The organism is Streptomyces sp. NPDC057638, assembly GCF_042800315.1.
Lineage (GTDB): Bacteria > Actinomycetota > Actinomycetes > Streptomycetales > Streptomycetaceae > Streptomyces.
Genome location: NZ_JBHVHF010000016.1, coordinates 1 through 56,908, shown reverse-complemented (window position 1 = coordinate 56,908; position 56,908 = coordinate 1). Strand labels below are relative to the sequence as shown.

Here is a 56,908-nt window from a genome sequence, read left to right as displayed (position 1 = left end):
GATTTGGCCTTTTGGAGCGAGTTGAAGATGGATCTCGCCACGCAGATGGAAAGGTAGTCGGCTACAATGAAAGGTCAATGCGAGGCGAAGTCAATTCCCCGCACCGCTTCAAGGTTGCGCCAGACAGTGCTTTTAGGGAGCCAGCCTGGGAAAAAATCCAAAAGGCTCTCATGAATTACCCCCCCACCTTCGATCAGATGAAGCTGCGGAATCGCGGACGAAACTCATCCGGCGTGTAGGCGTGGAGAGGTCGGTGGAGCGGCTTTGGGCAGGAGCTGCCATGGGGCGAGAGGTCGGGGGCCCGTAAGCTTCCGCGGCTCGGGCGGTCGGTGGACCTGCCCGCTGTTGGTCCGAGTGGGCCCCCGATCTTCGAGGCTCGCCCCATGGTGGCTGCGTAAAGCCGTGGAGGCGACCGCCTCAGCCACGACGTACCCCTTCTCTGGCGTCGAGTGATTGACCTGGTGTGGGCGCGGTGCGGGCTCGGGTGGGCTGGAGCGGGGCGGAGACAGGAGCGGCGGCCCGGCCGGGGCCGGGCCGCGCGCGGGGAGCGGAGCGAGCCGCCCCTTGAAGTCGTGGAGAAAGTTGTTACTCGGGCTGGTGGTTGGTGAGGGTGAGGAAGGGGGTGGGGCGGATGGTGTAGGCGATGGTGATTCCGGCTCGGAGGAGGATGACGTCGATGGGGGTGCCTTCGGTCAGGGCTTGGGCGCTGGTGATGTGGCCTTCGGTGAGCCAGGGTTGGGCTTTCTCGTGGGTGTCGCCGCCGAGGGCGGGGATGACGGCTTCGAGGCCGGTGCGGATCCAGTAGATGGCCTGGTCGGGGGTGTCGACGCGGGTGGCGGCGATGCGGCGGGCGGGGCGGGTGATGCTGCTGGTGTAGCACTCGCACCAGAAGCCGGGGGTCAGGAGCGGGTTGGTCATTGGGGGTGTCCCGTCGGTCGGGCGGAGATGAGGTAGCGGGTGGGGCCGTCGGCAAGGACCAGGCCGTACCACTCGCCCTCCACCAGGAGGAGGAGTGCCTCAGCCTGGGCGGTCTCGTCGGCCAGCCAGCGACGGCCAGCCGTGGCGGCGGAGGCGTCGAGTTGGTCGACCATGGCGCGGGTCTGGTGCTTGAGCCAGCGCAGTGCGAGACGGGCGCTCGTCGCCTGGTGCCGGGCGAGCCAGCAGGCGCGGTCGCCGGTCAGGGCGATGGCCTCGCACCAGTAGTCACACCTCACCAGCGCCCCCAGGTGTCGCCAGTTGCGCGGTGACGGTGCGGCCGTGCCTGTCGCCGGTGATGTGGACCTTGTTGGCGTAGGCGGTGACGAGGGCGAGGCCCCGGCCGCTCAGTGCGTCGGCCGTGGGGTGTTCGACGTGGGGGTGGGTGGGGGTGCCGCCGGAGTCGGTGACCGTGATGGTGACGGTGGTCTCCGCGTAGGAGACGGCGAGGCGGAAGGTGCCGCGGCTGCTGGCGGTGTGGGTGATCGCGTTGGCGCCGAGTTCGGAGACGACGATCAGGGCGTCGTCCGTGCATGGGTGGGTGCCGAGGATGGTGCGGGTCCAGCGGCGGGCGCGGCTGACCTCGTGGGGCAGGCCGGCGAAGGTGCGTCGGTGGGTCGGCATGGGTGTTCTCCATCCCTGGTGACCTGCGGTTTCTCGCGGCTCTCCGGACGTTCGACTGACGCCACAGCACATGAGCCGTAGAATTAGTACTAGCACCGTACTCCGCGTGCGGGCACTTAAAGTGCGTGGGAGAAACTTTTCGTACGGATCGATGCCACATAGCGTTCGCCGTACGAGCGGTGCCTGGCTGTTTCGCCGATGGGAGAGGAACCGGGATGTTCGGACTGATGGTGCGTTTCACGTGCAAGGACGAGTCCGCCGCGACCGCGTTCGATGAGCTGGTGGCGCGGACCGGGGAGCAGATCCGTGCGAACGAACCGGGGACGGTGATCTACACGGTGCACCGTGTTGACGGCCGTCCACTGGAGCGGATCTTCTACGAGCTGTACCGGGACGCCGCCGCGTTCGAGGCGCATGAGGCACAGGAGTACGTCCGCGTGTTCCTGGAGGCGCGGGGCCAGTACCTGGCCTCGGTCGAGGTGGACCGGCTGGACTTCGTGGCGGGCAAGGGTGTCGACGGTGAGCAGTGAGTACGAGAAGGCCCTGGGCCGGAAGATCGCGTTCAACCGGAAGCGGCGCGGGCTGTCGCAGAAGGAGTTCGCGGGGCTGCTCGACCGGTCGGAAGCCTGGGTGTCCCAGGTGGAACGCGGCGTCCGCCGGATCGACAGGATGACGGTGCTGGAGAAGGTCGCCGACGTCCTGGACCTGCCGATCGCCGAACTCGCCGCTGAGGCACCGATCGTCGCGTCCGTGGCGGAGGGGGAGGCTCCGGGGGTGCGTCGGCTGCGGCTGGTGCTGAGCGCGGCGCACTCGCTGACCGCGATCCTCTCTCCGCCGCAGGCGCCGGACCTTCCCGCCCTGCGGGCGGATGTCGAGCGGGCCTGGTCGCTGACGCACGCGGGCGACTACGCCGATCTCGCCGAGCTGCTGGAGGGCCTGGTGCCCCGGCTTGAGTCGGCCACCCGGGCGGGCACCGAGGAGGAGCGTCCGGAACTGTTCCGGCTGCTGGCCACGATGTACCACACGTGCAGCGCGGCGCTGTCGAACATGGGCGAGCCCGAAGCGGCCTGGATCGCGGTGGACCGTGCCGTGGTCGCCGCCGAACGCGCGGGGGATCCGCTGCTGATGGCGGCCGGTGAGTTCCGGCTCTCCATCGTCTTCCTGGGGGCGCGCCACTACGACCAGGCGGCCCTCGTGTCGGGGAGCGCGGCCGACGCGCTCGCGCCGCTGGCCAAGGAGGGCGAGCCCGGGGCCATCGCGCTGCGGGGCGCTCTCACCCTTCAGCGCGCGGTGGCCGCCGCCCGGCTGAACCAGGCCCGCGACGCGTACGCCCATCTCCGTCAGGCCAGGGAGATGGCCGCGCGGATCGGCGACGGGCGCAACGACTACAACACCGAGTTCGGGCCCACCAACGTCGCCCTGCATGAGGTCGCGGTCGCCGTCGACCTCGGGGACGCCGGGGTCGCCCTGCGCGCGGCCGAGGAGGTCGACGCCTCCGGGCTGTCCTCGGAGCGCCAGGCCCGCTTCGGCATCGACCTGGCCAAGGCGCACGCCCAGCGGCGCCAGATCGACCAGGCCGTCAGTTCCCTGGTGCGGGTGCGGGACCTGCTGCCGGAGATGTTCCGGGCCAAGCCCGCCGTGAAGCAGCTCGTCAGCGATCTGGTGGCGATGAGTCCGCTGCCGTCCGATCAGCTCCGGGCGCTGGCGCGGGACTTGGACGTACAAGAAATGTGAACTAGTACCTGAAGTACTAGACAGTACTTGCAGTACGGGTTACTGTGGTGAGTGTCGGCAGGCTCCTCCTTCGCATTCGGCAGGGAGGGGCGTGCGGACATGCGAACGCGCCGTCCAGGAAGGCAGACCTGTCCGGCGCGGGAGCGATACGGCCACAGAACACAGATGTGGCCTGAGCGGGAGGCAGACCCACTCAGGCCGGGCGCGTCTTTGGCATCAACGCTCGTTGAGCGTATCGCGCCCGACCCGTATGCGGTCAACCTCCCTATGTGCACCACTTGATGATTGTTTGCGCCCTCAGAGGCGCCGCACAAGGGAGTACAGCGTCATGCGTTCCATTCGAGTGGAGACCTCCGCCGCCACCATCCTGCTGACCGAGGCCCCCGCGCCGAAGGTGCGGGACCGGCAGACCGGCGAGGTCGCCAAAGACGCCACCACCGGCGAGCCGCTGATGAAGATCGGCGTCGTCTACATCGAGGACGGCGAGTCCTCGCTGGTCCAGGTCACCATCCCCGAGAGCGGAATCTCCGACGGGCTCACGCTCGGCGCCCCGGTCGCGCTGCCGGGCCTGGTCGCCCGGCCGTGGGAGTCCGTCTTCAACGGACAGCAGCGCCACGGGATCGCCTTCCGGGCCGCCGCCGTCACTCCCGCCGTCTTCCCGGCCACCGTCGGCGCCTGAGATGCGGGAACCGCTGTTCCTGCTGGGTGCGGGGTGCTTGGTGTTCCTGGTGGTGTACGCCCGGCACCGGCACCCGGCCCTGTACTGGTTAGCCTGCGGACTGCCTCTGGCCGCCGTCCGGCTGCTGGGCTCGTACGGATCGGTCATGAGCGCGTGCGGCCTGACCGTACCGCCCTCACGGCTGCGCGCCACCGTTGTACGGGCCACGACGACACGTCACGAGGTACGGCGTGTTCCGCCCCGACGAGGACTGCTGCGGCCCACCACGACCGGGCTTCGGCTACGGCTGCGGCTCGCTCCAGGCCAGGAGCCGGGGCATCTCGTCGCCTCGGCCGAACGGCTGCGGCACGCCTGGGGCGTCCACGCCATCCATGTCACGACCCTGAAACCCGGGACCGTCGAACTCCGTCTCGTCGGCTTCGATGTCCTGCGTACCGTACGGATGCCCCGGCGGATCGGCGCCGACCACCTCCGTATCCCCGTCGCGCTGCGCGAGGACGCGACACCCTTCCTCCGCGACTACCGCACGATCCCGCACCAGCTCACCCTCGGCGCCACCCTGTCCGGGAAGTCGATGTTCCTGCGCCATGTCGTCGCCGGGCTCGCGCCCCAGCCGGTCGCGCTGGTGGGCATCGACTGCAAACGGGGCGTCGAGCTCGCGCCGTTCGCCCCGCGCCTGTCCGCGCTGGCCACCGATCCCGATCAGGCCGCCGATCTCCTCCCCGTCCTCGTACGGGAGATGGAGGAGCGATACGACCTGATCCGCGCCCGGCAGGGCATACCCGCCACCGCGCGGGACGAGGAGATCACCTCCGACATCTGGGGACTGCCGGAGTACGGGAGACCGGTTCCGATCGTGGTCCTAGTGGACGAGGTCGCCGAACTCTTCCTGATCGCGACCCGCAAAGACGAGGAACGGCGGGACGAGATGGTCACCCACCTGGTCCGGCTCGCACAGCTCGGCCGCGCCGCCGGGATCTACCTGGAGGTCTGCGGGCAACGCTTCGGGGCCGAGCTCGGCAAAGGCGCCACCATGCTCCGCGCCCAGCTCACCGGCCGGATCTGCCACCGCGTGAACGACGAAGCCTCCGCCAAGATGGCCCTCGGCGACATCGCAGCGGACGCGGTCGCCGCCGCGTGCGCCATCCCGGCCGAGCGTCCGGGGCTCGCCGTGGCGGGCGACTCCTCCGGCGGCTGGTCCCGCATCCGTACGCCCTATCTGTCCCTCGGCGAGGCCGCCGCCCGCTGCGCGGACTCGGCCCATCTGGTGCCGGACATCCCCGCCCTGAAGCCGTTCGCTCCGGCGTACGCCGTCGGGGACGAGCGCGCCCCTCAGGCCGCGTAACCCCCTTCTCTCCGCCGTGTCCCTACCCCTCCCATGCCCGAAACAGGAAGGAGGTGCCCTGCCGTGCGCACCCTCGCGGCCCGCGTGGACGCCGTACTCGTCCAGGCCGTCATCGCCGCCGCGCTCTCCTTTGCCCATATCCATGACCTGGCCGTCGCCGCTGGTCAGGCCGGGTGGAAGGGCTGGGCCTACCCGGTCTCGGTCGACCTGCTCATGGTCGCCGCGTGGCGACGGCTCCGCTCGGGCGGGCCGAGAACGGCGGGCTGGTGCTGGTTCCTCATCGCCCTGGCCGCGTCCCTCGGCGCCAACATCGCCACCGCCGGACTTCTCGATCTGCGGGACGTGCCCGTGTGGCTGCGGATCCTCGTCGCCGGGTGGCCCGCCGTCGCCTTCCTCGGCGGGACGCTGCTGGCGCATGCCCCCGCACCGGCTCCCAAGCCTCCGACCACCGAAGCTCCCGCCCCAGACATCCCAGCCGCGCTCCTGGCCCATGCCCGGAAGGTCGCCTCGCTGCATCAAGAACGAACGGGGCAGCCGATCGACGCGGACACCCTGCGGGCGCGGCTGGGGGTTCCGCTGCCGCTGGCCCGCCAGATCGCTACTCATCTGACAGGAGCCTGACCTGTGAACGTGTCCCTGCCGCTCGTCCTGGTCCTGGGGCTGGTCGCCTGGGCCGCCGTCCGCTTCCTCGGCGTACGCCTGTGGGTGGTCGCCGTGGCCGCGCTCTTCGGCTTCCTGCTCAGCCAGACCGTCCTCGGCCCCGCCATCGACTCCACCACCCGCACGGGAGTCGACCGCATCAACGACACCGAACGCCCGTAGACGGCCTACCGGGGCGGCCTCGATACCGCCAAGCATCCACCGCCCCGGCAGACCCCTTCCCCCTCATCCAACGCGTACGTCAGACAAGGAGAAGCACCATCTTCCCGCGCCCCGCCACCAGTACGCCGCCATCCGCCGAACTCGGCCGACTGGCCACCCACGGTCAGCTTCCTGGCCTGCTGAACCAGCTCGCCTCCCTCGGTGGCTGCGTCCGGCCCATCCGCCTCACTGGCCACCGCACCGAACACTCCGTCGATATGGCCACAGGTGAGATCGGCCCCGCCGTCCGGCACCTGGTCTCGGCCAGCCTTCCGGCCGGTCACCTCCTGGTCCGCTGCAACAACCGCCGCGCCACCCGCTGTGCGTCCTGCGCCGAGACCTACCGCCGTGACACCTACCACCTGATCACCGCCGGACTACGCGGCGGCAAAGGCACCCCGGAAATGGTGGCCACCCACCCCCGGGTCTTCGCCACCTTCACCGCCCCCGGCTTCGGACCCGTCCACAACCGGCCCACCGGCCGCCCCGCCTGCCGCTGCGGCACCACCCACGCGCCCGACGATCCCGCCCTCGGCACACCCCTGAACCCTGAGTCGTACGACTACACGGGTGCCGTCCTGTGGAACGCCCACGCCGGGATGCTCTGGCGCCGCTTCACCATCCACCTCCGCCGCGAGATCGCCAAAGCCGCCGGACTCACCCAACGCACCCTCCACCACCACGCCCGTATCTCCTTCGCCAAGGTCGCCGAATACCAGCGACGCGGCGCCGTCCACTTCCACGCCGTCATCCGCCTCGACGGACCCCACGGCGGGAACACCCCTCCACCGCACTGGGCAACAGCGGACCTGCTCGCCGACGCCATCCGGGCCGCCGCCACATCCGCCACCATCACCGGACCGGTCATCGACGGGCGCCCGCACCGCTTCACCTTCGGCCGACAGCTCGACGTGCGCCCCATCCGCTCCGCCGACTTCGACACCGGCTCCGACCTCACCGACCAGGCCGTCGCGGGCTACATCGCCAAGTACGCCACCAAGGGCGCCGAAACCGCCACCGGCACCCTCGACCGCCCCCTGAAGTTCCTCGCCGAACTCGCCCAACTCGACCTCAGCGGCCACGCGCACCGGATGATCCGCACCGCCTGGGCCCTCGGCGCCCGCGAAGACCTCGCCCACCTCCGCCTCCGCGCCTGGGCCCACATGCTCGGCTTCCGCGGCCACTTCTCCACCAAGACCCGCCACTACTCCACCACCCTCACCACCCTTCGCACCGCCCGCGCCACCTGGCGCCGCGCACAAGCCGCCGACGGCCCCGGCGAGACGACATACGTCCTCGCCCACTGGGCTTACGCGGGGGCGGGCCTCACCTGCGGCGAACGCTGGCTCACCGACGTACTCCACCACCCCACCCACGAGTCCGACACGGTGGCGGAAGGAGTGACGGCCCCATGAGCACGGTCACCATCACCCCGAAGTGGCACACCACCGCCGAAGTGGCCGCCATGCTCGGTTTCGGCCTCTCCAAGACCAAGACTCTCGTGCTCACCGGCGAGATCCGATCGGTCAAGATCGGCCGTAACCGCCGCATCCTCCCGGCCTGGGTGGACGAGTACGTCCAGCGCGTCACCGCCGACGCCGAGAGGTGGGCCGCATGACCGGCAAGCGCGGCAACGGCGAAGGCTCCATCTACCCCTACAAGAACGGCTACGCCGCCTACGTCTGGGTGGACACCCCCGACGGGAAGCGCAAGCGCAAGTACGTCTATGGCAAGACCCGCGACGCCGTCCACGACAAGTGGCTCAAGCTCCACGCAGACGCGCGCAAGGGCCCGGTCCCCACCAGCCACCCCACCCTGGGGACCTACCTCACTCGATGGCTCAAGGACGTCGTGGAGCCCGACCTCAAGCCCAAGACGGCTGAGACCTACGACATGCACGTCCGTCTCTACATCACTCCCGGACTCGGCGCCAAGAAGCTGGACAGGCTCACCGTCCAGGACGTCCGCACCTGGGTGAACGGCCTCCTCAGGCAGTGCCAGTGCTGCGCTCAGGGCAAGGACGCCAGACGCCCGAAGGATCACCGAAACCCGCGTCTCCGCCAGCACTGCTGCGCGGTCGGCCGGTGCTGCGAACAGTTCCCGTCCCGGCGCACCGTCCAAGACGCGCGGGCCGTGCTGCGCTCAGCGCTCACCAACGCCATGGTCGAAGAGTTGATCTCCAAGAACGTGGCCGCGCTGGTCAAGGTCCGCTCCGCCCGGAAGGCCAAACGACGGCCGTGGTCGGTCGAGGAGGCCCGCCAGTTCCTGGAGTCGGCGCGGCGGGACACCGATCCGCTCTACCCGGCGTATGTGCTGGTCCTGGTGCTCGGCTTCCGGCGTGGTGAGGTACTCGGGCTCACCTGGGAGAACGTGGATCTCAACGGCGGGGAGATCACCGTGGAGCATCAGCTCCAGCGCATCCGCCGCCGACTGGTCCACGACGAGACCAAGACCGAGGCGTCCACGGCCACGCTCCCCCTCCCTCAGATCTGTGTCACGGCCCTGCGGATCCGCCAGAAGGCCCAGCAAGCGACCCGGCAGGCGGCCGGGGAGTTGTGGACCGAGTCCGACTTCGTGGTGACCACGCGCTACGGGACGCCCGTCGAGCCGCGCAACTTCAACCGTTCGTTCGCCGACCGCTGCGCCCGTGCGGGTGTCCGCAGGATCCGGCTGCACGACACCCGGCACACCTGTGGCTCGCTGCTGGCGGCACTCGACGTGCATCCCCGGGTCGCGATGCAGATTCTCCGCCACAGCAAGATCGCGGTGACGATGGAGGTGTACACCCACGTACCGTCCGAGGCCACCCGGCGGGCACTGCGCCGACTGGGCCGACAGCTGACGGCACACGATCAGAAGTAGTTGCTGTACTTCACTGCTGTACGCAAGCCAGAAGCCCGGTTGGTGATCACCAACCGGGCTTCTGATGTCTGTGGACCTGTGGGGATTTGAACCCCAGACCCCCTCGATGCGAACGAGGTGCGCTACCAGACTGCGCCACAGGCCCTTGCGACGAGTGAAACTCTAGCACCTCGATCGGGGTGCTCGGAAATCCGCTCCCTCGCAGGTCACCGGGTGGTCATGGCGGTGAGGCCATGATCACCCGGGTGGGCCTGGCGGGGTCACTCGTTGGCGGCGCGGGGGCGGTCGTCGTCCGCGTACTGGTCGAAGAGGGGAGTGCGGCCGCGGTCGCGTCCGGAACGGCGCGGGGGTGGGGTGCGGTGGGCGGGGGCCGGGGTGGCCTCACCCATCGGAGCTGCCGGAGCTGCCGGAGCTGTCTGAGCTGTCTGAGCTGTCAGTGGGGTGCGGTCGGCCGTGGAGGAGCGGGCCGAGCTCCAGGTGTCCGGGGCGGCCAGGTCCACACCGCTCGTGGCGCGCGGGGCGACCGGTGCCGTCACATAGGTGGGGAGCGGTACGGGGACGGGGTCCCAGCTGTCGCCGGTCGCCGGGCCGCGGTCGCGCTGCTGGTCCACCCACTCGGCATGGTCGGTCTGCTCGACCAGGGCACGGCGGTCGGCCTCCTGCGGGGAGACCTTCGCCGGTTCCGGCTCGGGGCGCGGCTCGGGCTCCTCGGCGGGGGCCGGCGCGGGCGCCGCGGCCGCCGGGGCGCGCTGGACGCGGGTCTCGCGCAGCCGCTGGGCGGCGGCCTCGGCGCGGCGGCGGTCCATCACCACCACGAAGCGGCGCCGCTCCTGGGCGCGCAGATAGGCGATATACGCGCTGAGCGTGATGGCGGGCACCCCCGGCGCCCAGAGGAAGCCGAGGCCGCCGACGGCCGCCACGATCGCGCCACAGGTGAACGTCAGGAAGAGCATCACGGTGGTGCGGCGGCGGCGGGCCAGGACCTTGGAGCGCCGGGCTCGCTCGGCAGCGGTCCGGCTGGGGCGCGGCCGGGCGGCGAGGGCGGCGGGCGCGGTGTCCTGCCTGGCCTCGGTTCTCGGGATTCTGGGCGCGGCGAAGGCCCGGACGTCGACGGACCCCAGTCGGTCCGTGACGGCTTCCGGGTCGACGCCGGACTCGGGCACCTCGCCGCGCTCCCGCAGCTCCTTGGCGTACCGGCGCTCCATCGCCCCGCGTCCGGACAGCAGCCGGATGGCGGTGGAGAAGCGTTCCGTCGGACGTGCCTCGTTCAGCTCGTCCTGCCTGCGGAGCCACATCGGCACCAGATAGGCGGCCCAGGCCCCGACGATGACTGCGTAGATGAGGCCGCTGCTGCTCACGGTCACACCGTAGAGGGATTCTTGAGGGGCCATCCGCCAATTGGGCCGGTGTGTCGCGTGATCCCGCTAATATCAAGGACTTTTTTGGCGATTGTTCCGATCAGCTCTCGGCCCTCATTCTTGGAATTCGAACGGGTATGTCATTTGAGAGGAGTGTCACCGGGGTGTGCCTGGCCGGTCCCGGTGCCAGCGGTCGAGCAGCCCTTCCGGTACCTCTTCGGCGGTGAGCGCGAAGACCAGATGGTCCCGCCAGGCGCCGTCGATATGGAGATAGCGGGGGCGCAACCCCTCCTCGCGGAAACCGAGTTTCTCCACCACACGGCGGCTCGGTCCGTTCTCCGGCCGGATGCAGACCTCCATGCGGTGCAGTCCGACCGTACGGAAGCAGTGGTCGACGGCGAGGGCGACGGCGGTGGGCATCACGCCCCGGCCCGCGACCGAGCGGTCGATCCAGTAGCCGACATGGCCCGAACACATGGAGCCCCAGGTGATGCCCGCGACCGTCAACTGGCCGACCAGACGCCCCTGGTACTCGATGACGAAGGGGAGCATGCGGCCCGCGTTGGCCTCGGCGCGCAGATGGCGGACCATCTGGCGGTAGGTGGGCCGCCGGGCGGGCGGGGCGCCACGGGTCGGCGGCGGGATCGTGGCCTCCCAAGGGCGCAGCCAGTCGCGGTTGCGCTGGTTGACCTCGCGCCAGACGCGCTGGTCACGCGGCTTTATCGGGCGGAGCACGACATCACCGTCCGCCAGGAACACCGGCCAGGGCGCGTTCAGCTCTCCCTCCCGGGCTGTTCCGCGTGTCCGTCCGCGGACCCGGCGGCGGCCTCACCGGGGGCGGGCGCGGCAGCGGGCCGGGGGTGGTCCCCGCCGTGGATCTGGTCCACCGCGTGGGGCAGCAGCTTGGCGAGGACGGTCAGTCCGTCCCGTACCCCCCCGGGGGAGCCGGGGAGGTTGACGACCAGGGTGCGGCCCGCGACGCCCGCGAGGCCACGGGAGAGCGCGGCGGTGGGAACCATCGCCAGGCCGTGGGCGCGGATGGCCTCGGGGATGCCGGGGATCTCGCGGTCGAGGACGGCGCGGGTGGCCTCCGGGGTGCGGTCCGTCGGGGAGAGGCCGGTGCCGCCGGTGGTGAGGATCACGTCGTACCCCGCCGCGACGCCCGCACGCAGGGCCGACGCGACCGGATCGCCGTCGGGGACGACCCGGGGGCCGTCCACGGTGAACCCCAGGGCCGTCAGCCCCTCGACCAGCAGCGGCCCGCCCCGGTCCTCGTACACCCCCGCCGCGGCGCGCTGCGAGGCGGTGATCACCAAGGCGCGGCGGTTCACGCGCGGCTCCAGTCCCCGGACGCGCCGCCCGTCTTCTCCTCGACGCGGATGTCGCTGATGACCGCCGCCTTGTCGACGGCCTTCACCATGTCGACGACGGTGAGCGCCGCGACCGAGACCGCCGTGAGCGCCTCCATCTCCACCCCCGTACGGTCGGTGGTACGGACGGTGGCGGCGATCTCGACGGCGTCGTCGGCGACGGAGAGGTCGACCCGGACGCCCGAGAGGGCCAGCGGATGACAGAGGGGGATCAGTTCCGGGGTCCGCTTGGCGCCCATGATCCCGGCGATCCTGGCGGTGGCGAGCGCGTCGCCCTTGGGGACGCCCTCACCGCGCAGCAGGGCCACCACCGAGGGCGCGACCAGAACCCGGCCGGTGGCACGGGCGGTGCGCGCGGTGACGTCCTTGCCGGAGACGTCGACCATCCGGGCCGCGCCCGTCGCGTCGATATGGGTCAGCCCGCCCTCGGAGTTCATGTCGCTGTCCGTCCGCCGTCCGTGTCGTCCTCTGGCGCGGCGAGATCGCCGCGCCCTTCCTGTCGCCTGTGGCGCGCGCCGCCGTGGCAGGCGTTCCGTCCCGAGCCTGTCGTCCAGGTTCCGGGACGGTACGCGTCGCCCTGGTGACGCGCGCCTTCGGCGCTACGCGGCACCAAGGTGGCGGTCCGGGGCGCCCCGGGCACGCGTCACCCCGGTCGCGCGTCATGCTGGCCACACGCTCTCGTGATGCCGTGTCACCGCACGTCCCGTCGTCGGTCCGTGCGGGCAGACACGCTACTCCCACGGTGCGCGGCTCACCCCAGGAGGACCACCTCCACCTCGGCCCCCGGTGACACGGAGGTCTCCTGTTCGGGGACGACGAAGAGACAGTTGGCGCGGGCGAGGGCGGCGACCAGATGGGAGCCCGATCCGCCCACAGGGGTGACGGTGCCCTCGGCCGCCTCGTACACACCGCGCAGGAACTGACGGCGTCCGGCGGGCGAGGTGAGCGCCTTGTCCGCGGCCAGGGTGGCGCGTACCCGGGGTCGGTGCAGTTCGGCCAGGCCGCGCAGTCGGCGCACCGCGGGCCGGACGAACAGCTCGAAGGAGACATACGAGGAGACGGGATTGCCCGGCAGGGCCAGCAGCGGGGTGTGGTCGGGCCCCACGGTGCCGAAGCCCTGGGGCTTGCCCGGCTGCATCGCCAGCGATCGGAAGTCCACCGAGCCGGCCAGGGCGCTCTCGTCCCCGGGCGCCGCCGACAGGGCCTCCTTGACGACGTCGTACGCGCCGACGCTGACCCCGCCGGTGGTGACCAGCAGGTCGGCGCGGACCAGCTGGTCCTCGATGGCCGAGCGCAACAGCTCCGGATCGTCCGTGACGGCGCCGACCCGGTAGACGAGGGCGCCCGCGTCCCGCGCGGCGGCGGTCAGGGCGAAGCTGTTCGAGTCGTAGATCTCCCCCTCGGTCAGCGGCTCGCCGGGCTGGACCAGCTCGCTGCCGGTGGAGATAACCACGACCCGCGGGCGCGGGCGCACCCGCACGCCGCCCCGCCCGATCGCGGCGAGCAGGGCGATCTGCGGCGGGCCGAGCACGGTGTCCCGCGCCAGGGCCAGCTCCCCGGCCCGCGCATCGCTGCCGCGCGCGCGGATGTGCGCGCCCGCCGGGGCGGGGCGGTGGACGCGGACCTCACCGCCCGCCGCCGCGGGCGCCTGTCCGGCCGGGCGCATCGACAGGGCCGGGCCCCCTCCCGCGCCCCCGTCGGTCCACTCGACGGGGACGACCGTCTCGGCGCCGGGCGGCACGGGGGCGCCGGTCATGATCCGGGCGGCCTCACCGGGGCCGACGGTGAGGGGGCCGCCGGGCCCGGCCGCCACGTCGCCGATGACGGTCAGGACGGCCGGGTACTCCTCCGTGGCCCCCTGGACGTCGGCGACACGCACCGCGTAGCCGTCCATGGAGCTGTTGTCGAAGGGCGGCAGGGCGACGGGGACGGTGATGTCCTCGGTCAGGACGCAGCCCTGCGCGTCCAGCAACGGCACCTCGATCGGGTCGAGCGGCCGGATCGCCGCGAGGATGTCCTCCAGGTGGTCGTCCACCGACCAGATCGCCGTGCTCACGGTTCTCGCATCTCCTCGGTCACATAGCCGCGCAGCCAGCCGCGGAACTCCGGTCCCAGATCCTCACGTTCGCACGCGAGTCTGACAATGGCCCGGAGGTAGTCCCCCCGGTCGCCGGTGTCGTACCGCCTGCCGGTGAAGACGACACCGTGGACCGGGCCGCCGATGGACTCGTCCGCCGCGAGCATTTCGAGGGCGTCGGTGAGCTGGATCTCGCCGCCGCGGCCCGGGCCGGTCTGGCGCAGTATGTCGAAGACGGCCGGGGTCAGGACGTAGCGCCCGATGATGGCGAGGTTGCTGGGCGCGTCCCCGGCGGCGGGTTTCTCGACCAGCCGGGTCACGCGCACCACGTCCCCGTCGCCGGTGGGTTCGACGGCGGCGCAGCCGTAGAGGTGGATCTGGGAGGGGTCCACCTCCATGAGGGCGATGACGCTGCCGCCCTCGCGCTCCTGGATCTCGACCATGCGTGACAGCAGGGGGTCGCGCGGGTCGATCAGGTCGTCGCCGAGGAGCACGGCGAACGGCTGGTCGCCGACGTGCGGCGCGGCGCACAGGACCGCGTGGCCCAGGCCGCGCGGATCGCCCTGGCGCACGTAGTGCAGCGTGGCGAGGTCACTGGACTCCTGGACCTTCTTGAGGCGGTCCTCGTCGCCCTTGCGGGTGAGGGCCTGCTCCAGCTCGTAGTTGCGGTCGAAGTGGTCCTCCAGGGCGCGCTTGTTGCGTCCGGTGATCATCAGGACGTCGGAGAGCCCGGCGGCGACCGCCTCCTCGACGACGTACTGGATGGCGGGTTTGTCGACGACCGGCAGCATCTCCTTGGGAGTGGCCTTGGTCGCAGGCAGGAAGCGCGTCCCCAGGCCCGCGGCGGGGATGACCGCCTTGCTGATCCTGGTGTTCGACTCAGTCATGATCGGCACAGTATCCGTTGAATTGAGGGGAAAAGGTTAGGAAAAGGGAGGTGAAGATGATCATCCGGTTAACGCTGTCCGTCTTCTGAGGTGTACGAGATGAAGGAGGCGCGCGGGGCGCCGCGAGAGGGAGGGAAGACACCTCAATGCCGAGACTGACGCGACTGACGAGTAGGGCGAGTAGGGCGAGTAGGGCGAGTAGGGCGAGACTGATGAGCAGGACGAGATGCGCGGCGAAGACGGCACGGACAGGGAAGGCGAGGCGTACGGGGAAGGCGGGTGTGGGCGATGCGTGACGCGCTGCCCGGGAAGCGGGAACTGCGGGCCGAACTGCTCGCCGCCCGGCGCGGGCTCGGCGACGACCAGGCACGGCTGGCCGCCACGGCCCTCGCCCGGCAGGCGCTGACGCTGCCGGAGCTGGCGGAGGCGGCCACCGTGGCCGCCTATGTCTCCGTGGGGAGCGAACCCGGCACCCGCGCGCTGCTGGACGCGCTGCGCGCGCGGGGCGTGCGGGTCCTGCTGCCCGTGCTGCTGGCCGACAACGATCTGGACTGGGGCGCGTACGAGGGCGCGGAACACCTCGCGCGCGCCGGGCGCGGGCTGCTGGAGCCGGAGGGGCGACGACTCGGCGCGGACGCCGTACTGGAGGCGGATGCCGTGCTCCTTCCCGGGCTCGCCGTGGACAGCCACGGGACGCGACTGGGCCGCGGGGGCGGTTCGTACGACCGGGTGCTCGCCCGGCTCGCGGGAGCCGGGGCCGACCCGGCCCTGGTGGTGCTGCTCTACGCGAACGAGGTGGTCGCGCGGGTCCCGAGGGAGCCGCACGACCACCCCGTGCACGCGGTGGTCACACCGGAGGGCGTCCGGCGCTTCCTCTAGGGCCTGCCTGATGGATCAGACAGGCCCGTGGGCCTACGGAGTCAGTGTGAGGGTGTCGACGGTGTTTGTCTTCACCGCGTCTTCACTGAAAGGCCATTCGAGCAGCTCGCCATTGGCCCACTTGTCCGTCTGATCCGTGTAGTGCGCGCTGTACGCGTGCCCGGAGGCGCCGGTCAGATTGATCCAGCGGGACTTGTCCCAGTCGCCGACGTTGACCACCATCCGCATCGACGGCACCCAGACGATGTCGTAGCCCGCCGCCGCGTTCCAGCCGGTGGCGTTGACCGCCGCCTCGCCGCCGCCGATGTTCCAGGGACCCCGGTTGAGCAGGAACTGGAGGAAGCCGGGACCCTCGGTGCCGAGCGTCTGGTTCTTCAGGTGCAGCTGGTGCAGCCGGCCCCAGCTCCACCGGTCGATGTCCTTGCCCAGCTCGGCCGTCAGCTCCCAGCGCGCGTCCTCCATGGCGCGCGCGAAGAGCGTGTCCCTGGTGGCGACCGCCTTGTCGGTGCGCGTGGCGGGCGCGCGCCACCAGGCGTTGTCCTGGTCCTCCAGGATGGTGCGCACCACCTCGAACCAGCGGTCACCACCGTCCGGCTGCGCCGACTGGGCGTCCCGCTCACCGCACTCGCGCACCAGGTCGGCGGCCAGGTCGTCGGCGGGTCCGGTGCTGTCGGCCGGGCGCACCATCAGGCACTCACCCTCGACACGGAGCTCCTTGGGGAGCTTGTTCCCGAAGGCGAGCTTGAGGACGTTGCGCCAGACCGCGTTGAAGTAGGCGGCCGCGGCGGAGTCCGGCTCCTGGTTGTAGTCCCAGCCCTCCAGCAGCTTCTGGGCCTCGCGGACCTGCGGGTCCTCGATGTCGATCTTGAGCAGCTTGGGCGTGAGCAGCTTGGCGATCTCGCTGCTGTTGTCCATCTGCATGGTGCGCATGTCCTCGGTGGAGATCTTTCCACCGTCCTTGAGCTTGCTCTCGATCAGATCGTTGATCCGCTGGCTGCGGGCGCCGTATCCGTAGTCCTGAGTAATCAGGTAGGGGTACTTCTTGGCGTTGATGACCGACTGGTTGGCCGTGACGATGTAGCCGCGCTTCGGGTTCTTCTCCCACGGCATCTCATCGAAGGGGATCGTCCCCTTCCAGGCGTACGAGGAGTCCCAGCCGGGCGCGGGCATGTCCCCGAGGCCCTTGGCGCGGATCGGGATCGCGCCGGGCGCCTGGTAGCCGATGGTGCCCTTGGCGTCGGCGTAGATCAGGTTCTGCGAGGGGACCTCGAAGTTCCGCGCGGCCGCGCGGAAGGAGTCGAAGTCCTTGGCCTGGTTGAGCGCGAAGACAGCGTCCATCGACTTGCCCGGCTGGAGCGCGGTCCACTGGAGCGCGACTCCGTAGCCGCTGGCGCGGTCCGGGGCGTCGGAGACCGGGGCGCGCTGGCCGACCTCGGCCAGTTCACCGCTGCGGTCGGAGATCAGGGGGCCGTGGCCGGTGGAGCGGACCGTGATCGTCTTGCTCTTGCCGCCGGCGACCTTGATGACCTCCTTGCGGCTCTTCAGCTCGCGGTCCTCGCCGTCGACCTCGTAGGTGTTGCCGGTGACCTTCTCCAGGTAGAGGTCGGTCACGTCGGCGCCGAGGTTGGTGAAGCCCCAGGCGATGTCCTGGTTATGGCCGATGATCACGCCCGGCATACCGGAGAAGGTGTAGCCCGCCGTGTTGAACTGGCAGGTCGGCGAGACCTTACGGCAGTGCAGGCCCATCTGGTACCAGAGCGAGGGGAGCTGGGGGGCCAGATGCGGGTCATTGGCCAGCAGCGGCTTGTCCGTGGTGGTGAACTTGCCGGAGACCACCCAGGAGTTCGATCCGATGCCGTTGCCGCTCGGGCCGAGCAGCGCGGGGATCGTGTCGAGGGTCTCGGCGAGCGCGGAGAGCTGGTTGTTCACTCCCTGGACCGCGTCGGTGGCGCTGCCACCACTCCGGCCGCCGCGCTCACCCTGTCCGCTCAGACCGCTCTGATCGCCGTTCTGGCCGTCCTGGGAGCCGTCGCCGGACTGATCGCCGCCATCGCCGTTCCGGCCGCTCTGATCGCCGCTGGAGCCGTCGCCGCGGCTCCCTTGGTCTCCGCCGCCATTGCCGCCATCGCCGTCGGCGTTATCGGTGTTGTCGGTGTTGTCAGCGTTATCGGTGTTGTCGCCGCCGTCACGGTCGCCCTTGCCCTCACCGCTGTCGGCATTACCGGAATTGTCACCGTTGCCGCCGTCGCCGTTCGCGCCGTACTCGCGGACGTCGCCCTCCGGCTCCGCCTCGGGGTCGAAGGCGTTGCTCTCCTCGTCGACGCCGCCCTTGCCCAGGATCGGCTTGTTCCTGTCGTACGGATACGGCGGGTACAGCTCGTCGATCTGCTTCTCGGTGAGCCGGCTGTTCAGCAGCGAACGGTCGATCTCCTCCTCCATGTTGCCGCGGAGGTCCCACGCCATCGCCTTGAGCCAGGCCACCGAGTCCACCGGCGTCCACGGCTCGGGCTTGTAGTCGTTGGTGAAGGCCAGGGCCGCGTACTCGACCGAGAGCTCCGCGCCGCCCTTGCCCTTCAGATAGGCGTTGACACCGTCCGCGTACGCCTGGAGGTACTTCTTGGTCTGCGGGGTCAGCTTCTTGTCGTACTCCTGCTGCGCGACACCGCGCCAGCCGAGCGTCCGCAGGAACGCGTCCGTGTCGACCTGGCTGGAGCCGAACATCTCGGAGAGCCTGCCCGCCGTCATATGGCGGCGGACGTCCATCTCCCAGAAGCGGTCCTGCGCGTGGACGAAGCCCTGGGCGCGGAAGAGGTCCTCGTCGTGGTCGGCGTAGAGCTGCGGGATGCCGTAGTCGTCTCGACGGACCTCGACCTCACCCCGCAGACCCTCGATCTTGAGGGTTCCGGTGGTCTGCGGGAAGGAGGCGCGAACCGTGCTGACGCCCCAGTAACCGCCGTATCCGATGCCGCCGAGCAGCGCCAGCACCAGGAGGATCACAAGCAGGCGGGCGCGTCGCCCCTTCTTCTTCTTGGGGGAAGAGGCGGTCGTGTTGGAGGGCATCGCTGTCCTTCGAGGCGCAGGCTGGTCCAGGGGTGCTGGGAGCAACCATAGGCGCAGCGCCGGGGGGACCCGGACGCGGTATCGGGAACCGGGCTGGGGAGCGAGCTGTTCAGGGGCGTCAAGAAAACGTTAAAGATTAGGTAAGGTAACGAAGTGTCGCCGACCGGAAGGAACGATCCGGCGTACAGAGGCGCGAGGGGAAGGATCAGCCACTGACTGTCCACCAGCTCAATGAACTCCTGCTCGTCTGCTCACTCGTGCTGCTCATCGCCGTCGCGGCGGTGCGCATCTCATCGCGGAGCGGACTGCCCAGCCTGCTCCTGTATCTCGGGATCGGGGTGGCCATAGGGCAGGACGGCATCTTCGACGTCGAGTTCAACAACGCGGAACTCACGCAGGTGATCGGATATGCGGCACTTGTCGTGATTCTGGCGGAAGGTGGCCTAGGCACCAAGTGGCAGGAGGTCAAACCGGCGCTGCCCGCCGCCGTGCTGCTGTCGACCGTCGGCGTCGCGGTGAGCGTGGGCATCACGGCCGCGGCCGCGCACTACCTCATCGGCCTTGAGTGGCGCCAGGCGCTGATCATCGGCGCGGTGGTCTCCTCGACGGACGCGGCGGCGGTCTTCTCCGTCCTGCGCAAGGTGCCCCTGCCATCCCGGGTGACCGGCGTCCTGGAGGCCGAATCGGGCTTCAACGACGCCCCCGTCGTCATCCTCGTCGTCGCCTTCTCCGCCGCGGGCCCCGTGGAGCACTGGTACATCCTCGTCGGCGAGATCGCCCTGGAGCTGGCGATCGGCGCCTCCATCGGCCTGGCGATCGGCTTCCTGGGCGCCTACGGGCTGCGTCACGTCGCCCTGCCCGCCTCCGGGCTCTACCCGATCGCCGTGATGGCCATCGCGGTGGTGGCGTACGCGGCCGGAGCCATGGCACATGGCAGCGGGTTCCTCGCGGTCTACCTCGCCTCCATGGTGCTCGGTAACTCCAGGCTCCCGCACGCCCCGGCCAACCGGGGCTTCGCCGAGGGCCTGGGCTGGCTCGCCCAGATCGGGATGTTCGTCCTGCTGGGACTGCTGGTGACCCCGCATGAGCTCATCGACGACTTCTGGCCCGCCGTGATCGTCGGCCTGGTGCTCACCATGGTGGCGCGTCCGGTCTCCGTGGTGGTGAGCCTGCTGCCGTTCTCGATACCCCGGCGGGAACAGATCCTGCTGTCCTGGGCGGGGCTGCGCGGCGCCGTACCCATCATCCTGGCGACCATCCCCATGGTCGGGGAGGTCCCCGGCAGCGACCGGATCTTCAACATCGTCTTCGTCCTGGTCGTCGTCTACACCCTGATCCAGGGGCCCACCCTGCCCTGGCTCGCCAAGGCCCTGCGGCTCGGCCCGGGCGACACCTCCGACCTGGGCATCGAGTCGGCGCCCCTGGAGCGGCTGCGTGGGCATCTGCTCTCCGTCGCCATCCCGGAGGAGTCCCGGATGCACGGCGTGGAGGTCGCGGAACTGCGGCTGCCCGCCGGGGCGGCCGTCACCCTGGTCGTGCGCGACGGGAAGAGTTTCGTGCCACTCCCCTCCACCGTGCTGCGCCGTGGCGACGAACTGCTCGTGGTGGCCACCGACCCGGTCCGGGACGCGGCCGAGAAACGTCTGCGCGCGGTCGCGCACGGCGGCAAGCTCGCGGGCTGGCTGGGGACGGGATAGCGGTACGCCTCCCCTCGTCGCGCCGGTGGGTGCAGCTGGTGCGCTCCCTGGGGACGGAGGCGGGTACGGCACCTTGGAGCGGGTACGGCGGAGCGCTTCCTTAAGGCGGCGTGTTCGGCGGGACAGCACGTCCGGCAGGGCCCGCGGCGGCGGACGCCGCCGGGGATGGCGGATCCCCTGGGCGCGGCACTGGGCGGTAGGTGTTCCCGGCGGATGCCGTGGCGCGATCCAGGCGACCCGGCGAACGGGTTCCGGCTCCGCTACGGCCGCCTCCCCGGCACTCGCGTGGTGTATGACACCGAAGGGCGGGGGCGGCTTCATCGCGGACCGGGGAGCAGGGGATCGCCCGCCCCGGACGGATGCCCCGTGACCAGGGATACGGCCGCTCGGTACGGCAGCGGGGGCGTCCGTGAGAAGGCCGCGGAGCGCTCACACGACCCCCAGGGGAGCCTCGCGGCGGCCTGTACGATAAGGCGACACCTGATCGACCACCTCTGCCTGACGCAGAGCTGGCGCGACCGTATGGCGGCCGAGGCGTTCTCGCAGGACGGGACCCGGTATCTACCGCAGTCCCGCGCAAGAGGACAGCTCTCGGCCGTTCCCGTACCCCGGGGCGTGCCACCAGGCGGCAGAAAGGCACGGACCGTGTCGCACACGGTCACTGACGACTCCCAGGGCACCGCCGCCCGCCGCCCGGGATACGGACAGCTCCTGCGCACACCAGGGGCATGGACATTCCTGCTCCCCGGCTTCCTGGCCCGGCAGCCGTTCGCGATGCTGACCATCGGCATCGTGCTGCTCGTCCAGAGCACCACCGGCTCCTATGGCACCGCCGGAGTGGTCGCCGCCGTCACCGGCGTCTCCATGGCGCTCTTCGCGCCGCAGTCGGGCAAGCTCGCCGACCGCTTCGGGCAGCGCGCGGTGCTGATGCCGGGCGTCATGGTGCACGCGGCCTCGGTGACCGCGCTGATCACCCTGGCGCTGGCGGACGCGCCCTTGTGGGCGCTGTTCGCCGCGGCCGTCCCCACGGGCGCCTCCGTACCGCAGGTCGGCCCCATGGTGCGCGCCCGCTGGGCGGCGAAACTGGAGGGCACACCACTGCTGGGTACCGCGGCCGCCTTCGAGTCGGTGACGGACGAGTTCACCTTCGTCGTCGGACCGGTGCTGGCGACCGCGCTGTGCACGGGCGTCCACCCCGCCGCCGGACTGATCGCCGAGGCCGCGCTCACCCTGGTCGGCGGAGTGCTCTTCGCCGCGCAGAAGCGCACCCAGCCCGAGGTACGCCACGCCGCCACCGCGGGCTCCGGACCGCGCGTCTCCGCGCTGTCGGTGCCCGGGCTGCGCGTCCTGGTGGTGGCCTTCCTGGGAATCGGCTCGGTCTTCGGCGGAATGCAGGTCTCCCTGACCGCCTTCACCGAGGAGATCGGCAATCCGGGCGTGAACGGGGTCCTGTACGGGGTCTTCGCCGCGGGCAACATGCTCGCGGGCATCGTCTGCGGCGCCATCGCCTGGAAGAGCGGCCCCCTGCGCCGGGTCGTGATCGGCTACAGCGCGCTCACCGTGACCGCGTCGGCACTGTGGGCGGCGGACTCCGTCCTCCTGCTCGCGGTACTCGGACTGCTCGTCGGCCTGTGCATCGCCCCGCCCCTGATCGGCGGCTACACCCTGGTCGACGCCCTGGTTCCGGCGTCCGCGCGAACGGAGGCCTTCACCTGGCTGACGGGCGCGGTCGCGCTCGGTCAGGCCCTGGCCGTCACGGCCGCCGGCCGTCTCGCCGACAGCAGCGGCTCCAGCGCCGGATTCGTGGTCCCCCTGGTGGGAACCGCGCTCGCGCTGGTCACGCTGCTGGCCCTGCGGTCCCGTCTGGCACCCGCCCAGGACGGCTCCGGCGGGCGGATCGCGGCCCGCGGGGCGAGTGGGATGGGTCACCGCTCGCGGGTGACGGTGGACTGATACAGCGGAATACGTCACTATGGACCGTCGTTAGCACTCATCGAGTGAGAGTGCCAGGAGGAAGACCAGTGCCGACCTATCAGTACCAGTGCACCGAATGCGGCGAGGGCCTTGAGGCGGTGCAGAAGTTCACCGACGACGCCCTGACCGTGTGCCCGAACTGCGACGGACGCCTGAAGAAGGTGTTCTCGGCCGTCGGCATCGTCTTCAAGGGCTCGGGCTTCTACCGCAACGACAGCCGTGGCTCGTCGTCCAGCTCCACCCCCGCGTCGTCGAAGTCGTCCTCGGAGGGCAAGCCGTCCGGCTCCTCCTCGGAGTCCTCGTCCAGCGGGTCGTCGTCCTCTTCGTCGGGGTCGTCATCGTCGGCGTCGTCATCATCGGGGTCGTCGGCATCGTCATCGACGTCCAGCAGCACCAGCTCCGCCGCCTGAGGCGCGCTCTGCCTTTCCGCCGGGCCCTGGTCCACGTACGTCACGTGGGCCAGGGCCCGACGCGTACCCGGCGGGCTGACGGGCTGACGGGCTGACGGGCTGACGGGCTGACGGGCTGACGGGCAAGGCGTACGCGGAACCGGTGGATGGGGTCCGAGGCGTCCCGCGCGGACACGGCCGGACGCGCCACGACGCGGGCGGGACCTGACCTCACCCAACGGGTGACGGGGATATCCACAGGCCAGGGGCTGTCCACAGGGCCAAGCGGGTTCTGCCGGGAGGGTTCATCGTGAGATCCGGCGACCGGTGACCCACCGGCGCGGTTACCTCGACGACAGGCGGACCCACCATGTCGTTCCCTCCCCTTCCTCCGGCCACCGGTCCCCGGGCCGTTCCCCATTTCGCCCCGCTGCGACCCCGCCGTGGCGCCCACCGGCGACTGCGGCGGGCCGTACGGCGGCGTCGCCGCGCCCTCGCCGCGGGGCTGGCCCTGACCGCCGCCGCTCTCGCCGCGTCGGGCCCGCGCGGGAGTGAGAGCGGACGGCCGGAGGGCCGGGCGGAGGCGCGCGGGCCGGACGAGGGCGGGCCCTCCTCCATGCCCTCCTCCGCGTCCGCGGCGCCCGGCCGTGCTCTCGCCGCCCCGGTGCTGGCGCCCGTGCGCATCGCGGACGCGGAGACGGTCCGGCTGCTGCGTCCCGGCGACCGGGTCGATGTGATCGCCACACCCGAGGCCGCCCCGGCCCCGGGCCCGGCCCAGGCACCCGCCGCCCGCGTGGTGGCCCAGGCCGCCCGCGTCGCCGAGCTGCCCCGGATGCGCGGTATCGCCGACGGCGGCGGGGCGCTGGTCGTGCTCTCCGTCCCCCGTCCCGTCGCCGCCGCGCTGGCGGGCGCGAGCGCGACTTCCCGGCTGGCGGTGACGGTGTGCTGATCCCCGTGCGGCTCCGTTTTCGTACACGGTCCCCCTCACATCACCTCTTCGCGCGTCTGGAGTGGACAGCACGGCCACACCGTGCCGTAGGTTGCGGAACGCTTGAATCCGTCTGCTCTACCCCACAGAACGAGAGGCTTCGCGGTGACCGAGAAGAAGGTCGGCGTCCTGGAGGGCTTCAAAGCCTTCCTGATGCGTGGCAACGTGATCGACCTGGCGGTGGCTGTCGTCATCGGCGCCGCGTTCACACAAGTGGTGAACGCGGTGGTGAAGGGGGTTATCAACCCCTTGGTCGGCGCGTTCGGCACCCAGAACCTGGACGCCTACAGCTCCTGCGTCAAGGGCAGCTGCAAGGTCGTCAACGGCGAGGTCCAGGGCATCAAGATCATGTGGGGCTCCGTGCTCGGGGCGACGCTCACCTTCCTGATCACGGCCGCCGTCGTCTACTTCCTGATGGTGCTGCCCATGGCGAAGTACCTGGCGCGCAAGGCGGCCAGGGACGCGGCGAAGGAAGGGGCGAAGGAGCTCGTCGAGGTCTCCGAGCTGGAGGTGCTCAAGGAGATCCGGGACACGCTGCTCGCGCAGTCGCGTGGGTCCGGGCCTGGCGCGGGTCCCGCCTCCGGGCCCGGCACGGGCGCGCCGCGGCCTTAGCGTCGCGCGCTCGGCCTTCGGCGTGGGCGGCTCCGGCCACCCGCGTCCGGAGCGCTCCGGGCGCTCAGAGGTGGTGCGGCGGCTTCTCGTCCAGGAACCGGGCCAGATCGCCGTCGCCACCACCGGAGCGAGGCCGCTCGCCCCACCCGCGGTCCGTGTCGTCCGAGGACGGCAGGTCCAGCGGATCGTCGAAGTCGATCACCGGCCTCGGGGACTTCGGCCGGGAAGGCTCCGCTTCTCGCGGGCCGAGGGCGGGGGCGGTACTCATGCCTTCAGGGTACGGCGGCGCGCCGCCCGGCACGGCCCGGCCCCACCCGGGTGAGGGTTTGGCCCACTCGGCCCGCTCCCGCCCCCGGCCCGGGAGCACGGCATCCGTCCCGGTGCTGTCCTGGGCCCATGACCTCCTCAGCCGGCCAGGAGTCCGAGGCCGACGGTTACGCGCCGCTGCGTCACATGGCGCCCCGGCGCCGCGACGAACCGCACCGGGCGGCCACACCGCTGGAGCTCTTCTTCGACCTCTGCTTCGTCGTCGCGGTCGCCCAGGCGGGCGCTCAGCTGGTGCACGCCGTGGCCGAGGGCAGACCCGGCACCGGCTTCGTGGGCTACTGCTTCGTCTTCTGGGGCGTGTGGTGGGCGTGGATGAACTTCACCTGGTTCGCCTCCGCCTACGACTGCGACGACGTGCCGTACCGGATCGCGACGCTCATCCAGATCGCGGGCGTCCTGGTCTACGCGGCGGGGGTGCCCCGCGCGTTCAACGAGAACGACTGGACCATCGCCGTCATCGGCTATCTGATGATGCGGCTGGCACTGACCACCCAGTGGCTGCGCGCGGCGGCCGCCGAGACGGACGCGGGCCGCACGGTGGCGCTGACGTACGCGGCGGGCATCGCGCTCTGCCAGGCGGCCTGGGCCGCGCTGCTGCTCGCGCCGCAGTGGTCACGACACTGGCTCTTCCCGATCGTGGTGGCGGCCGAGCTACTGGTACCGCTGATCGCCGAGCGGGAGCGGGAGACACCCTGGCACGCCCATCACATCGTGGAGCGATACGGGCTGTTCACCCTGATCGTGCTGGGCGAGACCATGTCGGCGAGCACGATCGCGGTGCAGTCGGCCATCGACGAGCACGACGCGATCGGCGAGCTGCTGCCGATCGCGGTCGGAGGGCTGCTGATCATCTTCTCGGCGTGGTGGATCTACTTCGCGGTGCCCGCGCACGAGCGGCTGATCTCCAACCGGCAGGCTCTCCCCTGGGGCTACGGCCATGTGCTGGTCTTCGGTTCGGCGGCCGCACTCGGCGCGGGCATGGAGGTGGCCGTCGAGCACGCGGTGGGCACGGCGCGTATCTCCACCGTCGCGGCGAGCGCGGCCGTGACGGTCCCCACGGCGGTCTTCCTGGCGACGGTGTGGCTGTTGCACTCCCGCCACTTCAAGCACGGCGCCGTCCAGCAACTCACGCTGCCGGTGGCGGCGGTGGCGATCCTGGGCTGCACGTTCGTCGACGGCTGGGCGGTGCTGGCGGCGGGGCTGGTCGCGACGGCCACCGTCACCGCCGGGGTCTGGCTCACCTGCCGCGACCGCGCGAAGAAGATCGTTTCCCCGTCCTCCGACCCGTGATACGCAGGGGGTGTGAGCGATATGGCGAGGAGCGCGGGCCCCCGGGACGCGCTGACGGACGTGGCCGGGCTACGGGTCGGACACGCGCAGGTGCCCGGGGAGCGGGCCCTGAGCGGGACCACCGTGGTGCTGGCGCCGGAGGGCGGGGCCGTCGCGGCCGTGGACGTGCGCGGTGGCGGCCCCGGCACCCGGGAGACGGACGCGCTGGACCCGCGCAATCTGGTGCAGCGGATCGACGCGGTGGTCCTGACCGGCGGCAGCGCCTACGGCCTGGACGCGGCGGGCGGGGTGATGGCCTGGCTGGAGGAGCGGGGCAGGGGCGTCCGGGTCGGCGGCCCCGACCAGGTGGTGCCCGTGGTCCCGGCGGCCTGCCTCTTCGATCTGGGCCGTGGCGGCGACTGGCGGGCCCGCCCGGACGCGGCCACGGGCCGCGCCGCCGCCGAGGACGCGGCGCGGACCGGTCCGGGCGCCCCGGTGGCCATGGGCGCCGTCGGGGCCGGGACCGGAGCCGTGGTGGGCGGGTTCAAGGGCGGTGTCGGCACGGCGAGCATGGTCCTGGCCGAGTCCGGGGCGACCGTCGCCGCGCTCGTGGTGGTCAACGCGGCGGGCTCGGCCGTGGATCCACTGACGGGTGTGCTCTACGGGCGGCTGCTGGAGGGCCCCGTGACGGCTCCGGCGCCCGGGCGGCACCAGGAGGCACAGCGGCGGCTGGCGGAGGCGGTGGCGGCCGGAGGACCGCCACCGCTCAACACCACGCTCGCCGTGGTCGCCACGGACGCCGACCTGAGCCGCGCGCAGGCGCAGAAGCTGGCCGGTACGGCTCACGACGGCCTCGCGCGCGCCGTGCGGCCGGTCCATCTCCTCAATGACGGGGACACGGTGTTCACCCTCGCCACGGGCACCGTGCCGCTCCCGGGCGAGAGCCCCTTCGCCCTCAACGAGGTACTGGCGGCGGGCGCGGACACACTCACCCGGGCCGTGGTCAGGGCCGTACTGGCGGCCACCGGAGTGGTGGGCCCCGGTGGTTCCTTCCCCTCCTACCGTGAGCTGTACGGCGCCGGGTGAGTCCCTGCCGGGCACGACGGCGGGCGAGTTGGCGGATCCGGGGAACCTGGGAAAGAGTTCCTTCGTTTTCCGGAACGACGGACACGTTGTCGGACTCAGGGGTTACTTTTAGCAATCAACGAGTTACTTGTGGCGACGGCCTGGAGACCCACTTTGAACGATCCGTATGAGACAACCGAGGCCCATCTCCGGCGGCTCATGGGTCGGGCGCTCAACTCCTTCGAGCTGCCCGACGCCACGGTCGAACGACTCGACACGGCACTGGCTCATGTGAGTTCGCTGCACTCCTCCCACCACACCGCGGCCCTCGACCGGGCCACCTACCGGCACGCCTATCTGCTGAGCGACGGCAGCTCGCTCGTCCTGTGGGAGCTGGTGCACTCCACGGGCCCCGACGGCCCGGAGCAGCACGAGCTCTACACGGAGGAGGGCGAGGTCAGACTGGCCGCTTCACGGCTGCCCTCAGGGTTCCCCGGGTTCGGCGACCCCGGGTTCCCGGAGCCCGGGACCCCGCCCGGCGAGAGTGGCGGGCCCGAGGGACCACCTTCGGCCGGACCGGAGGGCGACCGAGGTCCGGAGGGTGACATCGAGGCGGAGTTCGAGCTGCTGACCGGGCTGGCGACGGCGGCCCCGGCCGCGCTGCCGAGGATGTACGCGCCGGACAACTCCGCCGACCACGCCCGCCGGGTGCTGCGCCGCGCGGAGAACGCCGACCGGCCGGGCCGGGAGACCGCCCGGCTGCTGCGCACGGCCTTCGCCCACCACATCACCCAGGTCTTCGGCCGCCAGTGCCAGGTGGCGGGCAAGGACGCCGGGTTCACCCTCTACGAGCACGCGTTCCTCCTCTTCGACGGCGCGGAGGTGAGCCTGTGGGAGGTGGAGCATACGGCCACGCCCGACGGCCGCCATATGTGCGAGGTGTACCCGACGGAGAACCGAGCTCGCGAGGCGATGGAGAACCGGGCACGGGTCCGCTGACCTGACGCCCCACTGCCACCCCCCACCCTTCGGGTGCCCCCCAGCGCCCGCCATGGCCCGGCCGTTCCTCGTCCGCCGTCGGCCATCCGCCCGGTTCCGGGCCTGAGCACGCACCCGCGCACCACACGTTCTCGCGGTCCGCGGCTCATGATCTCTACGGCGCTCTGGGCGCTCTCGCGGCCCTCCTCGACGAGTCGTCCGCCGCGCTCTCGCGACCGACGCGCATGGCGCGTACCGCGCCCGCCGCGCTCCTCCGCCTCAGACGCTCCGCCGCGTTCCCGCGCTCCCGCGGTAGGGCGCCCCGGCCCCGTCGACCGGCCGTATGTTCCGTGCCCCCCCCCGATGGACCCGCGCCCCGTCCAAGGGCGTCCCGCAGCGAAGCCCCGCGTACATCCGCGCCGGAGCCAGACCCCGGCTGGCCCCTGACCGATCGGTTCCCGGGCCGAACGCTTCCGCGCCTCAACCGCCCCCGACCACCGCTCTCGGCGCCTGGCCGGGGCACGGACCGCCCGCTGGCGGCCCGCCCCCCGGATGACCGCTTACGCGGCCGCGTCGAAGCCGGTGTCGTCGGCCATGCGCTTGAGTTCGAGCAGGGCGTGCTTCTCGATCTGGCGGATCCGCTCACGGGTCAGACCGTGTTCCTTGCCGACCTCGGTGAGCGTGCGCTCCCGGCCGTCCATGATCCCGTACCGCATCCGGATGATGGAGGCGGTGCGCTGGTCCAGCTTGCCGATCAGATCCTCCAGGCCCTCGCTGCGCAGCAAGGTGAGGACGGACTGCTCGGGCGAGATGGCCGAGGTGTCCTCCAGCAGATCGCCGAACTGGGTCTCGCCCGCGTCGTCCACCGGCATGTTCAGGCTGACCGGGTCACGCGCCCAGTCGAGGACGTCGGCGACCCGCTCGGGGGTGGATCCCAGCTCCTGCGCGATCTCGGCGGCCTCCGGCTCGCGGCCCTTCTCGCGGTTGAACTCGCGCTGGATCCTGCGGATACGGCCCAGTTCCTCCACCAGGTGGACGGGGAGGCGGATGGTGCGTGACTGGTCCGCGATGGAACGGGTGATGGCCTGGCGGATCCACCAGGTGGCGTAGGTGGAGAACTTGAAGCCCTTGGCGTAGTCGAACTTCTCGACGGCCCGCACCAGGCCCGCGTTGCCCTCCTGGATCAGGTCGAGCAGGGGCAGTCCGCTGCGGGGGTAGCGCCGGGCCACGGCGACCACCAGTCGGAGGTTGGACCGGATGAAGACGTCCTTGGCGCGCTCACCCTCGGCCACCAGCGACTCAAGCTCCTCACGGGAGGCGCCGCCCGCGCCGCTGTCGACCTCCTTGTCGAGGATCTGCTGGGCGTAGACGCCCGCCTCGATGGTCTGCGACAGCTCGACCTCCTTGGCGGCGTCGAGCAGCGGTGTCCGCGCGATCTCGTCGAGATACATACCGACGAGGTCACGGTCGGCTATCTCCCCGCCGACCGCGCGAACGCCCCGGGCCCGGCCGGTGGTCCCCTTGGTCTCGGACTGGCGTCGGGCGACGGCACGGGTTGCCATGCGAGCTCCCTTGCTGAGTAGGTCGCGACACCCTTCCGGGTGCCCTGCATCCGATGGAAACAACGACTGGAATCCGGACAGAATTCCCATCAACCGCGCCAACTTTTACGATCTTGCAGTATCCTGCCCGGTCACACGGGAGGGCACATGCCGAGGGAACCTATGAAGCAGCACACGGAAGTGCAGGTCAGACCAGGCACGGAGGCCGATCTGACGGCGCTGACCGCGCTCTACAACCACTACGTCCGTGAGACGTCCATCACCTTCGACATCACTCCGTTCACTCCGGAAGAGCGCCTGCCGTGGCTGCGTTCCCACCCTGAAGACGGCCCGCACCGCCTCCTGGTTGCCCGGGATACCGGTTACGAGCGGACAGAAGCACAGGTAAGCCGGGAATCCCGGGAAAGCAGCAGCACCCGGGAGAACCCGGCGGACGGCTGGGGTGGGCTGCTCGGCTACGTCACGAGCAGCCCGCTGCGCCCCAAGGCCGCCTATGACACCTCGATCGAGGTCAGCGTCTACTGCGCCCCCGAGGCGGCGGGCCGGGGCATCGGCACCCTGCTCTACAAGTCGCTCTTCGAGGCCCTCGCCGACGAGGACCTCCATCGCGCCTACGCCGTGATCACCCAGCCCAACGAGGCGTCCGAGCGGCTGCACGCCCGCTTCGGCTTCCGCAGGATCGGTACGTACACGGAGGCGGGCCGGAAGTTCGACCGCTACTGGGACGTCACCTGGTTCGAGAAGAAGCTCGGCCCCGACGCGTGAGAGGCGCCCTCCCCGGCGGACGGACCCATGGGCGCACCGCCCCCTGACCCACGAAGTCGCCCACCTGACCTACGAGGGCGTCCACGCGGACGCGATGCGGAAGGACCAAGTCCGCAGGCGTAGGACCACAGACCGTTACGGAGGGATATCCGCCCCGCCTAGGGTCGCGCCATGAGCGCCGAACCGACCGGGCCCACCGGGCGCGCCGGGCCCGCCGGGCACCCTGAGCGCGCCGGGCCCGGGCATACGGCCCCGCCTCGCGCCGCGACCCCTGCGGTCACGGACCCGCCCACGTGGGGAGCGCCGGGGTCAGCCGAACTGGAGCGAGCGCTTCGCGAGGCCCATCCAGAAGCCGTCGATCACATTCCTGCCCCCGGCCAGCTCGGACTCGGCGGCACCGAGCGTGACGAAGAGCGGGGCGAAGTGCTCGGTCCTGGGGTGCGCCAGCTTCCCGGCGGGGGCCGCGTGCTCGAAGTCGAGCAGCGCGTCGACATCCGCGTCGGCGAGGGCCCGCCGCCCCCAGTCGTCGAACTCCGAGGACCAGCCCGGCACACCTTCGTGCCGCAGTGCCGCCAGGTTGTGGGTGAAGAAGCCGCTACCGACGATCAGGACCCCCTCGTCCCGCAGCGGGGCCAGCCGCCGTCCGATCTCCATCAGCTTCTCCGGCTCCAGGGTGGGCAGGGAGATCTGCAGCACCGGAACGTCGGCGTCCGGATACATCTCGACCAACGGGACGTACGCGCCGTGGTCGAGCCCCCGCCCGGGGACGTCCTGGACCGGGGTACCGGCCCGGCGCAGGAGCTTGCGTACGGAGTCGGCGAGTTCCGGAGCGCCGGGCGCCGGGTAGCGCACCGTGCAGTACCGCTCCGGGAACCCCCAGAAGTCATAGACCAGCGGCAGCGTGGTGGTCGCGCCCAGCGCCAGCGGCGCCTCCTCCCAGTGCGCGGAGACCATCAGAACGGCCTTGGGGCGCGGCAGCCCCGCCGACCAGGCCGCGAGCTGCCCGGGCCAGAGGGGATCGTCGGCGAGCGGCGGCGCACCGTGGGAGAGGTAGAGAGCGGGCATCCGGGCTGGGGCGGTCATCAGAACCTCCGATCTACTTGAAACTTCAAGCTACCTCCATGATACGCCCCTTGGTTTAACTTTCAAGAATATGGCGACGGGTGGGAGAGTGGGTGTATGAACAGGGCAGGGACGCCGCCGGAGGCGGACGAGGACGGACGCGGGCCGCGCTGGCTCAGCGACGACGAGCAACGGGTGTGGCGTGCGTACATCCATGCCACCAGGCTCTTCGAGGACCATCTCGACCGCCAGCTCCAACGGGACGCCGGGATGCCGCACCTCTACTACGGACTGCTGGTGCAGCTCTCCCAGGCACCGGGGCGCCAGCGGCGGATGACCGAGCTGGCGATCGACGCCAAGATCACGCGGTCGCGGCTGTCCCACGCGGTCGCCCGGCTGGAGCAGCGCGGCTGGATACGCCGCGAGAACTGCCCCTCCGACAAGCGGGGACAGATCGCGGTCCTGACGGACGCGGGCTTCGACGTGCTGCGGCGGACCGCGCCGGGCCATGTGGAGGCGGTACGCCAGGTGATGTTCGACCGTCTGTCGGCGGAACAGGTGGGACAGCTGGGAGAGATCATGCGGATCGTGGCGGAGGGATTGCAGCCGCAGGACTCGGCGGCGGATCTGCCCTGGCTGCGCTGAGACCCGGGCGGTGCTGAGACCCGGGCCGTGCGGACGCCCGGGCGGTGCGGACGCCCAACCGGGCTGACGCGAGGACCGGAACCGACGGACCGGGACTCACGGACCACGGACCACGGACCACCGCTCACGGACCACGCCTCACGGACGGACCGGGGCTCAGGCGCCCACTCCCGTCCGGCCCCACGTGCGGCTCTCCGTCCCGCCGACCCGGTACCCCCACCCGCCCTGCGCACGCGACCCTCACCAGCGTGCCCGTCAGCCGCGCGAGGGCGGACACCGACCACCCGCCGACACCCCCACACCAGCACGAGGGCCCCGCCGTCATCCCGACAGCGGGGCCCTCATCACTCCGTCCCTCAGGACGGTTCACCCGTCATGACACGGCGGAGCCGTGCTCAGTGGGCGATCACCGGCATCTTCACGGCCTCGTCCGTGTCACCGTCCGAGGCGCCGGGGCCACCGGCGGCTTCGGCGCCCGCCGCGCCCCGTGCGGTCACCATCGTGAAGGCGATCACCGCCGCCGCGGCGAGGATGCCCACCGCCCACCAGATGGCGGTGGTGAAGCCGTGCACCATGCCCTGGAACTCCAGCAGCCTCGGGTCGGCCGCACCGGCGGCGTGGGAGCTGATGTACGAGGTGGTGGCCGAGGCCGCGATCGTGTTCAGCAGCGCGGTGCCGATGGCGCCACCCACCTGCTGCGAGGTGTTGACCATCGCGGAGGCGACGCCCGAGTCGGCCGGGTTGACCCCGTACGTGGACAGGGACATGGCGGGCATGAAGGCCGTACCCATGCCGAGGCCCAGCAGCAGCTGCGCGGGCATCACCACGGCGGCGTAGGAGCTGTCCACCTCCATCTGGGTCAGCAGCAGCATGCCGAGCGCCGCGAGCACGAAGCCGGGGCCCATCAGCATCCGGGGCGGCACCCGGGTCATCAGCCGGGCACCGATCTGGGTGGAGCCGGTGATCATGCCGACGACCATCGGCATAAAGGCGAAACCGGTCTTGACCGGGGAGTAGCCCTTGACGATCTGGAGGTAGAAGGTCAGGAAGAGGAAGAGACCGAACATCGCGATGATGGCGAGACCCAGGGAGAGGTACACCCCGGCCCGGTTGCGCTCGGTCAGCACCCGCAGCGGCAACAGCGGCGCCTTCACCTTGGCCTCCACCAGCACGAAGGCCGCGAGCAGCACCACGGAGGCCACGAAGCTGCCGATGGTCAGGGAGTCGCTCCAGCCCGAGTGCTCGGCGCGGGTGAAGCCGTAGACCAGCGCCACCAGACCGAGGGTGGAGAGGATGACTCCGGGCACGTCAAGCGAGGAGCGGTTACGCGCGCCCTTCGGCTCGTGGATGACGAAGTAGGCGCCGATGGCGGCGACGGCGGCGAACGGGATGTTGACGTAGAAGGTCCAGCGCCAGTTCAGGTACTCGGTGAGGAAGCCGCCGAGCAGCAGACCGACGGCGGCGCCGCCACCGGCGATGGCGCCGTAGATGCCGAACGCCTTGGCGCGCTCCTTGGCGTCGGTGAACATGACGGCCAGCAGCGAGAGCGCGGCGGGCGCGAGCAGCGCGCCGAAGGCACCCTGGAGGGCGCGCGAGGCCAGCATCATCGCCTCGTTGGTGGCCGCGCCACCGAGCGCCGAGGCGAGCGCGAAGCCGATGAGACCGACCACGAACGCCTGCTTGCGGCCCCACAGGTCGGCGATCCGCCCACCGAAGAGCAGCAGTCCACCGAAGGCCAGCGCGTAGGCGGTGATGACCCACTGCCGGTTGCCGTCGGAGATACCGAGGTCCTGCTGGGCGGTGGGCAGCGCGATGTTCACGATCGTGGAGTCGAGCACCACCATCAGCTGGGCGAGCGCGATGAAGACCAACGCCTGCCAGCGCCGGGGATCAGGAAGTGATATGTCAGGTGATTTCGGCATGGGTGGGCCCTTCAAGGGTGCGAAGTGTGTAAAAGCTGAGAAAACTTGAGAAAACTTGAGGAAAGCGGCGCAAGGGGCGCGCGGCGGGATCCCCGCGGCACCGGGTACGACTCCGGCCGGCGTCAGCTCCGCTCCGGCTCCGTGCCCCGCCGTCCGCCGAGGCGTCCTCACCTCCGTACGGAGACGAGCCGCGCGATGGTCGGCGCGGCACCTCCGTACCGGGGAGTGACGGCGCCTCGGAGCGGGGTCACGGGCCCGGGTGGCGGGCGTGGCGTCAGGGTTCCATGGGCCCTCGCACATCATGTCCACTCGGGTCGCGTCCGCCCGGGAGGCGATCCACCGGCCCCAGCGGCTCGCGGGCCCGCGAACCACCACCGTGCGCATCGCCGTGCGCGTCGCCGTGCGGGTCGTGCCTCCGCAGGTCCTCCAGGGTCACCGCGCGCCCCATCAGGTTCGAGCGCGCGGGCGCCATGAGCCCGTCCAGGAAGAGCTGGAGGTGGCGATGGACGAAACGGTCGATCACCAGGCAGTCGGTGCCCGGCAGGGGACGGCTGAGCTGGGAGAGCGCGACCATCACATCCCCGACGCCGATATCGGGGCGCATCCGCCCGGCCGCCTGGGCGCGCCGGATCAGACCGGCGAGGGCCTCCTCCAGGCGCTCCCGCTCCGCGACCAGATCGGGGTGCTCGGGGTCGACGGCGCCCGACAGCAGCGGGCAGAGCGCGCCGATGCGCTCATCGGCCGCCGCGTGGACGAAGCGGCGGATCGCGTCGAACGTGTCCGCCTCCTCGGCCGCCGCCAGGACCGCCTGGTCCGCGCTGCGGCCCAGCACCCAGAGGACGACCTCGCGCACCAGGGTGGGGCGGTCGGGGAAGTGGCGGTAGAGCGTGGCGTTGCCGACGCCCGCGCGGCGGGCGATGTCGTCGAGGGGCGCGTCCGGGCCGCGCTCCACGAACACCTCGCGTGCCGCCACCAGAATCCGCTCGCGGTTGCGCAGGGCGTCCGCGCGCGGACGCACCACCGGTCGTGGCACGGCCGCGACACACGACGCAGCGCCGTGCCTCATGGGTCCGTCGGTCCTCATGGGTCCCCCCACTCTCTCGACCACCACCCAAACGGGGAGTGGCTCCCCGCTTCGCAGGGACACCGGGGTAAACGGGGAGAGCGTCCCCGGTTATTTCCCGTCCCGGATGTGACACCCACCACAAAGCGGTCTTCCCCCGGACAGCCGCGCCCCGCCCCTCGAACGGCCCGCCCCCGCGCCCCGAACGGCCCACCCGGCGCGCGCCCCGGCCCGCCCCGGCCGAGGCTGATCGCACCGAGAGAGCAGCCAGGGCCCGGCCTGCTGCCGGGAGCTAAGGCGGTTCTCCTATGCGGCACAGACGCCATCGGCACCGGATACCCGGAACGGGCACCGCGCGCCGCGCCAGGAGGCTCGCCGCCCTCGCCGCCCTCGGCCTCACCGCGCTCACCTCGGCGACCGTCACCCTCCCCGGACCCGCCCGGCCGGGGGTGCCGTCGAGCCCGGTGGCCGGGCCCGACGACAACGGGCTCGGGCCCTGCCGCATCCCCACCACCCTCGGCATCCAGATGTCCGAGGGGATACCGACCCCGCCCGGCTACTCCCCCTCCACCGGCGAGGTCCGCGCGCTGAACCTGATGATCGACTTCCCGGACGCGGAGGGCGAGGGCCGGGCGCTCGACCGGCTGGCGGAGTTCTTCCCGCAGACCTCGGAGTGGTTCCGTACCAGCTCCTACGGACGGCTCAACTACCGCCCGCACGCCCCGATCACGCAGTGGCTGCGGATGCCGGTGCCGTTCGAGTCGTACGGGATAGAGCGCGGCTCACCGTATGAACCCGGCTATCGCTCGCTCGTCGACGACATCGTCACGGCGGCCGACCCCCAGGTCGACTTCAGCGCCTATGACCTGGTCAACATACTCGTCACACCCAACGCGGGGCCCTCGGCGCTGGACACCGTGCTCTCGGTGACCTTCTCCGGCAACCCGGACGCCCCGGTCGCCGACGGTGTCCCGCTCGCCAACACGTCCTTCGTCTACAGCCGTCAGGACGACGGCTCGGGCAGCTACGCCGAGACCGGCTACCGGGTCCTGCCCCACGAGAACGGCCATGTCTTCGGCCTGCCCGACCTCTACACCTCCGAGGGCGGCGGCTCGGTCGGACACTGGGACATCATGTCCGAGGACTGGGGGGCCAACAACGACCTGCTCGGCTGGCACAAGTGGAAGCTCGGCTGGCTGGATTCGGCACAGGTCGCGTGCGCCTCGGCCCCCGGGACCTCGGAGTACACCCTCACCCCGCTCGCCACACCCGGCGGGCGCAAGCTGGTGGTGGTCCCGGTCGGCGCCCACTCCGGTTACGCGGTGGAGATACGGACGCCCGGGGGGAACGACGAGGCCGTGTGCCGCCCGGGCGCGCTGATCTACCGGGTCAAGGGGGACATCGACACCGGGCAGGGGCCGGTGACGGTCTCCGACAGCGTGCGGGACAGCGGCGGGTGCACCCGGCGGCCCAATGTGCACGCGGAGCTGTCGGACGCGCCGTACCGGCCGGGCCAGTCGTTCACCGACAAGAAGCACGGGGTGCACATCACGGTCCTGCGGGAGTCCGGTGGCACCTACACCCTCCGGGTCACCCGCACCCGCTGACGCACCCCGCGCGCCACCCGCACCACCCGTTCCAGAACCCGCACCACCCGTACCCCGCGTTCCGCCACGCGCCCGTACGGTCCGCACCGACCGCCCGTACATCGCGGACCACCCCGCGCCTCGGGCAGTCCCCGTACATACGGTACGTACGGAACCCCCTCACCCGGGATCGAGCCGCCGCCGCAGCTCGCGCTTGAGGATCTTGCCCGTGGGGTTGCGCGGCACCTCGCCGAACATCACCCGCGCGGGCACCTTGAACCCCGCCAGCGTCCGCCCCACATGCGTCCGCACCTCCTCCGCCGTCAGCGTCACCCCGGGCCGGGTCCGCACCACCGCCGCGACCTCCTCGCCCAGCTCCGGATGGGCCACCCCCAGCACCGCCGCGTCCGCGACCCCGGGATGGTCCTGGAGGACGGCCTCCACCTCGGCGCAGTACACGTTCTCGCCACCGCGCACCACCATGTCCCGCAGCCGGTCCACCACGCTCACGCGCCCCGCGCGCATCAGCGCCAGGTCCCCGGTGCGCAGCCAGCCGTCGGGGAAGGCCGCCGCTGTCGCGGGCGCGTCGCGCCAGTAGCCGCGCACCAGGGACTGGCCGCGCAGCCACAACTCTCCGATCTCGCCGTCGGGCAGCTGGCCGCCATGGGGTCCGGCGACCCGGATCTCGACGGCGGGCGCGGGGGCGCCCGCCCCGGCGGGATCGTTCCAGTAGCGCTCCCCGAAGTGGGCGAGCACCCCGCCGCTGGTCTCGGTCAGGCCGTAGCCGCTGCGGGGCTCCACCCGGCGTCCGCAGCGCTCGGCGAGCAGGGTGAGCAGGGCGGGCGGCGCGGGAGCGCCACCGGTGTTGAGATGGGTGAGCGAGGGGAGGGTGCTTCCGGCGCGCCGGGCGGCCTCCAGCAGCTGGAGCGCGGTGGTGGGCACCCCGGAGTAGTGCGTGACCTGGTGACGTTCGATCAGGGCGAGCGCCCGCTCGGCGTCCCACTTGCGCATCAGCACCAGCGAGCCGCCCGCCCCCATCGCCGCGTAGAGGGTGGTGAACGCGGCGACATGGAAGAAGGGGAAGGTCATCAGCGTGACCGGGGCCGCGCCGAGACCGGGGACCGCCCCGCGCTCCAGGGCGGACAGGGCCGCGAAGTACCGGGGGTGCAGGGCCGCGCCCGCCTGCGCGAGATGGGTGGCGACCGCGCCCTTGGGACGGCCGGTGGTCCCCGAGGTGTAGATGAGGGTGGCGTCGTCCTCGGGCCGCACCTCGACCGGGGGCGGCGCGCCGTACGGATCGGGCCGGCCCTCCTCGTACCACTCCACCCCGTCCGGCGCGGGGCCGCCGCGGGGGCGGTCGCCGCGGAGGGCGATCGTCCGGGTGCCGTTGCGGCGGCGCCAGGCGTCGACGCGCGGCAGGCGCTCGTCGTCGACGAAGAGGACGGTGGGGGCGCAGTCGTCGAGCGCGTACTCCAGCTCGGCCGCCGTCCACCAGGCGTTGAGCGGAACGGCGACGAGACCCGCGATCTGGGTGGCCCAGAACGCGACCTGCCACTCGGGGTGGTTGCGCAGGGCGATGGCGACACGGTCGCCGGGGCGGGCGCCGTACTCCTCGCCGAGCTCGCGCGCCAGCGCGCAGACGGCGGCGAAGAAGGAGCGGTAGGTGTACGTGGTGTGCTCGGCGATCAGGAACGGCCGCTCGCCATGGGCCCAGATGGTCTCGAAGACCTCGCGGAGGGTGCGCGGGCCGTCGGTGTAGCGGAGCACACCGTCCTCGTCCCGGGCGGCGGCGAACGGCGCGCCGAGGGCGGTGAGCAGCTGCTCGGGGGTGCGCTCTGGCATGTCGATGGCCCTCTCTGCTGTGGCATGACGGGACCCCCGCCCGGCGCGTTCCCCGGCCGCTCGGGACGGTATGCAGCCCGCTCCCGCACGTCAAGAACGCGCCCGCGCATCGAGAACGGGCCCGGCCCCCTGCCACGAGGGGACCGGACCCGTCGCCGACCACAGCGGCACGGACAGTCGCGGTCGCGGCCGCGACCGCGACCAACCGCGACCGCTACACGGCTACCGCTACCGCTACCGCTACCGCACGAAGGTCCCCGCCTGTCCGGCGAGGTCGAGGAAGTACTGCGGCGCCACACCGAGCACCACGGTCACCACCACCCCCAGCCCGATGGCGGCCATCGTCATCCCGGAGGGAACCGCCACCGTGGGCCCGTCGGCCTGGGGCTCCTGGAAGAACATCAGCACGATGACCCGGATGTAGAAGAACGCGGCGATGGCGGAGGCGATCACACCGACGACCACCAGCCCTCCGGCGCCGCCCTCGGCCGCCGCCGAGAAGACGGCGAACTTCCCCGAGAAGCCCGAGGTGAGCGGGATCCCGGCGAAGGCCAGCAGAAAGACCGCGAAGACGGCCGCCACCAGCGGTGAGCGCCGTCCGAGCCCGGCCCACTGGGAGAGGTGGGTGGCCTCGCCGCCCGCGTCCCGGACCAGGGTCACCACGGCGAAGGCGCCGATCGTGACGAAGGAGTACGCCCCGAGGTAGAAGAGGACCGAGGAGACCCCCTTCTCGCTGGTGGCGATGACACCGGCCAGGATGAAGCCCGCGTGCGCGATCGAGGAGTACGCCAGCAGCCGCTTCATATCCGTCTGGGTGATCGCCACGATCGCGCCGCCGAGCATGGTGACGATCGCGACGGCCCACATCACCGGCCGCCAGTCCCAGCTGAGTCCCGGCAGCACCACATAGAGCAGCCGCATCAGCGCGCCGAACGCGGCCACCTTGGTCGCCGCCGCCATGAAGCCGGTGACCGGGGTGGGCGCGCCCTGGTAGACATCGGGCGTCCACATATGGAACGGCACCGCGCCGACCTTGAAGAGCAGCCCCACCAGGATCAGCGCCGCGCCGATCAGCAGCAGCGCGTCATTGCCCATGGTCGCGGCGAGCGCCGGGTCGACCGTGCGGACGCTGCCGTCGACGACCTCCGCGATCCGGGCGTACGAGACCGAGCCCGCGTACCCGTACAGCAGGGCGATGCCGAAGAGCAGGAACGCCGACGAGAAGGCGCCCAGCAGGAAGTACTTGACCGCCGCCTCCTGCGACATCAGCCGCTTGCGCCGGGCGAGCGCGCAGAGCAGATAGAGCGGCAGGGAGAAGACCTCCAGCGCGATGAAGAGCGTCAGCAGGTCGTTGGCGGCGGGGAAGACCAGCAGGCCCGCGATGGCGAAGAGGGCCAGCGGATAGACCTCGGTGGTGGTGAACCCGGCTTTGACCGCCGCCTTCTCGCTGTCGCTGCCGGGCACCGCCGCCGCCTGGGCGGCGAAGGGGTCGATCTCGTACCCATGGGCCTTCGGATCGAGACGGCGCTCGGCGAAGGTCATGACGGCGACCACGGAGGCCAGCAGGATCGTGCCCTGGAGGAAGAGGGTCGGACCGTCGATGGCGAGGGCGCCCATCGCCGCGATGTTCACCTTCGTGGTGCCGTAGCCGCCCTCGGCGAGGGCGATGACGGCGGCGAAGGAGGCGATCAGGGCGATCAGGGCGAGCCCGATCTGGGCGTGGTAGCGGGCCTTGCGCGGCAGGAACGCCTCGAAGAGCAGTCCCACCAGCGCCGCGCCCACCACGATCAGCACCGGGGCGAGCTGGCCGTACTCGATGTCCGGCGCGGGGATCTTGCCGAGCGGTTCGGCCGCCGTCGTCCACAGGGTGTGGACAGAAGTCGTGCTCACTTGGCCGCCTCCACGTCGGGCCGGGGGTCCTTCTGCTGTACGTCGGAGAGCGTGTGCTCCACGGCCGGGTTGACCACGTCCGTCAGCGGCTTCGGGAAGACGCCGAGGAAGAGCAGCAGCGCGATCAGCGGGGCGACCACCGCCAGCTCACGGCCGCGCAGATCGGGCATCTTCACCAGCTCGGGCCGGATCGGTCCGGTCATGGTCCGCTGGTAGAGCACGAGGGTGTAGAGCGCGGCCAGCACGATGCCGGAGGTGGCCACGATCCCGGCCACCGGATAGCGGCTGAAGGTGCCGACCAGGACCAGGAACTCGCTGACGAACGGCGCGAGCCCGGGGAGCGAGAGCGTGGCGAGCCCGCCGACCAGGAAGGTGCCCGCCAGGACCGGGGCCACCTTCTGCACCCCGCCGTAGTCCGCGATGAGCCGCGAGCCGCCCCGGCTGATCAGGAATCCGGCCACCAGCATCAGCGCGGCCGTGGAGATCCCGTGGTTGACCATGTAGAGCGTCGCGCCGGACTGCCCCTGTGAGGTCATCGCGAAGATGCCGAGCACGATGAAGCCGAAGTGCGAGATCGAGGCGTAGGCGATCAGCCGCTTGATGTCCCGCTGGCCGACGGCGAGCAGTGCCCCGTAGACGATGCTGATCAGCGCCAGCACCAGGATCACCGGTGTGGCCCACTTCGACGCCTCCGGGAAGAGCTGGAGACAGAAGCGGAGCATCGCGAAGGTGCCGACCTTGTCGACCACCGCCGTGATCAGCACGGCGACCGGCGCGGTGGCCTCCCCCATCGCGTTGGGCAGCCAGGTGTGCAGCGGCCACAGCGGGGCCTTGATGGCGAAGGCGAAGAAGAAGCCGAGGAAGAGCAGCCGCTCGGTGTTGGTCGCCATCTCCAGCTCGCCGCTGGCGCGGGCCGCGGCGATCTCGGTGAGCGAGAAGCTGCCCGCGACGACATAGAGCCCGATGACGGCGGCGAGCATGATCAGCCCGCCGACCAGGTTGTAGAGCAGGAACTTGACCGCCGCGTAGGAGCGCTGGGCCGCCGCGTTCTTCTCGCTGCCCTGGTGGGCGCGGTCCCCGAAGCCTCCGATGAGGAAGTACATCGGGATGAGCATGGCCTCGAAGAGGATGTAGAAGAGGAAGACGTCGGTGGCCTCGAAGGAGAGGATCACCATCGCCTCGACCATCAGGATCAGCGCGAAAAAGCCCTGGGTGGGCCGCCAGCGGGAGCTGCCGGTCTCCAGCGGATCCGTGTCGCGCCAGCTGGCGAGGATGACGAAGGGCACCAGCAGCGCGGTCAGCGCGATCAGCGCCACCCCGATGCCGTCCACTCCCAGTTCGTAGCGGACGCCGAAGTCGGCGATCCAGGAGTGGGACTCGGTCAGCTGGTAGCGGTCACCGCCCGGTTCGAACCGGGTGAAGACGACCGCCGCCAGGGCCAAGGTCACCAGGGAGAAGCCCAGCGCCAGCACCTTGGCCGTGGTCCGCCGGGCGGCGGGCACGGCGGCGGTGACGATGGCGCCGACGGCCGGGACCACGGCCGTGGCCGTGAGGAGCGGGAAGGACATGGGTTACACCGCCCTCATCAGCAGGGTCACGGCGATCAGCACCGCCGCACCTCCGAACATGGAGACGGCGTACGAGCGGACGTAGCCGTTCTGGAGCTTGCGCAGCCGGCCGGAGAGCCCGCCGACAGAGGCGGCCGTGCCGTTGACCACCCCGTCGACCAGCGTGTGGTCGACATAGACCAGGGAGCGGGTCAGATGCTCGCCGCCGCGGACCAGGACCACATGGTTGATGTCGTCCTGGTAGAGGTCGCGGCGGGCCGCCCGGGTCAGCAGCGAGCCGCGCGGCGCGGTGACCGGGACCGGCGCCCGCCCGTACATCCCCCAGGCGATGGCGGCACCGATGACCAGCACCACGACGGTGGCGGTGGTGACCGTCGCCGCGCTCAGCGGGGAGTGGCCGTGGTCCCAGCCGGTGACCGGCTCCAGCCACTTCAGGAAGCGGTCCCCGATGCCGAAGAAGGCGCCCGCGAAGACCGAGCCGAAGGCCAGCACGATCATCGGGATCGTCATCGACTTCGGCGACTCGTGCGGATGGGGCTCACGGCCCTCGGCGTCGGGCTGCCAGCGCTTCTCGCCGAAGAAGGTCATCAGCATCACCCGGGTCATATAGAACGCGGTGATGGCCGCGCCCAGCAGGGCGACCGAGCCGAGGATCCAGCCCTCGGTGCCGCCCTTGGCGAAGGCGGCCTCGATGATCTTGTCCTTGGAGAAGAAGCCGGAGAGCCCGGGGAAGCCGATGATGGCCAGATAGCCGAGGCCGAAGGTGACGAACGTGATGGGCATATAGCGGCGCAGCCCGCCGTACTTCCTCATATCGACCTCGTCGTTCATGCCGTGCATGACCGAACCGGCGCCGAGGAAGAGCCCGGCCTTGAAGAAGCCGTGCGTCACCAGGTGCATGATGGCGAAGACATAGCCGATGGGGCCGAGCCCGGCGGCCAGGATCATGTAGCCGATCTGCGACATGGTGGACCCGGCGAGGGCCTTCTTGATGTCGTCCTTGGCGCAACCGACGATCGCACCGTAGAGGAGCGTGACCGCGCCGACGATCACGACCACCAGCTGGGCGTCGGGCGCCGCGTTGAAGATCGCGCCGGAGCGGACGATCAGATAGACGCCCGCCGTCACCATGGTGGCCGCGTGGATCAGGGCCGAGACCGGGGTCGGGCCCTCCATCGCGTCCCCGAGCCAGGACTGGAGCGGCACCTGCGCCGACTTGCCGCAGGCGGCCAGCAGCAGCATCAGCCCGATCGCCGTCAGGGTGCCCTCGCTCGTCTTCGACGCGGAGTCCAGCACCGGCCCGAAGGCGAAGGTCCCGAAGGTGGTGAACATCAGCATGATGGCGATCGACAGACCGATGTCACCGACCCGGTTGACCAGGAAGGCCTTCTTCGCTGCCGTCGCCGCGCTCGGCTTGTGCTGCCAGAAGCCGATCAGGAGGTACGAGGCGAGACCGACGCCCTCCCAGCCGAAGTACAGCAGCAGGTAGTTGTCGGCGAGGACCAGCAGCAGCATCGCCGCGAGGAACAGGTTGAGATAGCCGAAGAAGCGGCGGCGGCGCTCGTCGTGCTCCATATAGCCGATGGAGTAGATATGGATCAGGGTGCCCACACCGGTGATGAGCAGCACGAACGTCATCGACAGCTGGTCGAGCTGGAAGGCCATGTCCGCCTGGAAGCCCTCCACCGGGATCCAGGTGAACAGCCGCTGGTGCAGCGCGCGGTCATCGGCGCCCCGGCCGAGCATGTCGGCGAAGAGCACCACCGCGAGCGCGAAGGACACCCCGGCGAGCAGGGTGCCGATCCAGTGGCCGACGCGGTCGAGCCGCCGCCCGCCGCAGAGCAGCACCGCCGCTCCGAACAGAGGCGCCGCGATCAGCGGCGCGATCAGATTCTCCACGATTCAGCGACCCCTCAGAGCTTCATCAGGCTGGCGTCGTCGACCGAGGCCGAGTGGCGGGAGCGGAACAGCGACACGATGATCGCGAGCCCGATCACGACCTCGGCGGCGGCGACGACCATCGTGAAGAAGGCGATGATCTGTCCGTCGAGGTTGCCGTGCATCCGGGAGAAGGCGACGAGCGCGAGGTTGCAGGCGTTGAGCATCAGCTCCACACACATGAACACCACGATCGCGTTGCGCCGGATGAGGACACCGGCCGCGCCGATGGTGAACAACAGGGCGGCCAGATAGAGGTAGTTGACCGGACTCACCGCGTGGCCTCCTCTCCGTCACGGTCCCGCGGACGGTCCTCGGGACTCCGTTCACCGGGAGCGCCGGGGGCTCCGGGAGCGCCGGGGGTGCCGGGATCGTCCGGATCCGGGCCGTGTCCCGTCCGCCCCAGCCGCCGCTCCGAGCGACGCTCCAGGGCCTTGAGGTCCTCCAGCGCCTGGGTGGAGACGTCCCGGATCTGGCCGCGTTCGCGCAGGGTGCGGCTGACCGTCAGATCGGACGGGGTGCCGTCGGGCAGCAGTCCGGCGATGTCCACCGCGTTGTGCCGGGCGTAGACGCCGGGGGCGGGCAGCGGCGGCAGGTGCTTGCCCTCGCGTACGCGCTGCTCGGCCTGCTCCCGCTGCGTCTTCACCCGCTCGGTGCGCTCCCGGTGGGTGAGGACCATGGCGCCGACGGCGGCCGTGATCAGCAGGATGCCGGTGATCTCGAAGGCGAAGACGTACTTGGTGAAGATCAGCGCCGCGAGTCCCTCGACATTGCCGCCGCGGGCGCTGTTGGCGGCGCCGAGCCCGTTGAACTGCTGGAGCGACGCCTGGCCGATCCCGGCGATCAGCAGGATCCCGAAGCCGAGGCCGCAGAGCACGGCGAGCCAGCGCTGGCCCTTGATGGTCTCCTTCAGCGAGTCGGCGGCGGTGACACCGACCAGCATGACCACGAAGAGGAAGAGCATCATGATCGCGCCGGTGTAGACGACGATCTGGACGACGCCGAGGAAGTAGGCGCCGTTGGCGAGGTAGAAGACTGCCAGAATGATCATGGTCCCGGCGAGACAGAGCGCGCTGTGCACGGCCCGCCGCATCAGGATGGTGCACAGGGCTCCGATCACCGCGATCGTGCCGAGCACCCAGAACTGGACCGCCTCCCCGGTCGAGGTGACCGTCGCGGCGAGGCCGTTCACGCGACCGCCCCCTCGCCGCGCGCCGACGCCTCGTCCCCGGAGCCCGCGGTGGCCGCCGTGGCCTCGGCGGCCGCAGCGGCCTCGGGAGGTTCCTCCCCCTGGGACACGGCGACCTGACGGACCGTGCCCGGGGCGGCCTCGGTGACCCGCCCCCGGTAGTAGTCCTGTTCGTCGGTGCCGGGGTAGATCGCGTGCGGCGAGTCGACCATGCCCTCCTCCAGACCGGCGAGGAGCTGCTCCTTGGTGTAGATCAGGTTCTCGCGGGAGCTGTCGGCCAGTTCGAAGTCGTTGGTCATGGTCAGCGCCCGGGTGGGGCACGCCTCGATGCAGAGCCCGCACAGGATGCAGCGGGCGTAGTTGATCTGGTAGACGCGGCCGTAGCGCTCGCCCGGCGAGTAACGCTCCTCGTCGGTGTTGTCCGCGCCCTCCACGTAGATCGCGTCGGCCGGACAGGCCCAGGCGCACAGCTCGCACCCCACACACTTCTCCAGCCCGTCCGGATGGCGGTTGAGCTGGTGGCGGCCGTGGAAGCGGGGAGCGGTGACCTTCTGCTGCTCCGGATACTGCTCGGTGAGCCGCTTCTTGAACATGGCCTTGAAGGTCACACCGAACCCGGCGACCGGGTTCTGGAAGCCGCCCTCCGGGTTCCCGCCGGCCGTGTCCCGCGCGGATACGGCGGGCTGACCGGACTGACCGGGCTGCGCGGCCTCGCCCGCCCGCTCCGCCTTCTCCAGCCCTCCGGCCGTCTCGGGCTGCTGGGAGCGTGAACGTTCGTCAGACACCGTCGGCCTCCTTTCCGTCGCGAGGATGTCCACCCCGGGCACTGTCACTGTCAGTATCGGGAGCACCACTGACAATCAGCTCGCGCTCCCGCCGGGGACGCCTGCGCGGCACGGGCGGCAGGCTCTGTCCGGGCAGTGGCGGTACGGGGAAACCGCCCGCCATCGGGTCGAAGGGCTCCGGCGCGCCCCGGGCGGCCTCGCCGTCGCGGCCGTCCCGGCCCCGGAAGGCGTCGACCACGAAGGAGAGCAACAGGACGGCGATGACCGCCCCCGCCACGTACAAGAGGATCTGCTGGAAGTCGTAGTTCTCGTTCCGCAGCGCGCGGACGGTGGCGACGAGCATCAGCCAGACCACCGAGACCGGGATGAGGACCTTCCAGCCGAGCTTCATCAGCTGGTCGTAGCGGACGCGTGGCAAGGTGCCGCGCAGCCAGATGAAGAAGAAGAGCAGCAGCTGCACCTTGAGGACGAACCAGAGCATCGGCCACCAGCCGTGGTTGGCGCCCTCCCAGAAGGTGGAGATCGGGTAGGGCGCGCGCCAGCCACCGAGGAAGAGGGTGACGGAGACGGCGGAGACGGTGACCATGTTGACGTACTCGGCCAGCATGAACAGCGCGAACTTGATGGAGCTGTACTCGGTGTTGAAGCCGCCGACCAGGTCGCCCTCGGACTCGGGCATGTCGAACGGCGCCCGGTTGGTCTCCCCGACCATCGTGATCACATAGATGATGAAGGAGACCGGCAGCAGGATCACGAACCACCGGTCGGCCTGCGCCTCCACGATCCCCGACGTCGACATCGTCCCGGAGTAGAGGAAGACGGAGGCGAAGGCGGCGCCCATGGCGATCTCGTACGAGATCATCTGCGCGCAGGAGCGCAGGCCCCCCAGGAGCGGATAGGTGGAGCCGGAGGACCAGCCCGCCAGCACGATGCCGTAGACCCCGACCGAGGCCACCGCCAGGATGTAGAGCATCGCGATCGGCAGATCGGTCAGCTGCATGGTGGTGCGCTGGCCGAAGATGGAGATCTCGTTGCCCGCGGGCCCGAAGGGGATCACCGCGATGGCCATGAAGGCGGGGATCGCGGCGGCGATCGGCGCGAGGATGTAGACCACCTTGTCCGCGCGCCGGACGATCACATCTTCCTTGAGCATCAGCTTGACGCCGTCGGCGAGGGACTGGAGCAGCCCCCAGGGGCCGTGCCGGTTGGGTCCGATGCGCAGCTGCATCCAGGCGACGACCTTGCGCTCCCAGACGATGGAGAAGAGCACGGTCACCATCAGGAAGGCGAAGCAGAACACCGCCTTGAGCAGGACCAGCCACCAGGGGTCGCGGCCGAACATCGACAGGTCCTCGGCGGCGAGCACCCGCTGGGTCGTGGCGAGGCCGTTCACGCGTCCACCTCCACGGTGGCGTCGGCGGGAGCGATCGAGACCAGCTCGCCGGGAAGGGCCCCGGTGTCGGCGGCGATGCCACCGCCGGTGGAGTTCAGCGGCAGCCACACCACCTGGTCGGGCATCTCGGTCACCTCCAGCGGCAGCCGTACGGTGCCGGTGGGCCCGGTGACGGCCAGCGTCCGGCCGTCGGCGATCCCGGCCTCGGCGGCCGTGGCGGCGGAGAGCCGGGCGACGGCGGCGTGCCGGGTGCCCGCGAGCGCGGTGTCACCGCGCTGGAGCAGACCCTGGTCGAGCAGGAGCCGGTGTCCGGCGAGCACCGCCTGGCCCGCGCCGGGGCGGGGCAGCGGACGGGCCGCCTCCATGGGTTCGGTGGACCGGGGTCCGGCCCAGCTCCCGAACCGCTCCAGCTCGCGCCGGACGGCGGCCAGATCGGGCAGCCCCAGGGGCACGTCCATCGCGTCGGCGAGCATATGCAGCACCCGGGAGTCGGCCGGGGCGAGCCGCCGGGTCATCTGCTCGGGCTTCAGCGCCGCCTCGAACATCCGGGCCCGGCCCTCCCAGTTGAGGAAGGTGCCGGACTTCTCGGCGACGGCGGCGACCGGGAAGACCACGTCCGCCCGCTCGGTGACCTCGCTGGGGCTCAACTCCAGGGAGACCAGGAAGCCGACGGCGTCCAGCGCCGCGCGGGCGCGCGCCGGGTCGGGCAGATCGGCGAGTTCGACCCCGGCGACGAGGAGGGCGCCGAGTTCGCCGTCGGCCGCGGCCGCCACGATCCGGCCGGTGTCCCGTCCGTACTCCCGCGGCAACTCCCGTACCCGCCAGATCTCGGCGGTCTCCTCGCGCGCCCGCGCGTCGGCCGAGGGGCGTCCGCCAGGCAGCAGGGAGGGCAGCGCGCCCGCCTCGACGGCGCCGCGCTCACCCGCGCGGCGGGGGATCCACACCAGGGCAGCGCCGAGGGCGGTGGCGGCGCGGACGGCGGCGGTCAGTCCGCCGGGCACCGCCGCGAGCCGCTCGCCGACCGCGATGACCGCGCCCTCGGCGCGCAGCGCCTCGGCGGCCTCGGCGCCGCTCTCGTCGAGTCCGACCCGGGAGGCGAGCGCGTCCAGCCACTCGGTCTCGGTGCCGGGCGCGGCGGGCAGCAGCGTCCCGCCGGCCTTCGCCAGCCCGCGCGTGGCGTGTGTGGCGAGGGCGTAGGTGCGCTGGCGGTGCTTGCGGTGCGCCTTGCGCAGCCGCAGGAAGACCCCGGGGGCCTCCTCCTCGGACTCCAGGCCGACCAGCAGCACGGCGGGCGCCCGCTCCAGTACGGAGTTGGTGACCCCGGTGCCGTCCAGGTCCCGGCCCCGGCCCGCGACCCTGGCGGCGAGGAAGTCCGCCTCCTCGGCGGAGTGGGTACGGGCGCGGAAGTCGACGTCGTTGGTGGCGAGGGCGACCCGGGCGAACTTGGCGTAGGCGTAGGCGTCCTCGACGGTCAGCCGTCCGCCCGCCAGCACCCCGGCCCGGCCGCGCGCGGCGAGCAGTCCCTGGGCGGCGGCGGCCAGCGCCTCCGGCCAGCTCGCGGGCTGGAGCACCCCGTCGGCGTCCCGCACCAGCGGGGTGGTGAGCCGGTCCCGGGCCTGCGCGTAGCGGAAGCCGAACCGGCCCTTGTCGCAGATCCACTCCTCGTTGACCTCGGGGTCGTCGGCGGCGAGCCGCCGCATCACCTTGCCGCGCCGGTGGTCGGTGCGGGTGGCGCAGCCGCCCGCGCAGTGCTCGCAGACGCTGGGCGAGGAGACCAGGTCGAAGGGGCGGGAGCGGAACCGGTAGGCGGCCGAGGTGAGCGCGCCGACCGGGCAGATCTGGATGGTGTTGCCGGAGAAGTACGACTGGAACGGGTCGCCCTCGCCGGTGCCCACCTGCTGGAGCGCGCCCCGCTCCAGCAGCTCGATCATCGGGTCGCCCGCGACCTGGTTGGAGAAGCGGGTACAGCGGGCGCACAGCACACAGCGCTCGCGGTCCAGCAGCACCTGGGTGGAGATCGGCACCGGCTTCTCGAAGGTGCGCTTGCGCCCCTCGAACCGGGACTCGGCGCCGCCGTGGGACATGGCCTGGTTCTGCAGCGGGCACTCGCCGCCCTTGTCGCAGACCGGGCAGTCCAGCGGATGGTTGATCAGCAGCAGCTCCATCACGCCCTTCTGCGCCTTCTCGGCGACGGGCGAGGAGAGCTGGGTCTTCACGACCATGCCGTCGGTGCAGGTGATGGTGCAGGAGGCCATCGGCTTGCGCTGGCCCTCCACCTCCACGATGCACTGGCGGCAGGCGCCCGCCGGGTCGAGCAGCGGATGGTCGCAGAAGCGGGGGATCTCGATGCCGAGCAGTTCGGCGGCACGGATGACCAGGGTGCCCTTGGGAACGCTGATCTCGGCGCCGTCGATGGTGAGCGAGACGAGGTCCTCCGGGGGGACCGGCGCCTGGCCTCCTCCGGAGGGTGCGCTCGTGGTCACGGTCATGCCTTCACCTCCGTACGGTGGTCGGCCCACACGGTGGACTTCGCGGGGTCGAAGGGGCAGCCCTTGCCGGTGATGTGCTCCTCGTACTCCGCGCGGAAGTACCGCAGCGAGGAGAAGATCGGGGAGGCGGCGCCGTCGCCGAGGGCGCAGAAGGACTTGCCGTTGATGTTGTCCGCGATGTCGTGGAGCTTGTCGAGGTCGGAGAGGGTCCCCGAGCCGTTCTCGATGTCGCGCAGCAGCTGGACCAGCCAGTAGGTGCCCTCGCGGCAGGGGGTGCACTTGCCGCAGGACTCATGGGCGTAGAACTCGGTCCAACGGGTGACGGCCCGCACCACACAGGTGGTCTCGTCGAAGCACTGGAGCGCCTTGGTGCCGAGCATGGAGCCCGCGGCGCCGACGGCCTCGTAGTCGAGCGGCACATCGAGGTGCTCGTCGGTGAACATCGGGGTGGAGGAGCCGCCGGGGGTCCAGAACTTCAGCCGGTGTCCGGGCCGCATCCCGCCGCTCATGTCGAGCAGTTGGCGCAGGGTGATCCCGAGCGGGGCCTCGTACTGGCCGGGGCTGGCCACATGGCCGCTGAGGGAGTAGAGCGTGAAGCCCGGTGACTTCTCGCTGCCCATCGAACGGAACCAGTCCTTGCCCCGGTTGAGGATCGCGGGAACCGACGCGATGGACTCGACGTTGTTCACCACAGTGGGGCACGCGTACAGACCGGCGACCGCGGGGAAGGGCGGTCGCAGCCGGGGCTGGCCGCGCCGTCCCTCCAGCGAGTCGAGCAGCGCGGTCTCCTCACCGCAGATGTACGCGCCCGCCCCCGCGTGCACCGTGATGTCGAGATCGAGCCCGCTGCCGAGGATGTCCTTGCCGAGGTACCCGGCGTCGTACGCCTCGCGTACGGCCTCGTGCAGCCTGCGGAGTACGGGGACGACCTCACCGCGCAGATAGATGAAGGCGTGGTTCGAACGGATCGCGTAGCAGGCGATGATCATCCCCTCGATGAGGGAATGCGGGTTCGCGAAGAGGAGCGGGATGTCCTTGCAGGTCCCGGGCTCCGACTCGTCGGCGTTGACAACTAGATAGTGAGGCTTGCCGTCTCCCTGGGGGATGAACTGCCACTTCATCCCGGTGGGGAAGCCCGCGCCGCCCCGGCCGCGCAGCCCGGATTCCTTCACATAGGCGATGAGGTCGTCGGGGGTCATCGCGAGCGCCTTGCGCAGGCCCTCATAGCCCTCGTGACGGCGGTAGGTCGCCAGCGTCCAGGACTCGGGGTCGTCCCAGAAGGCGGAGAGGACCGGGGTGAGCAGTTTCTCGGGGCCGGTGCCTCCGCCGCTGGCCTCGCCGCTTCCGTATGCGGTCGACACGGTCATCACTCCCCCTCCTCGGTGGCCGGTCCCGGTGCGGGCCGCTCCTCGCTCACGGGGCCGGCCGGGTGGGCCGGGTCCGACGCCGATGTGCGCTGGGGCGCGTCATGGGAGCTGAGGTGCTGGGAGCCCGGCCCCGGCGGGGCGTCGGAAACGGCCTCGGCGCTCTCCCCGCGCGGGGAGACCACCCGGTGCGGGGTCTCGCCCTGGGCGAGCCGGAGCCCGATCAGCGAGGCGGGTCCGGCGCCCCCGCCGCCCGCGACGGCGCCGGGGCGCTCATCGGGGAACCCGGCGAGCACCCGGGCGGTGGCCCGGAAGTCGCAGAGCGGGGCGCCCCGGGTGGGCCGCACCTCGCGCCCGGCGCGCAGGTCGTCCACCAGCCTGCGGGCGGAGGGGATGTCCTGGTTGTCGAAGAACTCCCAGTTCACCATCACCACGGGGGCGAAGTCACAGGCCGCGTTGCACTCGATGTGCTCCAGGGTGACCTTGCCGTCCTCGGTGGTCTCGTTGTTGCCGACGCCGAGGTGCTCCTTGAGGTCCTCAAAGATGGCGTCACCGCCCATGACCGCGCACAGGGTGTTGGTACAGACCCCGACCTGGTAGTCCCCGGACGGCTTGCGCCGGTACATCGAGTAGAAGGTGGCGACCGCGGTGACCTCGGCGGTGGTCAGCTCCAGTGTCTCGGCGCAGAACTTCATACCGGTGCGGCTGACGTACCCCTCCTCCGACTGCACCAGATGGAGCAGCGGCAGCAGGGCCGAGCGGGAGTCCGGGTAGCGGGCGACGATCTCCTTGGCGTCCCGCTCCAGCCGGGTGCGGACCTCGGCCGGGTAGTCGGGTGCGGGAGGCTGGGGCATCCCCAGGTGCACCTCGGGTGTCGGCGACTGCGCCGTCATCGGTCGACGCCTCCCATCACGGGGTCGATGGACGCGACGGCGACGATGACATCGGCGACCTGGCCGCCCTCGCACATCGCCGCCATGGCCTGAAGGTTGGTGAAGGACGGATCCCGGAAGTGGACCCGGTAGGGGCGGGTGCCCCCGTCGGAGACGACATGGGCGCCGAGTTCGCCCTTGGGCGACTCCACGGCCGCGTACGCCTGGCCCGCCGGGACCCGGAACCCCTCGGTGACCAGCTTGAAGTGGTGGATCAGGGCCTCCATGGAGGTGCCCATGATCTTCTTGATGTGGTCCAGCGAGTTGCCGAGCCCGTCCGGCCCGAGCGCGAGCTGCGCGGGCCAGGCGATCTTCTTGTCGGCGACCATCACCGGCCCCGGCTCCAGCCGGTCCAGACACTGCTCGACGATCCGCAGCGACTGCCGCATCTCCTCCAGCCGGATCAGGAAACGACCGTACGAGTCGCAGCTGTCGGCGGTCGGGACCTCGAAGTCATAGGTCTCATAGCCGCAGTACGGGTCGGTCTTGCGCAGATCGTGGGCGAGCCCGGCCGACCGCAGGATGGGACCGGTGGCACCGAGCGCCATACAGCCGGTCAGATCGAGATAGCCGACGTCCTGCATCCGGGCCTTGAAGATCGGGTTGCCGGTGGCGAGCTTGTCGTACTCCGGCAGATTGCGCTTCATGGTCTTGAGGAACTCGCGGAGCTGGTCCACCGCGCCCGGCGGCAGATCCTGGGCGAGCCCGCCCGGACGGATGAAGGCGTGGTTCATCCGGAGCCCGGTGATCAGCTCATAGAGGTCCAGGATCAGCTCACGGTCACGGAAGCCGTAGATCATGATCGTGGTGGCGCCGAGCTCCATGCCCCCGGTGGCGATGCACACCAGATGGGAGGAGAGCCGGTTGAGCTCCATCAGGAGCACCCGGATCACCGTGGCCCGGTCCGGCACCTGGTCCTCGATGCCGAGCAGCTTCTCCACCGCCAGGCAGTACGCCGCCTCGTTGAAGAACGGCGTCAGATAGTCCATGCGCGTGACGAAGGTGGTGCCCTGGGTCCAGGTGCGGTATTCGAGGTTCTTCTCGATACCGGTGTGGAGGTAGCCGATGCCGCAGCGGGCCTCGGTGACGGTCTCGCCGTCGATCTCCAGGATCAGCCGGAGCACCCCGTGGGTGGACGGGTGCTGGGGACCCATGTTGACGACGATCCGCTCATCGTCGGCTCGCGCCGCCGACTGGACGACCTCGTCCCAGTCGCCGCCCGTGACGGTGTAGACGCGGCCCTCGGTGGTGTCGCGTGCCGAGGCGTGGGGAGTGGTCACGAGTACGACCTCCGCTGGTCCGGAGCCGGGATCTGGGCGCCCTTGTACTCGACGGCGATCCCGCCGAGCGGATAGTCCTTGCGCTGGGGGAAGCCCTGCCAGTCGTCCGGCATCATGATCCGGGTCAGGGCCGGGTGCCCGTCGAAGACGAGACCGAAGAAGTCGTAGGTCTCGCGCTCATGCCAGTCGTTGGTCGGATAGAGCGCGACCAGGGACGGGATATGGGGATCGTCGTCCGGGGCGGAGACCTCCAGCCGGATCAGCCGGCCATGGGTGAGCGAGCGCAGATGGTAGACCGCGTGCAGCTCACGGCCCTTGTCCTCGGGGTAGTGCACCCCGCTGACGCCGGTGCACAGCTCGAACCGGAGCGCGGGGTCGTTCCGCAGGGTGCGGGCGACGCTCAGCAGATGCTCGCGCTCGATATGGAAGGTCAGCTCGTTCCGGTCGACCACCGTCTTGGCGATGGCGTTCTCGGGCACGATCCCCTGCTCCTCCAGCGCCCCTTCGAGCTCGTCGGCGACCTCGTCGAAGTAGCCGCCGTAGGGGCGGGTCGCCTCACCCGGGAGCCGTACGGAACGGACGAGACCGCCGTAGCCGGAGGTGTCACCCCCGTTGTTGGCCCCGAACATGCCGTGCTGGACCCGGATCTCCTCGCCATGCTCACCACGCTGACCGGGGAGGTTCTGCTCGCTCAGTTCCTTCTCGGGGTTGGGCTGGTCACTCACTGCTCTCCCCTGTCCGTTCCCCTGCCGGTTCCCCTGTCCGCTGCCTCGCCCGCGTTTCTCGCCCGCGGGGCGCACAGACGCGCCTCACTCACTGGAGCAGCCCCTTCATCTCGATCGTCGGCAGCGCCTTGAGTGCCGCCTCCTCCGCCTCGCGGGCCGCTTCCTCCGCGTTGACGCCGAGCTTGGAGCTCTGGATCTTCTGATGGAGCTTCAGAATCGCGTCCAGCAGCATCTCCGGGCGCGGCGGGCAGCCGGGCAGATAGATGTCGACGGGAACGATGTGGTCGACGCCCTGCACGATCGCGTAGTTGTTGAACATGCCGCCGGAGGACGCGCACACCCCCATGGAGATGACCCACTTGGGGTTCGGCATCTGGTCATAGACCTGCCGGAGCACGGGCGCCATCTTCTGGCTGACGCGACCCGCCACGATCATCAGATCGGCCTGGCGGGGCGAGCCCCGGAAGACCTCCATACCGAAGCGGGCCAGGTCGTAGCGCCCGGCGCCGGTGGTCATCATCTCGATGGCGCAGCAGGCCAGTCCGAAGGTCGCCGGGAAGACCGAGGCCTTCCGCACCCACCCCGCCGCCTGCTCCACCGTGGTCAGCAGAAAGCCGCTCGGCAGCTTCTCTTCGAGTCCCATTGGTGCCTCTCAGCCCCTCAGTCCCCTCAGCCCCTGTTAGTCCCACTCCAGGCCGCCGCGCCGCCAGACATATGCGTAGGCGACGAAGACCGTGAGCACGAAGAGCAGCATCTCCACGAGCCCGAACAGCCCGAGGACGTCAAAGCTGACCGCCCAGGGGTAGAGGAAGACGATCTCGATGTCGAAGACGATGAAGAGCATCGCCGTCAGGTAGTACTTGATGGGGAAGCGCCCGCCGCCCGCGGGCGTGGGAGTGGGTTCGATGCCGCACTCATACGCTTCGAGCTTCGCCCGGTTGTACCTCTTGGGGCCGATAAGCGTGGCCATGACCACGGAGAAGATCGCAAACCCTGCCCCGAGGGCGCCGAGTACAAGGATGGGCGCGTAGGCATTCACCCTCCTCGCTCCTTCCAGTCGTCCTTGACCGATGGACCGCACCGGGCGTCATCGCACAGCCTCGAAGATCGTGTTCATGTGAGGCAGTTCACAAGCCCGACTTGCGCTGCATCCTATGCCCGCCGGTCTGTGATCTGCGACACGGGGTCGGTCATCGCCTTTGTGATCTCCACCACCCGGCGAACGATCATGAAGGCGGATGAGAGCTGATCTTCATACGTGAAGCGTGCGAGTGATCACGAGAGGTGACATTCACTTGCGTTACCGCTGGTCGGAGCGGTCTCGCACTATCAAGGATAGATACGCGGTGGCAAATTCGAGATCCGCCGCCCGGGATGATAGAGAACCAGCTCCCGCCCATCACCCGGTCATGGAGCGCGATGCGCGATGACCCGGCGTGTGCGGACGTTCACGAACGGTGCGCACGAGGGTCGGTGACGGTGCGCAGGGAGAGCGGCGCCCTCCGTGAGGGCCGCATGGCGCCCGGAGGGCCGGGGCAGGCGGACCCTCATGACCCCGCCGAGGCGATCCGCCCCCCGGCGTCACGAGCGTCGCGAGTGTCGCGGGCATCGCGGAACGCGACAGATCAGACACGTTCCGCGATCCACCCGTTATCCGGATGGAGCCTCCCCTCCGTCAGGGCGAGGAGAGGGAGGGGCGCCCACCAGAGCGCCTGTCATGTGACCTGCGCCACACCATGACGGGGCCGCCAAGTGGAGGGCTTGGCCAAGAGTGGCGAGCAGTGGTAGGCGGCTGGCAATTCGGACGTTTTCCCGAAAGTCGGTGATCAAGGCCGTGATCACAACTGTCCAGAATGCCCGTTAGGGCGTCAATAAAGGCCACCAGAAAGCGGATTGTAACGTTCCGATCGCAACTGTGGCGCACACCACGTTTCTTGTCGGGAACCGCGCGGGGCTGGTAGCGGTTGTCCCATGTCCCACACCGCTCACATACCCAGCCACCGGAAGCCCCGCCGTCGCAGCGCCTCGACCATGGCGCTCCGGGCCGGGGTTGCCGGTGGCGTTCTCAGCACCATCGCGGTGGCCGGATCCGCCGGAACGGCCAACGCCGAACCGGTGACCGAGACCATCGAGATGCCCACGGTCACCTCGGCCGGACTCGCCGAGGCCGTGACCCAGGCCGTCGAGACCCAGCGCCAGGCCGCCTTCGACCGCGATCTCCAGGCCCAGGAGGACGCCGCCGCCGTCCAGGCGGAGAAGGCCGCCAAGACCGCCAAGGCCGAGGCGATCCGCAAGGCCGAGGCCGAGCGCGCCGAGGAGAAGAAGCGTCAGCAGGCCGCCGAGCGCGCCTCGCGCACCGCCGAGCGCACCCAGCTCGCCGCCACCTCCGCCGACTCCGGCGAGGGCTCCGCCAGCTCCTCCGGCTCCTCCAGCAAGGCGTCGAACCGCGGCGAGAGCTCCTCCAAGGCGTCGGGCTCGGTCGCCACGGTCATCAGCTTCCTCAAGGCCCAGGTCGGCGACGCCTATGTCATGGGCGCCACCGGCCCCAACTCCTGGGACTGCTCCAGCCTGGTGCAGGCGGCGTTCCGTCAGGTCGGCGTCGACCTGCCCCGGGTGTCGCAGGACCAGTCGGTGGCCGGGCGCCAGGTGGGGACCTCCAACCTCAAGGTCGGGGACATCCTCTACTGGGGCAACGCGGGTTCCGCGTGGCACACCGGTGTCTACATCGGTGACGGCAAGTACCTGGACGCGGCCAACCCCCGTAAGGGCGTGGTCATCCAGGACCTGTCCGGGTACCCCGCGACCGGTGCGGTGCGGGTGCTCTGAGTCCGTCCTCCCCGATGCTCCGGGGAGTGCTCATCGCCGACGGGGTCGGCCGGGTTCCTCCCGGCCGGCCCT

The 56,908-nt window shown here is 70.8% G+C and carries 51 protein-coding genes, 1 tRNA gene and 1 pseudogene; 22 read left to right on the top strand and 31 right to left on the bottom strand.

Annotation, left to right across the window (positions count from 1 at the left end):
- Nucleotides 1–585: 585 nt before the first annotated feature.
- Genes ACFVIM_RS04285 through ACFVIM_RS04275 form a run of 3 tightly spaced genes read right to left on the bottom strand, consistent with a single transcriptional unit; the run spans nucleotide 586 to nucleotide 1,599 of the window.
- Complete coding sequence (locus ACFVIM_RS04285; RefSeq protein WP_384298191.1) at nucleotides 586–918, bottom strand: hypothetical protein; 333 nt, start codon at nucleotides 916–918, stop codon at nucleotides 586–588.
- Nucleotides 915–1,214 carry a hypothetical protein gene (locus ACFVIM_RS04280; RefSeq protein WP_384298190.1) on the bottom strand — a complete coding sequence of 100 codons (300 nt, stop codon included), beginning with the start codon at nucleotides 1,212–1,214 and terminating at the stop codon, nucleotides 915–917. The genes ACFVIM_RS04285 and ACFVIM_RS04280 overlap by 4 nt, the downstream gene beginning before the upstream one ends.
- Nucleotides 1,204–1,599 carry an ATP-binding protein gene (locus tag ACFVIM_RS04275; protein ID WP_384298187.1) on the bottom strand — a complete coding sequence of 132 codons (396 nt, stop codon included), beginning with the start codon at nucleotides 1,597–1,599 and terminating at the stop codon, nucleotides 1,204–1,206. Before ACFVIM_RS04275 ends, ACFVIM_RS04280 begins: the two co-directional genes overlap by 11 nt.
- 215 nt (nucleotides 1,600–1,814) lie before the next feature.
- Between ACFVIM_RS04275 and ACFVIM_RS04270 the strand changes: the two genes are divergently transcribed.
- The 9 genes from ACFVIM_RS04270 (at nucleotide 1,815) to xerC (ending at nucleotide 9,080) form a co-directional block, all read left to right on the top strand.
- Nucleotides 1,815–2,129: a putative quinol monooxygenase gene (locus ACFVIM_RS04270; protein ID WP_384298184.1), complete on the top strand. Its 315-nt coding sequence runs from the start codon at nucleotides 1,815–1,817 to the stop codon at nucleotides 2,127–2,129.
- The gene (locus ACFVIM_RS04265) at nucleotides 2,119–3,333 is read left to right on the top strand and encodes a helix-turn-helix domain-containing protein (protein WP_384298182.1); all 1,215 of its coding nucleotides are present in this window, start codon (nucleotides 2,119–2,121) and stop codon (nucleotides 3,331–3,333) included. The genes ACFVIM_RS04270 and ACFVIM_RS04265 overlap by 11 nt, the downstream gene beginning before the upstream one ends.
- Before the next feature lie 328 nt (nucleotides 3,334–3,661).
- The gene (locus ACFVIM_RS04260; protein ID WP_384298179.1) at nucleotides 3,662–4,012 is read left to right on the top strand and encodes a hypothetical protein; all 351 of its coding nucleotides are present in this window, start codon (nucleotides 3,662–3,664) and stop codon (nucleotides 4,010–4,012) included.
- A gap of 1 nt (nucleotide 4,013) precedes the next feature.
- On the top strand, nucleotides 4,014–5,357 hold the full coding sequence (locus ACFVIM_RS04255; RefSeq protein WP_384298177.1) for an FtsK/SpoIIIE domain-containing protein: 1,344 nt from the start codon (nucleotides 4,014–4,016) through the stop codon (nucleotides 5,355–5,357).
- Nucleotides 5,358–5,420: 63 nt separating this feature from the next.
- Nucleotides 5,421–5,978 carry a DUF2637 domain-containing protein gene (locus tag ACFVIM_RS04250; protein WP_384298175.1) on the top strand — a complete coding sequence of 186 codons (558 nt, stop codon included), beginning with the start codon at nucleotides 5,421–5,423 and terminating at the stop codon, nucleotides 5,976–5,978.
- 3 nt (nucleotides 5,979–5,981) lie between these two features.
- Nucleotides 5,982–6,179 (top strand): hypothetical protein, encoded by a 198-nt coding sequence (locus ACFVIM_RS04245; protein WP_384298173.1) that lies wholly within the window; start codon nucleotides 5,982–5,984, stop codon nucleotides 6,177–6,179.
- A 149-nt stretch (nucleotides 6,180–6,328) separates the two neighbouring features.
- The gene (locus ACFVIM_RS04240) at nucleotides 6,329–7,633 is read left to right on the top strand and encodes a replication initiator (RefSeq protein WP_384298206.1); all 1,305 of its coding nucleotides are present in this window, start codon (nucleotides 6,329–6,331) and stop codon (nucleotides 7,631–7,633) included.
- Entirely contained in the window at nucleotides 7,630–7,836 is a 207-nt protein-coding gene (locus tag ACFVIM_RS04235; protein WP_384298171.1) for a helix-turn-helix domain-containing protein, read from the top strand. The genes ACFVIM_RS04240 and ACFVIM_RS04235 overlap by 4 nt, the downstream gene beginning before the upstream one ends.
- Nucleotides 7,833–9,080, top strand: a complete 1,248-nt coding sequence (gene xerC / locus ACFVIM_RS04230) for a tyrosine recombinase XerC (RefSeq protein ID WP_384298168.1) — start codon at nucleotides 7,833–7,835, stop codon at nucleotides 9,078–9,080. Before ACFVIM_RS04235 ends, xerC begins: the two co-directional genes overlap by 4 nt.
- A gap of 71 nt (nucleotides 9,081–9,151) precedes the next feature.
- Here xerC and ACFVIM_RS04225 read toward each other — a convergent pair.
- From ACFVIM_RS04225 to galU, 7 genes are all read right to left on the bottom strand, one after another.
- A tRNA-Ala gene (locus ACFVIM_RS04225) sits at nucleotides 9,152–9,225 on the bottom strand.
- A gap of 115 nt (nucleotides 9,226–9,340) precedes the next feature.
- A complete protein-coding gene (locus ACFVIM_RS04220; protein ID WP_384298166.1) occupies nucleotides 9,341–10,438 on the bottom strand; it encodes a hypothetical protein in 1,098 nt (365 codons plus the stop codon).
- Between the two features lie 156 nt (nucleotides 10,439–10,594).
- On the bottom strand, nucleotides 10,595–11,215 hold the full coding sequence (locus tag ACFVIM_RS04215) for a GNAT family N-acetyltransferase (protein ID WP_384298203.1): 621 nt from the start codon (nucleotides 11,213–11,215) through the stop codon (nucleotides 10,595–10,597).
- Nucleotides 11,212–11,769: a molybdenum cofactor biosynthesis protein B gene (locus tag ACFVIM_RS04210; RefSeq protein ID WP_384298164.1), complete on the bottom strand. Its 558-nt coding sequence runs from the start codon at nucleotides 11,767–11,769 to the stop codon at nucleotides 11,212–11,214. The genes ACFVIM_RS04215 and ACFVIM_RS04210 overlap by 4 nt, the downstream gene beginning before the upstream one ends.
- Nucleotides 11,766–12,245, bottom strand: a complete 480-nt coding sequence (gene moaC, locus ACFVIM_RS04205) for a cyclic pyranopterin monophosphate synthase MoaC (RefSeq protein ID WP_384298161.1) — start codon at nucleotides 12,243–12,245, stop codon at nucleotides 11,766–11,768. The genes ACFVIM_RS04210 and moaC overlap by 4 nt, the downstream gene beginning before the upstream one ends.
- A 314-nt stretch (nucleotides 12,246–12,559) precedes the next feature.
- Nucleotides 12,560–13,864, bottom strand: coding sequence for a gephyrin-like molybdotransferase Glp (gene glp / locus ACFVIM_RS04200; protein ID WP_384298160.1), 1,305 nt, complete (start codon nucleotides 13,862–13,864; stop codon nucleotides 12,560–12,562).
- The gene (galU, locus tag ACFVIM_RS04195) at nucleotides 13,861–14,772 is read right to left on the bottom strand and encodes a UTP--glucose-1-phosphate uridylyltransferase GalU (protein ID WP_384298157.1); all 912 of its coding nucleotides are present in this window, start codon (nucleotides 14,770–14,772) and stop codon (nucleotides 13,861–13,863) included. The genes glp and galU overlap by 4 nt, the downstream gene beginning before the upstream one ends.
- Nucleotides 14,773–15,060: 288 nt before the next feature.
- Between galU and ACFVIM_RS04190 the strand changes: the two genes are divergently transcribed.
- Nucleotides 15,061–15,651 carry a 5-formyltetrahydrofolate cyclo-ligase gene (locus ACFVIM_RS04190; protein WP_384298154.1) on the top strand — a complete coding sequence of 197 codons (591 nt, stop codon included), beginning with the start codon at nucleotides 15,061–15,063 and terminating at the stop codon, nucleotides 15,649–15,651.
- Between the two features lie 33 nt (nucleotides 15,652–15,684).
- On the opposite strand, the gene ACFVIM_RS04185 is transcribed toward ACFVIM_RS04190, so the two are convergent.
- Nucleotides 15,685–18,711, bottom strand: a complete 3,027-nt coding sequence (locus tag ACFVIM_RS04185; RefSeq protein WP_384298153.1) for a penicillin acylase family protein — start codon at nucleotides 18,709–18,711, stop codon at nucleotides 15,685–15,687.
- Between the two features lie 257 nt (nucleotides 18,712–18,968).
- Here ACFVIM_RS04185 and ACFVIM_RS04180 point away from each other — a divergent pair, with 257 nt between their 5' ends.
- From ACFVIM_RS04180 to mscL, 5 genes are all read left to right on the top strand, one after another.
- Complete coding sequence (locus ACFVIM_RS04180; protein WP_384298150.1) at nucleotides 18,969–20,408, top strand: potassium/proton antiporter; 1,440 nt, start codon at nucleotides 18,969–18,971, stop codon at nucleotides 20,406–20,408.
- Between the two features lie 645 nt (nucleotides 20,409–21,053).
- Nucleotides 21,054–22,361 carry an MFS transporter gene (locus tag ACFVIM_RS04175; protein ID WP_384298147.1) on the top strand — a complete coding sequence of 436 codons (1,308 nt, stop codon included), beginning with the start codon at nucleotides 21,054–21,056 and terminating at the stop codon, nucleotides 22,359–22,361.
- A 68-nt stretch (nucleotides 22,362–22,429) separates the two neighbouring features.
- Nucleotides 22,430–22,792, top strand: a complete 363-nt coding sequence (locus ACFVIM_RS04170; RefSeq protein ID WP_384298145.1) for an FmdB family zinc ribbon protein — start codon at nucleotides 22,430–22,432, stop codon at nucleotides 22,790–22,792.
- 349 nt (nucleotides 22,793–23,141) lie between these two features.
- The gene (locus tag ACFVIM_RS04165; RefSeq protein ID WP_384298144.1) at nucleotides 23,142–23,720 is read left to right on the top strand and encodes a hypothetical protein; all 579 of its coding nucleotides are present in this window, start codon (nucleotides 23,142–23,144) and stop codon (nucleotides 23,718–23,720) included.
- Between the two features lie 144 nt (nucleotides 23,721–23,864).
- Nucleotides 23,865–24,371 (top strand): large conductance mechanosensitive channel protein MscL, encoded by a 507-nt coding sequence (gene mscL, locus ACFVIM_RS04160; RefSeq protein ID WP_384298141.1) that lies wholly within the window; start codon nucleotides 23,865–23,867, stop codon nucleotides 24,369–24,371.
- Nucleotides 24,372–24,435: 64 nt separating this feature from the next.
- On the opposite strand, the gene ACFVIM_RS04155 is transcribed toward mscL, so the two are convergent.
- A complete protein-coding gene (locus ACFVIM_RS04155) occupies nucleotides 24,436–24,639 on the bottom strand; it encodes a hypothetical protein (RefSeq protein ID WP_384298140.1) in 204 nt (67 codons plus the stop codon).
- Nucleotides 24,640–24,767: 128 nt separating this feature from the next.
- Here ACFVIM_RS04155 and ACFVIM_RS04150 point away from each other — a divergent pair, with 128 nt between their 5' ends.
- The 3 genes from ACFVIM_RS04150 to ACFVIM_RS04140 all read left to right on the top strand — a co-directional run bounded on the left by ACFVIM_RS04150 (nucleotide 24,768) and on the right by ACFVIM_RS04140 (nucleotide 28,031).
- Nucleotides 24,768–25,988, top strand: a complete 1,221-nt coding sequence (locus ACFVIM_RS04150; RefSeq protein ID WP_384298137.1) for a low temperature requirement protein A — start codon at nucleotides 24,768–24,770, stop codon at nucleotides 25,986–25,988.
- Between the two features lie 21 nt (nucleotides 25,989–26,009).
- Nucleotides 26,010–27,053 (top strand): P1 family peptidase, encoded by a 1,044-nt coding sequence (locus tag ACFVIM_RS04145; RefSeq protein WP_384298200.1) that lies wholly within the window; start codon nucleotides 26,010–26,012, stop codon nucleotides 27,051–27,053.
- 153 nt (nucleotides 27,054–27,206) lie between these two features.
- Nucleotides 27,207–28,031, top strand: coding sequence for a DUF6227 family protein (locus ACFVIM_RS04140; RefSeq protein WP_384298135.1), 825 nt, complete (start codon nucleotides 27,207–27,209; stop codon nucleotides 28,029–28,031).
- Nucleotides 28,032–28,570: 539 nt separating this feature from the next.
- Here the strand turns inward: ACFVIM_RS04140 and ACFVIM_RS04135 are convergent.
- Nucleotides 28,571–29,572, bottom strand: a complete 1,002-nt coding sequence (locus ACFVIM_RS04135; protein ID WP_384298133.1) for an RNA polymerase sigma factor RpoD/SigA — start codon at nucleotides 29,570–29,572, stop codon at nucleotides 28,571–28,573.
- 162 nt (nucleotides 29,573–29,734) lie between these two features.
- Between ACFVIM_RS04135 and ACFVIM_RS04130 the strand changes: the two genes are divergently transcribed.
- Nucleotides 29,735–30,337 (top strand): GNAT family N-acetyltransferase, encoded by a 603-nt coding sequence (locus ACFVIM_RS04130; RefSeq protein ID WP_384298130.1) that lies wholly within the window; start codon nucleotides 29,735–29,737, stop codon nucleotides 30,335–30,337.
- A 309-nt stretch (nucleotides 30,338–30,646) separates the two neighbouring features.
- Here the strand turns inward: ACFVIM_RS04130 and ACFVIM_RS04125 are convergent, their stop codons facing one another.
- The gene (locus ACFVIM_RS04125; protein ID WP_384298128.1) at nucleotides 30,647–31,420 is read right to left on the bottom strand and encodes a dioxygenase; all 774 of its coding nucleotides are present in this window, start codon (nucleotides 31,418–31,420) and stop codon (nucleotides 30,647–30,649) included.
- Nucleotides 31,421–31,516: 96 nt separating this feature from the next.
- Here ACFVIM_RS04125 and ACFVIM_RS04120 point away from each other — a divergent pair, with 96 nt between their 5' ends.
- Nucleotides 31,517–32,044 carry a MarR family winged helix-turn-helix transcriptional regulator gene (locus ACFVIM_RS04120; RefSeq protein WP_384298125.1) on the top strand — a complete coding sequence of 176 codons (528 nt, stop codon included), beginning with the start codon at nucleotides 31,517–31,519 and terminating at the stop codon, nucleotides 32,042–32,044.
- Between the two features lie 395 nt (nucleotides 32,045–32,439).
- On the opposite strand, the gene ACFVIM_RS04115 is transcribed toward ACFVIM_RS04120, so the two are convergent.
- Entirely contained in the window at nucleotides 32,440–33,966 is a 1,527-nt protein-coding gene (locus ACFVIM_RS04115; protein WP_384298124.1) for an MFS transporter, read from the bottom strand.
- Nucleotides 33,967–34,378: 412 nt separating this feature from the next.
- Nucleotides 34,379–35,032 (bottom strand): annotated as a pseudogene (locus ACFVIM_RS04110) (TetR/AcrR family transcriptional regulator); the annotation flags it as partial.
- 305 nt (nucleotides 35,033–35,337) lie between these two features.
- Here ACFVIM_RS04110 and ACFVIM_RS04105 point away from each other — a divergent pair.
- Complete coding sequence (locus ACFVIM_RS04105) at nucleotides 35,338–36,636, top strand: M6 family metalloprotease domain-containing protein (protein ID WP_384298121.1); 1,299 nt, start codon at nucleotides 35,338–35,340, stop codon at nucleotides 36,634–36,636.
- 159 nt (nucleotides 36,637–36,795) lie between these two features.
- Here the strand turns inward: ACFVIM_RS04105 and ACFVIM_RS04100 are convergent, their stop codons facing one another.
- From ACFVIM_RS04100 to ACFVIM_RS04030, 15 genes are all read right to left on the bottom strand, one after another.
- The gene (locus ACFVIM_RS04100; RefSeq protein WP_384298119.1) at nucleotides 36,796–38,457 is read right to left on the bottom strand and encodes a class I adenylate-forming enzyme family protein; all 1,662 of its coding nucleotides are present in this window, start codon (nucleotides 38,455–38,457) and stop codon (nucleotides 36,796–36,798) included.
- Nucleotides 38,458–38,697: 240 nt separating this feature from the next.
- A complete protein-coding gene (nuoN, locus tag ACFVIM_RS04095; RefSeq protein WP_384298117.1) occupies nucleotides 38,698–40,347 on the bottom strand; it encodes an NADH-quinone oxidoreductase subunit NuoN in 1,650 nt (549 codons plus the stop codon).
- Entirely contained in the window at nucleotides 40,344–41,915 is a 1,572-nt protein-coding gene (locus tag ACFVIM_RS04090; protein ID WP_384298114.1) for an NADH-quinone oxidoreductase subunit M, read from the bottom strand. The genes nuoN and ACFVIM_RS04090 overlap by 4 nt, the downstream gene beginning before the upstream one ends.
- Nucleotides 41,916–41,918: 3 nt before the next feature.
- The gene (gene nuoL, locus ACFVIM_RS04085; RefSeq protein ID WP_384298111.1) at nucleotides 41,919–43,814 is read right to left on the bottom strand and encodes an NADH-quinone oxidoreductase subunit L; all 1,896 of its coding nucleotides are present in this window, start codon (nucleotides 43,812–43,814) and stop codon (nucleotides 41,919–41,921) included.
- 14 nt (nucleotides 43,815–43,828) lie between these two features.
- The gene (gene nuoK, locus ACFVIM_RS04080) at nucleotides 43,829–44,128 is read right to left on the bottom strand and encodes an NADH-quinone oxidoreductase subunit NuoK (RefSeq protein WP_384298109.1); all 300 of its coding nucleotides are present in this window, start codon (nucleotides 44,126–44,128) and stop codon (nucleotides 43,829–43,831) included.
- Nucleotides 44,125–45,045 (bottom strand): NADH-quinone oxidoreductase subunit J, encoded by a 921-nt coding sequence (locus ACFVIM_RS04075; RefSeq protein ID WP_384298107.1) that lies wholly within the window; start codon nucleotides 45,043–45,045, stop codon nucleotides 44,125–44,127. The genes nuoK and ACFVIM_RS04075 overlap by 4 nt, the downstream gene beginning before the upstream one ends.
- Nucleotides 45,042–45,650, bottom strand: a complete 609-nt coding sequence (gene nuoI, locus ACFVIM_RS04070) for an NADH-quinone oxidoreductase subunit NuoI (protein ID WP_384298197.1) — start codon at nucleotides 45,648–45,650, stop codon at nucleotides 45,042–45,044. Before nuoI ends, ACFVIM_RS04075 begins: the two co-directional genes overlap by 4 nt.
- Nucleotides 45,651–45,819: 169 nt before the next feature.
- A complete protein-coding gene (nuoH, locus tag ACFVIM_RS04065) occupies nucleotides 45,820–47,169 on the bottom strand; it encodes an NADH-quinone oxidoreductase subunit NuoH (RefSeq protein WP_384298194.1) in 1,350 nt (449 codons plus the stop codon).
- Between the two features lie 47 nt (nucleotides 47,170–47,216).
- Entirely contained in the window at nucleotides 47,217–49,709 is a 2,493-nt protein-coding gene (locus ACFVIM_RS04060) for an NADH-quinone oxidoreductase subunit G (RefSeq protein WP_384298104.1), read from the bottom strand.
- A complete protein-coding gene (nuoF, locus tag ACFVIM_RS04055; RefSeq protein ID WP_384298102.1) occupies nucleotides 49,706–51,076 on the bottom strand; it encodes an NADH-quinone oxidoreductase subunit NuoF in 1,371 nt (456 codons plus the stop codon). The genes ACFVIM_RS04060 and nuoF overlap by 4 nt, the downstream gene beginning before the upstream one ends.
- A complete protein-coding gene (nuoE, locus tag ACFVIM_RS04050; protein ID WP_384298100.1) occupies nucleotides 51,076–51,966 on the bottom strand; it encodes an NADH-quinone oxidoreductase subunit NuoE in 891 nt (296 codons plus the stop codon). The genes nuoF and nuoE overlap by 1 nt, the downstream gene beginning before the upstream one ends.
- Nucleotides 51,963–53,285 (bottom strand): NADH-quinone oxidoreductase subunit D, encoded by a 1,323-nt coding sequence (locus ACFVIM_RS04045; RefSeq protein WP_384298097.1) that lies wholly within the window; start codon nucleotides 53,283–53,285, stop codon nucleotides 51,963–51,965. The genes nuoE and ACFVIM_RS04045 overlap by 4 nt, the downstream gene beginning before the upstream one ends.
- Nucleotides 53,282–54,010, bottom strand: a complete 729-nt coding sequence (locus ACFVIM_RS04040) for an NADH-quinone oxidoreductase subunit C (protein WP_384298093.1) — start codon at nucleotides 54,008–54,010, stop codon at nucleotides 53,282–53,284. Before ACFVIM_RS04040 ends, ACFVIM_RS04045 begins: the two co-directional genes overlap by 4 nt.
- A gap of 88 nt (nucleotides 54,011–54,098) precedes the next feature.
- On the bottom strand, nucleotides 54,099–54,653 hold the full coding sequence (locus tag ACFVIM_RS04035; protein WP_384298091.1) for a NuoB/complex I 20 kDa subunit family protein: 555 nt from the start codon (nucleotides 54,651–54,653) through the stop codon (nucleotides 54,099–54,101).
- Between the two features lie 36 nt (nucleotides 54,654–54,689).
- Nucleotides 54,690–55,049, bottom strand: a complete 360-nt coding sequence (locus tag ACFVIM_RS04030; protein WP_384298088.1) for an NADH-quinone oxidoreductase subunit A — start codon at nucleotides 55,047–55,049, stop codon at nucleotides 54,690–54,692.
- 932 nt (nucleotides 55,050–55,981) lie between these two features.
- Here ACFVIM_RS04030 and ACFVIM_RS04025 point away from each other — a divergent pair.
- A complete protein-coding gene (locus ACFVIM_RS04025) occupies nucleotides 55,982–56,836 on the top strand; it encodes a C40 family peptidase (protein WP_384298086.1) in 855 nt (284 codons plus the stop codon).
- Nucleotides 56,837–56,908: the final 72 nt, after the last annotated feature.

Coding starts and splice junctions, on each gene's coding strand:
- ACFVIM_RS04285 (WP_384298191.1), bottom strand. CDS start 918: ATGACCAACCCGCTCCTGACCCCCGGCTTCTGGTGCGAGTGCTACACC.
- ACFVIM_RS04275 (WP_384298187.1), bottom strand. CDS start 1,599: ATGCCGACCCACCGACGCACCTTCGCCGGCCTGCCCCACGAGGTCAGC.
- ACFVIM_RS04270 (WP_384298184.1), top strand. CDS start 1,815: ATGTTCGGACTGATGGTGCGTTTCACGTGCAAGGACGAGTCCGCCGCG.
- ACFVIM_RS04260 (WP_384298179.1), top strand. CDS start 3,662: ATGCGTTCCATTCGAGTGGAGACCTCCGCCGCCACCATCCTGCTGACC.
- ACFVIM_RS04255 (WP_384298177.1), top strand. CDS start 4,014: ATGCGGGAACCGCTGTTCCTGCTGGGTGCGGGGTGCTTGGTGTTCCTG.
- ACFVIM_RS04235 (WP_384298171.1), top strand. CDS start 7,630: ATGAGCACGGTCACCATCACCCCGAAGTGGCACACCACCGCCGAAGTG.
- xerC (WP_384298168.1), top strand. CDS start 7,833: ATGACCGGCAAGCGCGGCAACGGCGAAGGCTCCATCTACCCCTACAAG.
- moaC (WP_384298161.1), bottom strand. CDS start 12,245: ATGAACTCCGAGGGCGGGCTGACCCATATCGACGCGACGGGCGCGGCC.
- galU (WP_384298157.1), bottom strand. CDS start 14,772: ATGACTGAGTCGAACACCAGGATCAGCAAGGCGGTCATCCCCGCCGCG.
- ACFVIM_RS04190 (WP_384298154.1), top strand. CDS start 15,061: ATGCGTGACGCGCTGCCCGGGAAGCGGGAACTGCGGGCCGAACTGCTC.
- ACFVIM_RS04185 (WP_384298153.1), bottom strand. CDS start 18,711: ATGCCCTCCAACACGACCGCCTCTTCCCCCAAGAAGAAGAAGGGGCGA.
- ACFVIM_RS04165 (WP_384298144.1), top strand. CDS start 23,142: ATGTCGTTCCCTCCCCTTCCTCCGGCCACCGGTCCCCGGGCCGTTCCC.
- ACFVIM_RS04155 (WP_384298140.1), bottom strand. CDS start 24,639: ATGAGTACCGCCCCCGCCCTCGGCCCGCGAGAAGCGGAGCCTTCCCGG.
- ACFVIM_RS04150 (WP_384298137.1), top strand. CDS start 24,768: ATGACCTCCTCAGCCGGCCAGGAGTCCGAGGCCGACGGTTACGCGCCG.
- ACFVIM_RS04145 (WP_384298200.1), top strand. CDS start 26,010: ATGGCGAGGAGCGCGGGCCCCCGGGACGCGCTGACGGACGTGGCCGGG.
- ACFVIM_RS04135 (WP_384298133.1), bottom strand. CDS start 29,572: ATGGCAACCCGTGCCGTCGCCCGACGCCAGTCCGAGACCAAGGGGACC.
- ACFVIM_RS04130 (WP_384298130.1), top strand. CDS start 29,735: ATGAAGCAGCACACGGAAGTGCAGGTCAGACCAGGCACGGAGGCCGAT.
- ACFVIM_RS04125 (WP_384298128.1), bottom strand. CDS start 31,420: ATGACCGCCCCAGCCCGGATGCCCGCTCTCTACCTCTCCCACGGTGCG.
- ACFVIM_RS04120 (WP_384298125.1), top strand. CDS start 31,517: ATGAACAGGGCAGGGACGCCGCCGGAGGCGGACGAGGACGGACGCGGG.
- ACFVIM_RS04115 (WP_384298124.1), bottom strand. CDS start 33,966: ATGCCGAAATCACCTGACATATCACTTCCTGATCCCCGGCGCTGGCAG.
- ACFVIM_RS04105 (WP_384298121.1), top strand. CDS start 35,338: ATGCGGCACAGACGCCATCGGCACCGGATACCCGGAACGGGCACCGCG.
- ACFVIM_RS04100 (WP_384298119.1), bottom strand. CDS start 38,457: ATGCCAGAGCGCACCCCCGAGCAGCTGCTCACCGCCCTCGGCGCGCCG.
- ACFVIM_RS04090 (WP_384298114.1), bottom strand. CDS start 41,915: ATGTCCTTCCCGCTCCTCACGGCCACGGCCGTGGTCCCGGCCGTCGGC.
- nuoH (WP_384298194.1), bottom strand. CDS start 47,169: ATGTTCGGCCGCGACCCCTGGTGGCTGGTCCTGCTCAAGGCGGTGTTC.
- ACFVIM_RS04060 (WP_384298104.1), bottom strand. CDS start 49,709: ATGACCGTGACCACGAGCGCACCCTCCGGAGGAGGCCAGGCGCCGGTC.
- nuoF (WP_384298102.1), bottom strand. CDS start 51,076: ATGACCGTGTCGACCGCATACGGAAGCGGCGAGGCCAGCGGCGGAGGC.
- nuoE (WP_384298100.1), bottom strand. CDS start 51,966: ATGACGGCGCAGTCGCCGACACCCGAGGTGCACCTGGGGATGCCCCAG.
- ACFVIM_RS04035 (WP_384298091.1), bottom strand. CDS start 54,653: ATGGGACTCGAAGAGAAGCTGCCGAGCGGCTTTCTGCTGACCACGGTG.
- ACFVIM_RS04025 (WP_384298086.1), top strand. CDS start 55,982: ATGTCCCACACCGCTCACATACCCAGCCACCGGAAGCCCCGCCGTCGC.